This window comes from Novosphingobium cyanobacteriorum, from assembly GCF_029436685.1.
Classification (GTDB): domain Bacteria; phylum Pseudomonadota; class Alphaproteobacteria; order Sphingomonadales; family Sphingomonadaceae; genus Novosphingobium; species Novosphingobium cyanobacteriorum.
On the sequence record NZ_JAROCY010000027.1, the window covers coordinates 1 to 44,419 of the forward strand.

At 65.2% G+C, this 44,419-nt stretch carries 42 protein-coding genes and 1 tRNA gene; 27 read left to right on the forward strand and 16 right to left on the reverse strand.

What is annotated here, in order from left to right; translation table 11 throughout:
- Window positions 1-179 precede the first annotated feature (179 nt).
- From POM99_RS19550 to POM99_RS19560, 3 genes are all read left to right on the forward strand, one after another.
- Entirely contained in the window at window positions 180-578 is a 399-nt protein-coding gene (locus tag POM99_RS19550; protein ID WP_277280408.1) for a 2OG-Fe(II) oxygenase, read from the forward strand.
- Window positions 579-825: 247 nt separating this feature from the next.
- Window positions 826-1,599, forward strand: a complete 774-nt coding sequence (locus tag POM99_RS19555) for an enoyl-CoA hydratase (protein ID WP_277280371.1) — start codon at window positions 826-828, stop codon at window positions 1,597-1,599.
- A gap of 194 nt (window positions 1,600-1,793) precedes the next feature.
- Window positions 1,794-2,354 carry an outer membrane protein gene (locus POM99_RS19560; RefSeq protein ID WP_277280372.1) on the forward strand — a complete coding sequence of 187 codons (561 nt, stop codon included), beginning with the start codon at window positions 1,794-1,796 and terminating at the stop codon, window positions 2,352-2,354.
- A 268-nt stretch (window positions 2,355-2,622) separates the two neighbouring features.
- Here POM99_RS19560 and POM99_RS19565 read toward each other — a convergent pair whose 3' ends face one another.
- Window positions 2,623-3,822 carry an exo-beta-N-acetylmuramidase NamZ family protein gene (locus POM99_RS19565; protein WP_277280373.1) on the reverse strand — a complete coding sequence of 400 codons (1,200 nt, stop codon included), beginning with the start codon at window positions 3,820-3,822 and terminating at the stop codon, window positions 2,623-2,625.
- The gene (locus POM99_RS19570; RefSeq protein ID WP_277280374.1) at window positions 3,819-4,361 is read right to left on the reverse strand and encodes a DOMON-like domain-containing protein; all 543 of its coding nucleotides are present in this window, start codon (window positions 4,359-4,361) and stop codon (window positions 3,819-3,821) included. Before POM99_RS19570 ends, POM99_RS19565 begins: the two co-directional genes overlap by 4 nt.
- Before the next feature lie 50 nt (window positions 4,362-4,411).
- Between POM99_RS19570 and tyrS the strand changes: the two genes are divergently transcribed.
- The 6 genes from tyrS to POM99_RS19600 all read left to right on the forward strand — a co-directional run bounded on the left by tyrS (window position 4,412) and on the right by POM99_RS19600 (window position 11,412).
- Window positions 4,412-5,641 carry a tyrosine--tRNA ligase gene (gene tyrS, locus POM99_RS19575; protein ID WP_277280375.1) on the forward strand — a complete coding sequence of 410 codons (1,230 nt, stop codon included), beginning with the start codon at window positions 4,412-4,414 and terminating at the stop codon, window positions 5,639-5,641.
- Window positions 5,642-5,807: 166 nt separating this feature from the next.
- Complete coding sequence (locus tag POM99_RS19580; RefSeq protein WP_277280376.1) at window positions 5,808-6,146, forward strand: PilZ domain-containing protein; 339 nt, start codon at window positions 5,808-5,810, stop codon at window positions 6,144-6,146.
- A gap of 114 nt (window positions 6,147-6,260) precedes the next feature.
- Complete coding sequence (locus POM99_RS19585; protein ID WP_277280377.1) at window positions 6,261-8,420, forward strand: TonB-dependent receptor; 2,160 nt, start codon at window positions 6,261-6,263, stop codon at window positions 8,418-8,420.
- 58 nt (window positions 8,421-8,478) lie between these two features.
- A complete protein-coding gene (locus POM99_RS19590; protein ID WP_277280378.1) occupies window positions 8,479-9,768 on the forward strand; it encodes an MFS transporter in 1,290 nt (429 codons plus the stop codon).
- A gap of 25 nt (window positions 9,769-9,793) precedes the next feature.
- Window positions 9,794-10,711, forward strand: a complete 918-nt coding sequence (gene cysK, locus POM99_RS19595) for a cysteine synthase A (RefSeq protein WP_277280379.1) — start codon at window positions 9,794-9,796, stop codon at window positions 10,709-10,711.
- Window positions 10,708-11,412, forward strand: coding sequence for a dienelactone hydrolase family protein (locus POM99_RS19600; protein ID WP_438823031.1), 705 nt, complete (start codon window positions 10,708-10,710; stop codon window positions 11,410-11,412). The genes cysK and POM99_RS19600 overlap by 4 nt, the downstream gene beginning before the upstream one ends.
- A 31-nt stretch (window positions 11,413-11,443) precedes the next feature.
- Here the strand turns inward: POM99_RS19600 and POM99_RS19605 are convergent, their stop codons facing one another.
- The 4 genes from POM99_RS19605 to POM99_RS19620 form a co-directional block, all read right to left on the reverse strand.
- Window positions 11,444-13,243: an acyl-CoA dehydrogenase C-terminal domain-containing protein gene (locus POM99_RS19605; protein ID WP_277280381.1), complete on the reverse strand. Its 1,800-nt coding sequence runs from the start codon at window positions 13,241-13,243 to the stop codon at window positions 11,444-11,446.
- 4 nt (window positions 13,244-13,247) lie between these two features.
- Window positions 13,248-13,724, reverse strand: a complete 477-nt coding sequence (locus tag POM99_RS19610; RefSeq protein WP_277280382.1) for a MerR family transcriptional regulator — start codon at window positions 13,722-13,724, stop codon at window positions 13,248-13,250.
- Window positions 13,725-13,763: 39 nt separating this feature from the next.
- Window positions 13,764-14,093, reverse strand: a complete 330-nt coding sequence (gene hisI / locus POM99_RS19615; RefSeq protein WP_438823032.1) for a phosphoribosyl-AMP cyclohydrolase — start codon at window positions 14,091-14,093, stop codon at window positions 13,764-13,766.
- A gap of 437 nt (window positions 14,094-14,530) precedes the next feature.
- Window positions 14,531-15,307, reverse strand: coding sequence for a ComF family protein (locus tag POM99_RS19620; protein WP_277280383.1), 777 nt, complete (start codon window positions 15,305-15,307; stop codon window positions 14,531-14,533).
- A gap of 136 nt (window positions 15,308-15,443) precedes the next feature.
- Here POM99_RS19620 and POM99_RS19625 point away from each other — a divergent pair, with 136 nt between their 5' ends.
- Window positions 15,444-16,178: a class I SAM-dependent methyltransferase gene (locus POM99_RS19625; protein WP_277280384.1), complete on the forward strand. Its 735-nt coding sequence runs from the start codon at window positions 15,444-15,446 to the stop codon at window positions 16,176-16,178.
- A 100-nt stretch (window positions 16,179-16,278) separates the two neighbouring features.
- On the opposite strand, the gene ppdK is transcribed toward POM99_RS19625, so the two are convergent.
- From ppdK to POM99_RS19640, 3 genes are all read right to left on the reverse strand, one after another.
- Window positions 16,279-18,942, reverse strand: a complete 2,664-nt coding sequence (gene ppdK / locus POM99_RS19630; protein WP_277280385.1) for a pyruvate, phosphate dikinase — start codon at window positions 18,940-18,942, stop codon at window positions 16,279-16,281.
- A 67-nt stretch (window positions 18,943-19,009) separates the two neighbouring features.
- The gene (glyS, locus tag POM99_RS19635; RefSeq protein ID WP_277280386.1) at window positions 19,010-21,118 is read right to left on the reverse strand and encodes a glycine--tRNA ligase subunit beta; all 2,109 of its coding nucleotides are present in this window, start codon (window positions 21,116-21,118) and stop codon (window positions 19,010-19,012) included.
- Complete coding sequence (locus POM99_RS19640) at window positions 21,115-22,020, reverse strand: glycine--tRNA ligase subunit alpha (RefSeq protein ID WP_277280387.1); 906 nt, start codon at window positions 22,018-22,020, stop codon at window positions 21,115-21,117. The genes glyS and POM99_RS19640 overlap by 4 nt, the downstream gene beginning before the upstream one ends.
- Before the next feature lie 117 nt (window positions 22,021-22,137).
- On the opposite strand from POM99_RS19640, the gene POM99_RS19645 reads away from it, so the two are divergent.
- The 5 genes from POM99_RS19645 (at window position 22,138) to POM99_RS19665 (ending at window position 25,861) form a co-directional block, all read left to right on the forward strand.
- Window positions 22,138-23,013: a TraB/GumN family protein gene (locus POM99_RS19645; protein WP_277280388.1), complete on the forward strand. Its 876-nt coding sequence runs from the start codon at window positions 22,138-22,140 to the stop codon at window positions 23,011-23,013.
- Window positions 23,010-23,885 carry a TraB/GumN family protein gene (locus POM99_RS19650; protein ID WP_277280389.1) on the forward strand — a complete coding sequence of 292 codons (876 nt, stop codon included), beginning with the start codon at window positions 23,010-23,012 and terminating at the stop codon, window positions 23,883-23,885. Before POM99_RS19645 ends, POM99_RS19650 begins: the two co-directional genes overlap by 4 nt.
- A gap of 120 nt (window positions 23,886-24,005) precedes the next feature.
- Entirely contained in the window at window positions 24,006-24,608 is a 603-nt protein-coding gene (locus tag POM99_RS19655; RefSeq protein WP_277280390.1) for a 50S ribosomal protein L25/general stress protein Ctc, read from the forward strand.
- A gap of 108 nt (window positions 24,609-24,716) precedes the next feature.
- On the forward strand, window positions 24,717-25,286 hold the full coding sequence (pth, locus tag POM99_RS19660) for an aminoacyl-tRNA hydrolase (RefSeq protein ID WP_277280391.1): 570 nt from the start codon (window positions 24,717-24,719) through the stop codon (window positions 25,284-25,286).
- A gap of 188 nt (window positions 25,287-25,474) precedes the next feature.
- Window positions 25,475-25,861, forward strand: coding sequence for a PEP-CTERM sorting domain-containing protein (locus POM99_RS19665; protein WP_277280392.1), 387 nt, complete (start codon window positions 25,475-25,477; stop codon window positions 25,859-25,861).
- 72 nt (window positions 25,862-25,933) lie between these two features.
- On the opposite strand, the gene POM99_RS19670 is transcribed toward POM99_RS19665, so the two are convergent.
- The gene (locus POM99_RS19670; protein WP_277280393.1) at window positions 25,934-27,430 is read right to left on the reverse strand and encodes a tetratricopeptide repeat protein; all 1,497 of its coding nucleotides are present in this window, start codon (window positions 27,428-27,430) and stop codon (window positions 25,934-25,936) included.
- A 224-nt stretch (window positions 27,431-27,654) separates the two neighbouring features.
- Between POM99_RS19670 and POM99_RS19675 the strand changes: the two genes are divergently transcribed.
- The gene (locus tag POM99_RS19675) at window positions 27,655-28,368 is read left to right on the forward strand and encodes a cistern family PEP-CTERM protein (RefSeq protein WP_277280394.1); all 714 of its coding nucleotides are present in this window, start codon (window positions 27,655-27,657) and stop codon (window positions 28,366-28,368) included.
- Window positions 28,369-28,454: 86 nt separating this feature from the next.
- Here POM99_RS19675 and POM99_RS19680 read toward each other — a convergent pair whose 3' ends face one another.
- The gene (locus tag POM99_RS19680; RefSeq protein ID WP_277280395.1) at window positions 28,455-29,969 is read right to left on the reverse strand and encodes a tetratricopeptide repeat protein; all 1,515 of its coding nucleotides are present in this window, start codon (window positions 29,967-29,969) and stop codon (window positions 28,455-28,457) included.
- 83 nt (window positions 29,970-30,052) lie between these two features.
- A complete protein-coding gene (locus POM99_RS19685) occupies window positions 30,053-31,006 on the reverse strand; it encodes an MBL fold metallo-hydrolase (RefSeq protein ID WP_277280396.1) in 954 nt (317 codons plus the stop codon).
- 119 nt (window positions 31,007-31,125) lie between these two features.
- On the opposite strand from POM99_RS19685, the gene ychF reads away from it, so the two are divergent.
- Window positions 31,126-32,226 carry a redox-regulated ATPase YchF gene (gene ychF, locus POM99_RS19690; RefSeq protein WP_277280397.1) on the forward strand — a complete coding sequence of 367 codons (1,101 nt, stop codon included), beginning with the start codon at window positions 31,126-31,128 and terminating at the stop codon, window positions 32,224-32,226.
- A gap of 6 nt (window positions 32,227-32,232) precedes the next feature.
- Here the strand turns inward: ychF and POM99_RS19695 are convergent, their stop codons facing one another.
- The gene (locus tag POM99_RS19695; RefSeq protein WP_277280398.1) at window positions 32,233-32,634 is read right to left on the reverse strand and encodes a MerR family DNA-binding protein; all 402 of its coding nucleotides are present in this window, start codon (window positions 32,632-32,634) and stop codon (window positions 32,233-32,235) included.
- 41 nt (window positions 32,635-32,675) lie between these two features.
- Between POM99_RS19695 and POM99_RS19700 the strand changes: the two genes are divergently transcribed.
- Together POM99_RS19700 and POM99_RS19705 are read left to right on the forward strand one after the other, a co-directional pair.
- On the forward strand, window positions 32,676-33,443 hold the full coding sequence (locus POM99_RS19700) for a glutaredoxin family protein (RefSeq protein WP_277280399.1): 768 nt from the start codon (window positions 32,676-32,678) through the stop codon (window positions 33,441-33,443).
- Window positions 33,444-33,486: 43 nt separating this feature from the next.
- Window positions 33,487-33,945: a MaoC family dehydratase gene (locus POM99_RS19705; RefSeq protein ID WP_277280400.1), complete on the forward strand. Its 459-nt coding sequence runs from the start codon at window positions 33,487-33,489 to the stop codon at window positions 33,943-33,945.
- Window positions 33,946-33,966: 21 nt separating this feature from the next.
- Here POM99_RS19705 and POM99_RS19710 read toward each other — a convergent pair whose 3' ends face one another.
- Window positions 33,967-34,470, reverse strand: a complete 504-nt coding sequence (locus POM99_RS19710) for a hypothetical protein (protein ID WP_277280401.1) — start codon at window positions 34,468-34,470, stop codon at window positions 33,967-33,969.
- Window positions 34,471-34,574: 104 nt separating this feature from the next.
- Between POM99_RS19710 and POM99_RS19715 the strand changes: the two genes are divergently transcribed.
- Window positions 34,575-35,171: a carboxymuconolactone decarboxylase family protein gene (locus POM99_RS19715; protein ID WP_277280402.1), complete on the forward strand. Its 597-nt coding sequence runs from the start codon at window positions 34,575-34,577 to the stop codon at window positions 35,169-35,171.
- A 2-nt stretch (window positions 35,172-35,173) separates the two neighbouring features.
- Here the strand turns inward: POM99_RS19715 and mutL are convergent, their stop codons facing one another.
- The gene (mutL, locus tag POM99_RS19720) at window positions 35,174-37,021 is read right to left on the reverse strand and encodes a DNA mismatch repair endonuclease MutL (protein ID WP_277280403.1); all 1,848 of its coding nucleotides are present in this window, start codon (window positions 37,019-37,021) and stop codon (window positions 35,174-35,176) included.
- A 191-nt stretch (window positions 37,022-37,212) separates the two neighbouring features.
- On the opposite strand from mutL, the gene POM99_RS19725 reads away from it, so the two are divergent.
- The 7 genes from POM99_RS19725 (at window position 37,213) to trxC (ending at window position 43,879) form a co-directional block, all read left to right on the forward strand.
- Window positions 37,213-38,259: a rod shape-determining protein gene (locus tag POM99_RS19725; protein WP_277280404.1), complete on the forward strand. Its 1,047-nt coding sequence runs from the start codon at window positions 37,213-37,215 to the stop codon at window positions 38,257-38,259.
- Between the two features lie 85 nt (window positions 38,260-38,344).
- Window positions 38,345-39,250: a rod shape-determining protein MreC gene (gene mreC / locus POM99_RS19730; RefSeq protein ID WP_277280405.1), complete on the forward strand. Its 906-nt coding sequence runs from the start codon at window positions 38,345-38,347 to the stop codon at window positions 39,248-39,250.
- 7 nt (window positions 39,251-39,257) lie between these two features.
- On the forward strand, window positions 39,258-39,809 hold the full coding sequence (locus POM99_RS19735) for a rod shape-determining protein MreD (RefSeq protein ID WP_313792152.1): 552 nt from the start codon (window positions 39,258-39,260) through the stop codon (window positions 39,807-39,809).
- 2 nt (window positions 39,810-39,811) lie between these two features.
- A complete protein-coding gene (gene mrdA / locus POM99_RS19740) occupies window positions 39,812-41,893 on the forward strand; it encodes a penicillin-binding protein 2 (protein ID WP_438823033.1) in 2,082 nt (693 codons plus the stop codon).
- A 3-nt stretch (window positions 41,894-41,896) separates the two neighbouring features.
- Window positions 41,897-43,012 (forward strand): rod shape-determining protein RodA, encoded by a 1,116-nt coding sequence (rodA, locus tag POM99_RS19745; protein WP_277280406.1) that lies wholly within the window; start codon window positions 41,897-41,899, stop codon window positions 43,010-43,012.
- A gap of 80 nt (window positions 43,013-43,092) precedes the next feature.
- A tRNA-Lys gene (locus tag POM99_RS19750) sits at window positions 43,093-43,168 on the forward strand.
- Between the two features lie 264 nt (window positions 43,169-43,432).
- Window positions 43,433-43,879 carry a thioredoxin TrxC gene (gene trxC, locus POM99_RS19755; RefSeq protein ID WP_066557096.1) on the forward strand — a complete coding sequence of 149 codons (447 nt, stop codon included), beginning with the start codon at window positions 43,433-43,435 and terminating at the stop codon, window positions 43,877-43,879.
- Window positions 43,880-43,958: 79 nt separating this feature from the next.
- Here trxC and POM99_RS19760 read toward each other — a convergent pair whose 3' ends face one another.
- Complete coding sequence (locus POM99_RS19760; protein ID WP_277280407.1) at window positions 43,959-44,303, reverse strand: DUF302 domain-containing protein; 345 nt, start codon at window positions 44,301-44,303, stop codon at window positions 43,959-43,961.
- Window positions 44,304-44,419 lie beyond the last annotated feature (116 nt).

Consider the following 44,419-nt stretch of genomic DNA (forward strand, 5'->3'; position numbering starts at 1 on the left):
GTAATTGTCGCTCGACGGTTGCTCCTCGCAACAGCAAATGGTAGCCAGAATTCACCAACCGGCGCGGCCACCTATCGGCCATCAAAATTGACGCCGACCGGACACCGTAATCGTCGCGCTACAATCCGCCGCTGGCCGCCATCGCGAACCAGTGGTCGGAGCGTCTTGGCCAGCCGGATATCTGGCCCGCGCACCACGCCACCCTCATCGATCGCTGCCACGCCTTTGGCCAGCCACGCCCCACCCCGCTCCTGCTGCGCTACCGCGCGGGCGACTACAACTGCCTCCACCAGGATCTGTATGGGCCGATCCACTTCCCCCTGCAGGCCGTCGTCATGCTGAGCGCCGAAGGCAGCTACACCGGCGGCGCGCTTACCCTCGTCGAAAACCGGCCCCGGATGCAGAGCCGCGTCGAAGTCGTGCCCATCTGCCAGGGCCAGATCGCGCTGATCCCCGTCCGCGACAAACCCCGCATTGGTGCAACCGGCTGGTCGAAGTCCGCCATGCGACATGGGGTCAGCACCGTCCTGTCCGGCGAACGCCAGACCCTTGGCATCATCTTCCACGATGCAAGCTGACCGCGCCCCCACCGTCCGGATCAATCCTGTTTCCACACAGCAGACCGGTCAGGCCGGCCGGATGCCCGCCCCGCAAGCTGGCAGGGCAGGACGCCGCCATCCGCGAATTCACCCGCAAGCAGCACTAACCGAAACACAACCTTGTGCGGAAGATAACGAAGCCTGGCGGCATAGCCGTCTTGCGTAAGCCTGGATTGGGGGGTGAAACACGCGCAACGCCCCGCGCCACCGCAGAGGACCACGCCCGATGACCGACCCCCTCGTCCTTCACACCCGCACCGGCGGTCGCGTCGATCTCGTGCTCAACCGGGCTGACAAGTTCAACGCCTTGTCCGAAGAGATGCTTGCCACCCTGCGCGGTGAATTTCAGGCGATCGCCAACGATACCTCGGTCCGCGTCGTCGTCCTATCGGGCTCAGGCCGCGCCTTCTGCGCCGGGCATGATCTCGCGCAGATGGCCGGCAAGCGCCGCCTTGATTACTATCGCCAGCTCTTCGGGGATTGCGCCCGCGTGATGGAGGCGATCGTCGCCCTGCCCGTGCCGGTCATCGCCCGCATCCACGGGGTCGCCACCGCAGCCGGCTGCCAGCTCGTCGGCGCCTGCGATCTCGCCATCGCCGCAGACAGCGCGCGCTTCGCCGTCTCGGGCATCAACGTCGGCCTGTTCTGCTCCACCCCTGCTGTCGCGCTCAGCCGCAATGTCTCGGCCAAGCGCGCCTTCGAAATGCTTGTCACCGGCCAGTTCATCAATGCCGCCACCGCGCTTGATTGGGGCCTGATCAACCAATCCGTGCCGGTCGAGGAACTTGACACCGCCATCGACACGCTGGTCCACGCCATTTCCGCCAAAAGCCCTGACGCCATCCGCCGCGGCAAGGCCCTTTTCCACGCCCAGCGCGAAGTTCCCCGTGCACAGGCCTATGCCATGGCTGCCGAAGTCATGGCGCAGAACATGATGGACGAAAACACCGCCGAAGGCATCGAAGCCTTTCTCGAAAAGCGTACGCCGGTGTGGAAGTGATGGCCTGAGCAGCAACTGCGCTCGAACAACAACCGTTTTCGAACCGATCCGGAATATTAAGGCATCCCTTTTTTCTTGCACATCTCGGCGCGGACAATAATGCCCCGCCATTCCAATGACGCGATTGATAGATCGGCATTCGGAATAGCACGTGGCCGTAATCAATTACGGCCCGACCAAGTGAGGGAAATCTAATGTTCAAGTATATCGCCGTCGCTGCGGCTTTCGCCGCCACCCCCGCGTTCGCCCAGGATTCCGGTGCTGCCAAGCTCTCGGGGCTGCGCGTGGAACTGCGCGTCGGCTATGAAACGCCCACCGTCAGCCAGGGTGACGTCTACAAGCTCGGCAACTCGGCCTCGATCGGTGGCGAAGCCGGCTTCGACATTCCGCTGGGCAAGGTCACCGTCGGCCCGTTCGTCAACTATGACTATGCCAGCGCCAAGACCTGCGACACCGGCACCTGTCTCGGTTCGGACGGCAACCTCGCCGCCGGCGGCCGCATCGGCTTCAACGTTGGCAGCAAGGGTCAGGTCTACGGCAAGCTCGGCTACGACCGCTTCCGCCTCAAGGCTTCGCTCGAAGGCTTTTCGGGTGTCCAGAACCTCGATGGCGTGATGGGCGCGATCGGCTACGATCACAACATCACGCGCAACGCCTATGTCGGCATCGAATTCGACTATGCCGATCTCGGCAGCTTCGCCGGCCTGAACTTCCAGCGCCGCCACGTGGCCGTCACCGCCGGCTACCGCTTCTGATCGCGTCGGGTGGCGGCTCCGGCCGCCACCCTTCCGACGACAGGTTGATAACAGACGCGTCTGTCATCAAAAATAGCGTTTTCCTACACCCCCGGCAAAGTGTATAATCAGGGCCTGTTCCTTGAAATCGTCAACAGGCCGCCGATTTCCGCCATTCCTGCACTACGGCAACTGCGCCCGGCTCGCTTTTCGCTCACCTTCGTACCGCTCCGCACTTACCCCCTCGATCGTGTCAACTGTGTCAACCTCGCAAAGCAGGTTGCCCTTTTCAATACAGGCAAAAACGCGCCCGCTCCTCGATCCAGGCCGCCTCGTCCCGCCCGGCCAGGGCTTCCAGGTCGCCCGGCTCGCTGGCCGCATCGTCGACCCATTCGCGCAGCGCCGGACCGCCATTGATCACGTCGATCGCCAGCTTGTCGAACACGTACTCATAGGGAAAATCGCGCCAGATCGGGTAGTCGGGGTAGAGCCGCCGGATGGCCTTGAACGCCAGCGCCTGCAGCCGCCACGGGCGGAAGGCGTGGTGGTCGTAGAAGGCGCCCTCCGCATGGATCATCAGCGCGCTGCACAGGCTCTTCGCATGCTTGTGGAACGTCGGCTCGAACCAGCACTCGCGGATCGCGCAGCCGGCCAGCCACTGCGGGGCGAAGGCGCGCATTTCCGCCAGCACCGCCTTTGCATCAACGTCGGGCGCGCCGAACAGCACTTCCAGCGGGCGGGTGGTGCCCCGCCCCTCGCTCAGCGTCGCGCCCTCGATCATCACCGTGCCGGCATAGGCGCGGGCCATGTTGAGGCTGGCGGCGTTGGGCGACGGATTGATCCAGATGCGGCTTTGCGGCCAGCCCCAGCCCGGCCCGCTTTCCGGCTGCCAACCCTCCATGGTCACGACCCGGTAGTCGACGTCGAGCTTGAAGTGGTCGACGAACCAGCGGCCCATCTCGCCCAGCGTCATCCCGTGGCGCATCGGCATGGGGCCGGCACCGACGAAGCTTTCCCAGCCGGGCAGCAGCGTGGTGCCTTCCACCGGGCGGCCGGCGGGGTTGGGCCGGTCAAGCACCCACACCGCCTTGCCCGTCCCGCTCGCGGCCTCGAGCAGATAGAGCAGCGTGGTGACGAAGGTGTAGATCCGGCAGCCGAGGTCCTGCAGGTCGAACAGGAACACGTCGGCGCTGTCCATCATCCGCGCCGTCGGCCGCCGCACCTCGCCATAGAGGCTGAACACCGGGATGCCATAGGTGGGGTCCAACTCGTCCGCCGTCTCGACCATGTTGTCCTGCTTGTCGCCCTTCAGCCCGTGCTGCGGCCCGAAGGCGGAGGTCACGTTGACCCCGGCGGCGATCAGCGCGTCAAGCGAGTGGACCAGCCCCTCTGTGGCCGAGGCGGGATGCGCCACCAGCGCGACGCGGCGGCCTTCGAGCGGGGACCTGAGGGCGGGGTCGGCAAGCAGCCGGTCGATACCGAACTTCATGGCGCGCTCGGTGCCGCAAGCCGCGCGGCGAAGCAAGCCTCGTGGTGGAAATCGGGCCGGTCCTCCCGGTGGGCGATGGCCCAGTATGACTTGCGCCCGCCCTCCTCCTCGATCACCGCGGTCAGCCCGTAAGCCCACGGCAGCGGCGGCAGCGCGGCGGCGGGGATCGCGGCGTCGAAGATCAGCACCGACTGCCCGCGCCGCGCCGTGCAGACCGGATCGCGCGACACTGGCCGGTCCGCCATCCCCTCCCGGTAACCGGTGAAGTCATAGGCCGCCCAGCGTTCCGAAGGCGACAGGTTGAACTCGGCGTAGCCCTCGCCACCATCGGGCCGGAGGAACAGTTCGAAGCAGGTGGCCTGCCACAGCCCGTTCGCCCGCCCCTTGCCCGCCAGCGCCGGCAGGACGAGGGCACCGGCCCCCTCCACCTTCCAGCGCAGCGTCAACCAATTGGCGTCGAGCGACAGCAGGCGGGCGGAAAGGCCGGTCACGCCAAGCGGCGGATGCGCCGGGTGGGACACAAGCTCGAACGTTTCCAACCGCGCCGCTCCATGCTAGGCGCGCCCGCGCTCAACACACGAAGGCCGCCATGACCCAGTACAAGTCCGACCTCCTCCGCCTGCTCGACGAGCGGGGCTACATCCACCAGCTGACCGATGCCGAAGGCCTCGACACGCTGGCGAGCGAGCAGGTCGTGCCGGGTTATATCGGCTTCGACGCCACCGCGCCATCGCTGCACGTGGGATCGCTGGTGCAGATCATGATGCTGCGGCGGCTGCAGCAGGCCGGGCACAAGCCGGTTGTGCTGATGGGCGGCGGCACGACGCGGATCGGCGATCCGACCGGGCGTGACGAGAGCCGCAAGATGCTGACCGACGAGACCATCGCAGCCAACATCGCATCGATCAGGACCGTCTTCGCCAAGCTGCTGACCTTCGGCGATGGCCCGACCGACGCGATCATGGTCAACAACAACGACTGGCTGGGCAAGCTGGGCTACATCGAGCTGCTGCAGGAGGTGGGCACCCACTTCACCGTCAACCGCATGCTGACGTTCGATTCGGTAAAGCTGCGGCTGGACCGGGAACAGCCGATGACGTTCCTGGAATTCAACTACATGATCCTGCAGGGTTATGACTTCCGCCATCTGAACAAGCACAACGCGGTGCGGTTGCAGATGGGCGGGTCCGACCAGTGGGGCAACATCGTCAACGGCATCGAGCTGACCCGCCGCATGGACCAGCGCGAGGTGTTTGGCCTGACGACGCCGCTGCTGACCACCGCCGACGGCAAGAAGATGGGCAAGACCGCGGCAGGCGCTGTGTGGCTGAACGAGGACGCGCTGCCGGCCTGGGACTTCTGGCAATACTGGCGCAACGCCGACGACCGCGACGTGGGCAAGTTCCTGCGCCTGTTCACCGACCTGCCGCTGGACGAGATCGCGCGGCTTGAGGCGCTGCAGGGCAGCGAGATCAATGCCGCCAAGGTGGTGCTGGCCAACGAAGTGACCAGGCTGGTGCGCGGCGAGGAAGCGGCGAAGGCCGCCGAAGCGACCGCGGCGACCACCTTTGCCGGCGGGGGACTCGGGGCCGACCTGCCGACGCTGGAGGTGGCCGAAAGCGAGATCGGGATCATCGATGCGCTGGTCGGACTGGGTTTTGCGGCGAGCCGCGGCGAGGCCAAAAGGCTGGTGGCCGGCGGCGGGGCGCGCGTGGATGGCGAGGCAGTGAGCGACGAGGGCTACCGTATCCAATTGGCAGATAAGGAAATTCGTGTTTCCTCCGGCAAGAAGAAGCACGGCGTTTTGCGCCCAGCCTGATTGAAATGGCGGCAGATTGACGGAATCTTTCTGCCGCCTCAGGCATCGCGACGGCAGGATTCTGCCGCCGACTTTACGAAATAGTAGCGCTTCCCCGCCAAAATGGCTGCTGAACGCACATGGTGTGCATTAACTTTCGGCAAGCCCATTCTGGCAGGGAGGAACGATGCCCGGCGGAGCACAGCTTTCAGTCACCGATCAGCGCCGCGCCGCCCGCCATCCGGTTAACCTGCCGGTGATCGGCGAGCACCGCCGGCTGGGTGACGTGATGCTGACCATCACCAACCTTTCGGCCAACGGCTTCATGATCCAGGGGCAGATCGAACTTGGCCGGGGCGAGCGGGTGACCGTGCGCCTGCCCCAGATCGGCCGGATCGAAGCCTTCCTGGTATGGAACGCCGATGACCGCGCGGGCTTCCAGTTCGAGCGGATCATCCGCCAGGACGATTTCATGAAGCTGCTGCGCAGCCTGCAGCCCAATTCGCGACTGCGCCCGGCGCGATGACCCCATGAATGGCCGACTGCCATCCTTGTTCGCCCTGCCCCATTTAGGTATTGATATATTATATCATCGCAGTATGGACGCAGCCGGGACGCTGATCGACATACGGGTGCGAAATTGAACAAGACATTGCTGAGCAAGGCTTTCCTCGCGACGGGCTGCGGCCTGGCCGCCATGGCGCTTTCAACCGGGCCCGCATACGCCGACGCCGCTGCGCCAACGCCGGATGCAGCCGACGCCGCAAGCGGCCCTGCCCGCACGGCGCAGCAGGACGATGACCACCTGACCCACACCGACGATGGCGGGCATGAGCCGATCATCGTGACCGGACGCCTGATTTCGGGCGACCATGACGCCATCGTGGCGCCAGTGGTGCTTTCGGGCGAAGCACTGGCGCGCAATGCATCGCCGCAGATCGGCACGCTGCTGGCCAAGCTGCCGGGCGTTTCGACCAGCGGCTTTGCGCCCGGCGCATCGCGGCCGGTGCTGCGCGGCTTTGACGGGCCGCGCGTGCAGGTGCTGAACAACGGGCTGGGTTCGCTCGACGCTTCGTCGGTCTCGGCCGACCATGGCGTGGCGATCGATTCCCTGACCCTGGACCGGGTGGACGTGCTGCACGGACCCGAGGTGCTGCTGTACGCCACCGATCCGGCAGGCGGCGCAGTGAACGCGGTGGACCGTCGTATCCCGCGCACCGTCCCGACCGACGGCTATGATTTCAACGGTCTTGCCAGCTATGGTTCGGCAGCGGATTCGGTGAATCTTGGCGGGGCGGCGGAGATCGCGCTGGGCGAGCGGTTCGCAGCGCACTTCGATGCATCGTACAATCATGCGAACGACCTGCGGGTGGGTGGAAACGTGCTTTCCCCCCAATTGCGCGATCGCACACTGGCACAGGCCGCCGACCTGATCGACCAGGGCGACCCGTTGGGCGCAGCGGACCTGACGCGGCAAGCCGATGCCCGCGGCCGACTGAAAAATTCGTGGGCGCATGGCTATACCCTGGGTGCAGGCCTCGCCTTCATCGATGACGGCGGCACGCTGGGCCTGTCGGTTCAGCGGCTGGCCAGCGATTATGGCATTCCGGCGCGCCCGGCGGTGGGTGACAGCGATCCGGTTTCGATCTCGCTGCGGCAGACGCGGTATGACCTGCACGGCAGCGTGAACCTTTCCGGCCTGTTTGACCGGCTGGACCTGCGCGCGGCCTATGGCGATTATACGCATGCGGAACTGGATGCCGGTGTTCCCGAGACCCGGTTCTACAACTCGGCCATCGAATCCCGGCTGGAACTGGTGCAGGCGAAGCGCGGCGGCTGGCGGGGTGAAAGCGGCATCCAGTTTGGCACGCGCAACTTCCGCGTTGTGGGCGACGAACGATTGGTGCCGGATTCGGTGACCGACCGGTTCGCGGTATTCACGCGCCAGCAGTATTCGTTCGGCCAGTTCGATCTGGAGGGCAGCGCCCGTTACGAGCGCACGAGCGTGCAGCCCAAGCCCAGCGGCACGCGGACCTTCAATCAGTACGCCGGGGGCTTCGGGTTTGCCTGGCATCCGATGGAGAGCCTGACCGCGAGCGTATCTTTCACCCATGGCGAACGTGCGCCGAGCGCAGAGGAGCTGTTCATTGACGGCATCCATGACGCGACGCAGTCCTACGAACGCGGCAACCCGGCGTTCGTGAAGGAACGCAGCAACACCGTGGAAGCGGGTCTTCGCTATCACGACAGCCGCCTGGCGGCGGCGGTGACGGCCTATGCCACCGATTTCGACGACTTCATCGCGCCGGTTCCGACGGGTGAACTGATCGAAGGATACCCGGTATTCCAGTACATCCAGGCGCCGGCCAAATTCCGCGGCATTGAAGCCGAAGGCAGCGTGATTGCGGCGGAATGGGGCGGTGGAAACTCGCTGTCGTTCACGGCGGGTGCGGACTATGTGCGTGCGCAATTGACCGGCATCGGCCCTGCCCCGCGCATCCCGCCGCTGCGCGTGCGCGGCGGAAGCGAACTGACGGTGGGGGACTGGAGCCTCTCCGCCGACGTGGTGCACAATTCCCGGCAGGGCCGCGTTGCGGCCAACGAATTTCCGGTGGGCGCATTCACGCTGGTGAACGCAGGGCTGACTTGGCGGCCGATGGGCAGGAAGGGGCCGATTGCCCTGATCCTTTCGGGAGACAACCTGACGAACGTGAACGGGCGACTGGCGACCAGCGAAACGCGCGATTTCGTGCCGATTGCCGGGCGCGACGTGAAGCTGACACTGTCTGTGAAGATTTGATCCGCAATCAAGTTTTGCTTGCTTGGCAAAGGGCGGCGAAGTTGCCATTCGACGCGGCGTGACCAGTTCGCCTGCAAATTTCACCGCCCAGCCGACCAGCCCCTTGCAGATCGCGGACTATCGGCGGTTCCTGGTTGCGCGGTTCGCCTCTGTGTTCGCGACCAACGGCATGGTCATCGTGCTGGGATACCAGCTCTATGACCACGCGCGGACGCATTATGGCATGTCGATCAGCGAAGCGGCGTTCCAGCTGGGCCTGCTGGGCTTGGCGCAGTTTCTGCCACTGTTCCTGCTGACCCCGGTTGCGGGGGTCGTGGCGGACCGGTTCGACCGGCGGCTCGTGACCGGATTGGCCCTATTGCTGGACCTGAGCATTGCGCTGACGCTGGCAATCATGACGCAGGCGGGCATTTCCAGCCTGCCGGTGCTGTTCCTGCTGGGCGCGTTGCATGGCACCGCGCGCGTCTTCATCGGACCGGCTTCCTCATCCATTGCGCCCAACGTGGTGCCGGCCGCGCTGATGCCGCGTGCGGTGGCGGTCAATTCGATAGCCTGGCAGATCGGCAGCGTGGCAGGACCATCGCTGGCAGGCGTCCTTTTCGCTGTGGAGCGCAGCCTGCCGTACTGGGTTTCGGTGGTATTCCTTGCGGTGGCGGCATTGAATGCGCTGCGTATCCGCCCGCTTCCTCCACCACCAGGCAACCGCGACATACACCCGCTGCGCCAGATAAGCGATGGGCTCTCGTTCGTGTGGAACGATCGCTTCCTGCTGGGCTGCGTGACGCTGGACCTGTTTGCCGTGCTGCTGGGCGGGGCGACGGCGCTGTTGCCGGTCTATGCGCGCGACATCCTGACCTGGAACGGGCACCCCGTGGGATCGTATGGCCTGGGCGTGATGCGGGCGATGCCGGGGCTTGGCGCGGCACTGGTGGCGCTGGTGCTGGCGAGGAAGCCCATCACCGACGATGTGGGCGTGAAGATGCTGCTGGCGGTGGCGCTGTTTGGCGCAGCGACGATCGGCTTCGGCCTTTCGCGCAGCTTTCCGCTGTCGCTGCTGATGCTGGCGACCTTGGGTGGGGGTGACATGATTTCCGTGTTCATCCGCAACACGCTGGTGCAGCTGCACACGCCCGATGCCGTGCGCGGGCGCGTCTCGTCGATCTCGGGCCTGGCGATCTCGGCCTCGAACGAACTGGGCGAGATGCAATCGGGCGTGACGGCGGCGCTGCTGGGCGCGACAGGCGCGGTTGTTTTTGGCGGCGTGGGTGCGATAGTCGTCACCGCGCTGTGGGCGGTGTGGTTCCCGGAACTGCGCCGCGTGAAGACCTTTGCAGCGAAGTACAACTGAAGCTCAACACCAAGGAGCAAGCGACATGAAAGCGGATTCCATTCTCGCCACCATCGGCAACACGCCGCATGTTCGCCTCTCGCGCCTGTTTCCCGACCACGAGGTATGGGTGAAGAGCGAACGCACCAATCCCGGCGGCTCGATCAAGGATCGTATTGCGCTGGCCATGATCGAAGCGGCCGAAGCCGACGGCAGCCTGAAGCCGGGCGGCACGATCGTGGAGCCGACATCGGGCAACACCGGCATCGGCCTGGCCATGGTGGCAGCGGTCAAGGGCTACAAGCTGGTGCTGGTGATGCCGGATTCGATGTCGATCGAACGGCGGCGGCTGATGCTGGCCTATGGCGCGACGTTCGACCTCACCCCGCGCGAAAAGGGCATGAAGGGCGCGATCGCGCGGGCGCAGGAGATCGTGGACAGCACGCCGGGCGCGTGGATGCCGCAGCAGTTCGACAACCCGGCCAACGTGGCGGTGCACGTGCGCACCACGGCACAGGAAATCCTGAAGGACTTTGCCGATACGCCGATCGATGCGCTGATCACGGGCGTGGGCACGGGCGGGCACCTGACCGGGTGCGCCGAGGAACTGAAGAAGACCTGGCCGGCAATGAAGGCCTGGGCGGTGGAGCCGACGCTTTCGCCGGTGATCTCTGGCGGGCAGCCGGCGCCGCACCCGATCCAGGGCATCGGCGCGGGGTTCATCCCGGGCAACCTGCACACCCAGTCCATCGACGGGGCGATCCAGGTCGATCCGGCCGATGCCAAGGAATGGGCGCGCCGCTCGGCCCGTGAGGAAGGGCTGCTCGTCGGGATATCCAGCGGGGCAACGCTGGCGGCGATTTCGCAGAAGCTGAAGGACCTTCCCGCCGGAAGCCGCGTGCTCGGCTTCAACTATGACACCGGCGAGCGATATCTGTCAGTACCGGACTTCCTGCCGGAGTGAGCGCGGTGACACTGGACCGCATCGACCATGCCGATGGCGACGTTGCGCTGGTCGGGCATCTTGCCCGGCCGGTGACTGCGCCGCGCGGCGCGATCCTGATCCTGCCGACGATCGCCAACTTCAATCCGCCGATGGCGCGACGCGCGCAGATGCTGGCCGATGCCGGGCTCGTCGCGATGGTCGCGGACTTCTATGGCGAGGAGGTGCGCGACTTCGATCATGCGCGGGCGCTGGCCGGGCCTTTGCGGGAGACCGCGGAAGGATACCGGCGGCGGTTGCATGCAGGGCTGGATGCGCTGGCCAGGGCGGCGCCGGGGCTGCGGCTGGGCGCGATCGGGTTCTGCATGGGCGGGCAGGCGGCGCTGGAACTGGCGCGCGACGGGGCGCCGGTGGAGCTGGCGGCGAGCTTTCACGGACTGCTGGACACGAAGGCCCCGGCGGATAAGCCCATCGGCGCGCGCATCCTGGTCTGCCACGGCGATGCCGATCCGATGGTGCCGCGTGAGCAGGTGCTGGCGTTCTGGCAGGAGATGGATGCGGTGGGGGCCAACTGGCACTTCCACAGCTATTCCGGGGTGAAGCACGGTTTCACCGATCCGGGCAGCGATGCGCGGGGGATGGCGGCGATCGGCTATGACGCGAGCGCCGACCGGCAGAGCTGGGCGGCGCTGAACGGGCTTCTGGACGAAGTGTTCGGATAGAGGAAGGGGGCCTTGCGGCCCCCTTCGCGCATCAGGCGGCGAACGCTTCGGGCGAGAGCGCCATGATGGTGTCTGCCCCGGCCTCGATCTCGCGCCGCAGCGCACCGGCCTGCGGGGCGAAGCGCGCGGCCCAGTGGCGGGCGCAGGCGAGCTTGGCTTCGTAGAACGGCACTTCGTCGGTCCCCTTGGCCAGTGCGGCGGCGGCGACCTTTGCCATGCGCAGCCACATCAGACCGGTGGAGGCGATGCCCGTCAGCGTCATGAAGGGATAGGCGCCGGCGCCGAGGTTGTTGGGGTTGGTCATCGCGTTCTGCATGAACCACATCACGCTGGCCTTGAGCTCGCCATTCACCCTGGCAAGCTTTTCGGCAACGAGCGTGGCCACCGGATCATCCCCCGCGGCGGCGCATTCGGCATCGATCAGCGCAAACAGGCGCTGGATGGCACGGCCGCCGTTCATGGCAAGCTTGCGCCCGGCAAGGTCCATCGCCTGCACGCCGTTGGCACCTTCATAGATCATGGCGATGCGCGCATCGCGCACGAACTGATCCATGCCGTTTTCGATGATGTAGCCGTGGCCGCCCCAGACCTGCTGCATGTCGGTGGCGACCTTGTAGCCCATGTCGGTGCCATAGCCCTTGATCACCGGGGTGAGCAGGCCGATCAGGTCATCGGCAGCCTGGCGCTCCTCTTCGGTTTCGGCCGCGTGGGCAAGGTCAACCTGCAGCGCGCCCCAGGTGCAGAGCGCGCGCATGCCGCCGATGAAGGTCTTCGCGTCCATCAGCATGCGGCGCACATCGGGGTGGACGATCAGCGGATCGGCCTTCTGCTGGGGCTCTGCCGGGCCGGTGAGGGCGCGACCCTGACGGCGTTCCAGCGCATAGGCGAGGCCGTTCTGGTAAGCGGCTTCGGCCTGGCCCAGCCCCTGGATGCCCACGCCGAGGCGCGCGGCGTTCATCATGATGAACATGGCCGCGAGGCCCTTGTTCTCCTCGCCCACCAGCCAGCCCTTGGCACCATCGTAGTTCATCACGCAGGTGGCGTTGCCGTGGATGCCCATCTTGTGTTCGATCGAACCGACCGACACGGCGTTGCGATCGCCCAGCGAACCATCATCGTTGACCAGCACCTTGGGCACGATGAACAGCGAGATACCCTTGGACGATTCGGGCGCGCCCGGCGTCTTGGCGAGCACGAGGTGGATGATGTTCTCGGTCAGGTCGTTGTCTCCTGCCGAAATGAAGATCTTGGTGCCGGTGATGGCATAGCTGCCGTCAGCCTGCGGCTCGGCGCGGGTGCGGATCAGGCCGAGATCGGTGCCGCAGTGCGGCTCGGTGAGGTTCATGGTGCCGAGCCATTCGCCGCTGACCATCTTGGGCAGGTACTTGGCCTGCTGATCCGGCGAGCCCTTCACCAGGATGGAGGAGATCGCGCCGTTGGCGAGGCCGGGATACATCGCGAAGGCCTGGTTGGCGCTGCCCATGTATTCCTCAAGCACGAAGCTGATCGCATGGGGCAGCCCCTGCCCGCCGAACTGTTCGGGAGCGGACAGCGTGGGCCAGCCGCCTTCGACATACTGGCGATAGGCGTCCTTGAATCCGGTGGGGGTGGTGACGCTGCCATCGGCGTGGCGCGTGCAACCTTCGCGATCCCCCACCTGGTTGAGCGGAGCGACGACTTCACCGACGAAGCGCCCTGCTTCCTCGATCACCGCGTCGGTGAGGTCGGTACTGACCGAGGCGAAACCGGGCAGGTGTGCATAGGATTGAAGATCGATCAGTTCGTTGATCATGAAGCGGGTGTCGCGCGTGGGCGCGTTCCAGACGGGCATTTCCTTACTCCTTGGTCGCGTCGGGGTCGCGCCCCTCGGCCTTTTCGCGGTCGACGAGCAGGTCCACGAAGCTGGACAGCTCGGCAATGGTGGCGGCAATATCGGCCTGCTGCTGCTTGAGCGTGTCAATCCGTTCGCGGCACTTGGCGATGGTGACGCGGCGCTGTTCGACACGGCCATCGCCGAGATCGTAGAGATCGATCATGTCGCGGATGTCGGACAGGCTGAAACCGACGTTCTTGGCGCGCATGATCCACGCGAGCCGGGCGCGGTCCCGCTTTGAATAGATGCGCGAAAGGCCGACCCGGGTAGGCGCGATCAGACCTTCGTCTTCATAGAACCGCAGCGCGCGCGCGGTTACACCGAACTCGGCCGACAGGTCCGAGATCGTGAACTGTTCACGCGCCAGCGCATCCGGCTGATGGATATGGGCGGTGTGCGGCCCTTCGGCCTCGGCAACAGAGAGGTTTGACGTCGACATGGGACGCCAAGCTATCTAACCTTTACGTAAGCGTCAACCTTAGATCCGCTCGAGCGTGCCCTCCGGCGTCATCCGGCGGAAGAAGCAGGTAGGCGCCATCGTATGGCAGGCTGGCCCCGCCGGCTCCACCCGCAGTTCCAGCGCATCCTGATCGCAATCGACGCGTATCTCGATCACCTTGAGCACGTGGCCCGAGCTTTCTCCCTTCATCCACAGCCGACCGCGCGAGCGCGAATGGAAGTGGGCGAATCCGGTTTCGCGCGTCCTGGCTATGGCTTCGGCATCCATGTGGGCGAGCATGAGCAGTGCGCCGGTCTGGTGATCGACGGCAACGGCGGTGACGAGCCCTGCCGAATCGAACTTCGGCATGAACACAGCGCCCTGTTCGCGCTGCTGCGTTTCGGAATCGGAGGCGGAAATGATGATAACCTTTCGCAAAGTGTGTCGCGTTCGCGCTATTTGTTGCACGATAACCACAGACCCGGCCCAAAATCCATGCCCGCTGAACAATGGGCTTTCCCGCGCCACGGCAATGCCCGAAAGAGACTGCGTGGTTTGAGGGAACCACATTTCTGAACCGCCGCAAGGCGGCGCGAAGCGCCAAAGTTCAGGGTAAGACCGAGGGGCCATCTGCCCGGCCGAACCAGCGGAACGCGGTCGGCGGGCAGATCGGACGGTGAGGGATTTGCGGTAGCAGCTGGGGGGCTGCGCAATTCGAGGCGGAAACGCCCGACCGCACAGAATTTCGTCACGAGAATGCCCGGGACTTCGGTTCCGGGCATTTTCGTTTGTGCTGCATGGATCGTTCAGGCGGCGAGCGACTGCCCTTCCCCGGCCAGTTCGAGCGCTTCATCCAGCACGCGGGCAAAGCAGGTTATGCGAATCCCGCCGACACCGGCCTTGCGCAGCGCCTTGATGCAGGCATTGGTGGTAGCGCCGCTGGTCATCACATCATCGACCAGCAGGACGTTTGCCCCTTCAAGCCGATCCTTGCGGCCTGCATGCGCGGCGATGGCCCCATCGAGCGCCTGAGCGCGCTGGCGACGGTTGAGCCGGCCCAGTGACGGTGTCTGCCGCACACGGACAAGGCCATCCACCAGCACCGGCTGACCGAGCGCTTCGGCAATGCGCCGTGCAAGCAGCGCGGACTGGTTGAAGCCGCGCCGCCACATGCGCCAACGGTGCAGCGGCACCGGGACCACCAGCCATTCGCCCTCCAGCGCAGGAATGCGGGCGAGCATCAACCGTGCGAGCAGTTCCGCCAGCGCAATGCGACGGCCATGCTTGAACGCCAGCACGAGATCGCGCGAGGCTTCATTGTAGAGCGTGGCCGCGGCAATGCCTTCATGCCTGGGGGGATCCATCATGCACGGAGCACAGACGAGCGCAGCCGTGTCTTCCCCATCATGGCGATCCGGAAGGGGCCGCTGGCAACGCGCGCAGCAGGGATCGCCGGGGATGGCGAGGCGGGACCAGCAGGTTACGCAAAGCCCGCCCTGCCGCGCCAGTGGATCGCCGCACAGGGGGCAGCGCGGTGGGAAGACCAGATCGACCAGCGGGGAGAGCAGCGATGACGCGTCCATGCGCAAGGTTGTCAGGCCAAAGGTGGGGCTTGGCAAGAGCGGCGGGGGCGGGCAGGCACGGACCATGGCCAGTGCCCCAACCCAAACTCCGCCGACGATCTTTTCGCAACAACGCCGCGCCGCCATGCGCCGAAGGATGCGCAGTCTGCAACAGCACGCCGATGCCGCGCACTATATCGCCGACGACATGGCCGAGGATGTGCTGGAACGGCTGGCGTTCCTGCGCCACGAACCGGCCAGCGCCCTGCTTGTGGGTGACATGACCGGCGCCGTGGCGGCTGCACTGCGCCGACAAGGGGTTGCTGTCACCCTAGCTGATCCAGCACCGATGGCGGACGAGATCGCACTGGACGAGGAGCAGCCCTATCCCGTTGGCGGGTTTGACCTGATCGCCAGTCTTGGCACGCTGGACACGGTGAACGACCTGCCGGGCGCGCTGGTGCACGTGCGCAAGGCGCTGGCGCCCGGTGGCCTTGCCATCGTGAGCATCGTGGGCGCCGGGAGTGCGAAGGCACTGCGCGAGATCATGCTGGCGGCAGATGGCGAGCGCCCTGCCCCGCGCATCCATCCGATGGTGGACGTGCGCGCCGGGGCGCAATTGATGCAGCGCTGCGGGTTTGCCGATCCGGTGGCGGATTCACGCGCACTGGATGTGGCGTTCCGATCACTTTCGCGCATGGTTGGCGATCTGCGCGAGCAAGGTCTGTCGGCCTGCCTGGAACGAGGTGGCGGGGCGATGAGCAAGGCGGCACTGGCGCGTGCCGAGGCTGCATTCACGGCTGCCGCCGACGCGCAGGGCCGCGTGGTGGAAACGTTCGAAATCCTGACCCTGAGCGGGTGGGCGAAGGCCTTGCGCGCGCCAAAGTTCTGAGGCGGGAGCAGGAGAAACAGGCTCTACCCCTGCCCCTCCCGCCTGCGGGAGGGGAGAAGGAAGGGCCCCTCCCGCCTGCGGGAGGGGCGTTCGAGGAGCGTCAGCCCAGAGCGGCCTGGGCGGCAGCGAGACGGGCGATGGGGACGCGATAGGGGCTGGCCGAGACGTAATCGAGGCCGGTCTTTTCGCAGAATGCGATCGAGGCGGGATCGCCGCCGTGTTCACCGCAGATGCCCAGCTTGAGATGGGGCCGGGTACTGCGGCCACGCTCTGCCGCCAGTTCCACCAGCTGGCCGACGCCTTCGATGTCGAGGCTGACGAAGGGATCGCGCGGGTAGATGCCCTGATCGACATAGGGGTTGAGGAAGCGCGCGGCGTCATCGCGGCTGACGCCCAGTGTCGTCTGGGTCAAATCATTGGTACCAAACGAGAAAAACTTCGCCTCCTCGGCAATCTCGCCCGCCATCAGCGCGGCGCGTGGCAGCTCGATCATCGTGCCGACCATGTATTCGAGCATGCGGCCCTTCTCGGCAAAGACTTCCACGGCCACGCGATCGACCAGCGCGCGCAGGATTTCCAGCTCGCGCCTGGTGGCGACGAGCGGGATCATCACTTCGGGAATCGGTGCATCGCCGCTCTGGTCGGCAACGTCGCAGGCCGCTTCGAAGATTGCCCGCGCCTGCATCTCGTAGATCTCGGGGAAAGTGATGCCGAGGCGGCAGCCGCGATGGCCGAGCATCGGGTTGAATTCGTGCAGTTCGCCCGCGCGGCGCTTCAGATGATCGACGCCGAGGCCGGTGGCTTCGGCCAGTTCGGCGAACTCGGCATCACCATGCGGCAGGAATTCGTGCAGCGGCGGATCGAGCAGGCGGATGGTGACGGGCAGGCCGGCCATGACTTCGAAGATCGACTGGAAGTCGCTGCGCTGTTCGGGCAGCAGCTTGGCAAGGGCCGCCCGACGGCCGGCTTCGTCGTCGGCCAGGATCATCTGGCGCACGGCGGAAATGCGACCGGCTTCGAAGAACATGTGCTCTGTGCGGCACAGACCGATGCCTTCCGCGCCGAACTGGCGGGCGACCTGGCAATCGAGCGGGGTTTCCGCGTTGGTGCGCACCTTCATGCGGCGGTGCTTGTCAGCCCATTCCATCAGCGTGCCGAAATCGCCGACCAGCTCGGGCTCGACGGTGGGCACCTTGCCCGCCATCACATCGCCGTTCGAACCATCGAGGGTGATGACGTCGCCCTCTTTCACCTCGCGGCTGCCGATGCGCGCGGTGCGGGTGGCCATGTCGATCGAAAGCGCCGAGGCGCCCGAAACGCAAGGGCGGCCCATGCCGCGCGCGACCACGGCGGCGTGGCTGGTCATGCCGCCACGCGCGGTGAGGATGCCCTTTGCCGCGTGCATGCCGTGGATGTCTTCGGGGCTGGTCTCGACACGGACAAGGATCACGGCGTCGCCGCGTTCGGCCAGGGTCTGTGCGGTATCGGCATCGAACACCACGGCGCCGCTGGCCGCGCCGGGGCTGGCCGGCAGGCCACGGGCGAGCACGTCACGCTGTGCCTTGGGATCGAGCGTGGGGTGGAGCAGCTGATCGAGCGCCATGGGATCGATGCGGCGGATGGCGGTGGCCTCGTCGATCAGACCCTCGCCCACCATGTCCACCGCCATCTTGAGCGCGGCCTTGGCGGTGCGCTTGCCCGAGCGGGTCTGCAGCATGAACAGCTTGCCCTTCTCGACGGTGAATTCAATGTCCTGCATGTCGCAGTAGTGCTTTTCGAGCAGCTCGAACACGGCGGCGAGTTCGGCATAGGCGCCGGGCATCGCCTCTTCCATCGACAGCGGCTTGGCCCCGGCGCGCTCGCGTGCGGCCTTGGTCAGGTATTGCGGGGTGCGGATGCCGGCAACGACGTCCTCACCTTGGGCATTGACCAGCCATTCGCCGTAGTAGGCCTTCTCGCCCGTGGCGGGATCGCGGGTGAAGGCAACGCCCGTGGCGCTGGTATCGCCCATGTTGCCGAAGACCATGGCCTGCACGTTGACCGCCGTGCCCCAGCCCTGCGGGATGTCGTTCAGCTTGCGGTAGACCTTGGCGCGGTCGCTCTCCCAGCTCTCGAACACGGCGGCGATGGCGCCCCAGAGCTGTTCGTGGACGTCCTGCGGGAACGGGCGACCCAGTTCTTCGGCGACGATCGCCTTGTATTCGCCGACGAGCGCCTGCCAGTGTTCGGCCCCCATCTCCACGTCGTTGAAGAAGCCGTTGTCTTCCTTGGCGATTTCCAGCGCGTCTTCGAAGCGATGGTGATCGAGGCCGAGCACCACGTCGGAATACATCTGGATGAAGCGGCGATAGCTGTCCCACGCGAAGCGGGCGTCGCCGGAACCGGCCGCGAGGCCTGCGACGGTTGCGTCATTGAGGCCGAGGTTGAGCACGGTGTCCATCATGCCCGGCATAGAGACTCTGGCACCCGAGCGGACCGAGACGAGCAGCGGGTTGGCGGCATCGCCAAAGGTGCGGGCGGTGGCGGCTTCGATATGGCTGACACCGCGGGCCACGGCGGCGCGCAGGTCTTCGTCAAAGGTCTTGCCGTTCTCGTTGTAGAGGGCGCAGACTTCGGTGCTGATGGTGAAGCCGGGAGGGACCGGGAGGCCAATGCCCGCCATTTCGGCAAGATTGGCGCCCTTGCCGCCGACGATGGTCTTGTCCTTGGCCCGCGAATCACTGGAAACGGCGCCGCCGCCGAAATGGAATACGTATGCGCTCATCGGCCTGCGAAGCTCCCAGTTATCCTTGGTCCTTAGGGCAGGTCACCCCTGACAAAGGGGGTGAAGCTCAGCCCTCGATACGCGAGAAATCGGCCACCTTGTGCACTGCAGCACGGAACTGGTCAAGCAACCCAAGGCGGTTGCAGCGCTTGTTAGCATCTGCATCATTGACCGTGACACTATCAAAAAAGGCATCGATCGGTTCCCGCAGGGATGCGAGCGCGGCCATTGCAGCGGTGAAATCCTCTGCCGCCACGGCAGCCTCGGCGCGCGGCGCGGCATCGGCCAGCGCGTCCATCAGCGCCTTTTCGGCAGGTTCGGGAGTGTAACCGAGTTCGGGATGCGCGAACTGTGCAGCCACGCCCTTGAACAACGGATCGTCGACCAGCACGAGCGGATCTTCCTCTCCGGTGGGCGGCACAACGCCCTCACCCCGCGCGCCGGCATTCTGGTCGGTCGCCTGCTCCTTCTTGAGGATATTGGCGGCGCGCTTGTAGCCCGCGAGCAGGTTCACGCCATCCTCGGTGCCGACGAAAGCCTGCAGCGCATGGACGCGGGCGAGCAGGCGGACAAGATCGTCCTCGCCGCCGAGCGCGAACACCGCGTCGATCAGGTCATGGCGGACGCCGGCTTCGCGTTGCTGGACCTTTAGGCGGTCGGCGAAGAAGGCGAGCAGATCCCCCTCACCCGCGCTCATGCGCAGGCCGTTTTCGGTGACGAGGCGGATGATGCCAAGGGCAGCGCGACGGAGCGCAAAAGGGTCCTTAGAACCGGTCGGCTTCTCGTCGATTGAGAAGAAGCTTCGCAGCGTATCCAGCTTGTCCGCCAGCGCCACGGCCACAGTCACCGGCGCGGTGGGGACATCGTCGCCCTGCCCCACGGGCTTGTAGTGGTCGCGGATCGCATCGGCGACGGCGTCAGGAAGGCCTTCGGCGCGGGCGTAGTAGCCGCCCATCAGGCCCTGCAGTTCGGGGAATTCGCCGACCATCTCGGTGACGAGATCGGCCTTGCACAGCTCCGCCGCCTGCCGCGCCAGAGCGGGGTCGCAGTTCGGCACGATGCCTTCGCTTGCCAGCCATTCGGCCAGCTTGGCGACGCGCTCCACCTTGTCGGCCACGGTGCCGAGCTTTTCGTGGAAGGTGATTCGTGCCAGCTTCCCGGCCTGCTGCGCCAGCGGGGGCTTCTTGTCCTGTTCCCAGAAGAAGCGTGCATCCGAGAGGCGGGCGGCGAGAACCTTGCGGTTGCCATCGACGATGGCGGCGCCGCCGTCCTTCGCCTCGATGTTCGCCGTACAGACGAAGGCGTTGGCGAGCTTGCCTGCGCCATCGCGGCAGATGAAATACTTCTGGTTCACCCGCGCGGTAAGCTGGATGACTTCGGGCGGGACGGAGAGGAACGCTTCGTCAAAGCGGCCCAGCAGCGGCACCGGCCATTCGGTGAGGCCGGCATTCTCGATCACCAGCCCTTCGTCCTCCACCAGCACGAGGCCGGCGGCTTCGGCGGCGGACTTGGCACGATCGCGCACCATCGCCTCACGCTCGGCGTGATCGACGATCACATGGCAGGCGCGCAGCTTTTCCGCATAGTCCGCCGCGCCGCCGATGGTGATCTCGCCCGCATGGTGGAAGCGGTGGCCGAGCGTGGCGTAGCCCGAGCGGATGCCGCCGATCTCGCATTCGACGAGATCTTCGCCCAGGATGGCGACAATGCCCGAAAGCGGGCGCACCCAGCGCAGCGATTCCGTGCTGATCGAGGCTGCGCCCCAGCGCTGGCTCTTGGGCCAGGGGAAGGCGCGGATGATCGCGGGGATCGCCTGCGCGAGCACATCGCGGGTGGCGCGGCCGGGCTTTTCGGTGATGGCGAACCAAACGCCGTCGCGTTCGGTCAGCTGGTCCTTCGAAAGGCCGGTCTTGCGCAGGAAGCCTTCCAGCGCCTGTTCGGGCGCGCTGGTGCGCGGGCCCTTCACTTCCTCGCTCACCGCCTCGGTCGCCAGTGGCAGGGCGCGGGCGATCAGCGCAAGGCGGCGCGGGGTGGACCAGACGGAGACCTCGCCCGCCTTGAGCCCGGCGGCGTCCAGTTCCTTGCGGAACAGCTTTTCCAGATCGGCACGCGCGCCGGCCTGCATGCGTGCAGGAATTTCCTCGCAGCGCAGTTCGAGAAGGAAATCTGCACTCATGCCGCCCACTCCGGATACTTTGCGGCCCATTCGTCCTTGAACTTCGCCATGTAGGCCTCGCACGATCCGCGGGCGAGATCGCGCACGCGGCCCATGTAGCTGGCGCGTTCCTGAACGCTGATCACGCCGCGCGCCTGCAGCAGGTTGAACAGGTGGCTGGCCTCGATCGCCTGTTCATAGGCGGCAATGGGCACGTCGGCAGCCAGACTGCGCTTGCACTCTTCCTCGGCGCGGCGGAAGCCTTCGAACAGGCTGTCGGTATCGGCAACCTCGAAGTTCCACTTCGACATCTGCCGTTCGTTTTCCAGGAACACATCGCCATAGGAGACGCCCGCGTTGTTGAAGCGCAGGTCATAGACGTTGTCGACGCCCTGGATGTACATGGCGAGGCGCTCAAGGCCGTAGGTCAGTTCGCCCGCCACGGGCTTGCAATCAAAGCCGCCCATCTGCTGGAAATAGGTGAACTGCGTCACCTCCATCCCGTCGCACCACACTTCCCAGCCGAGGCCCCACGCGCCGAGTGTGGGCGATTCCCAATCGTCTTCCACAAAGCGGATATCATGGACCAGCGGATCGATGCCGATTTCCACCAGCGACTGCAGATAGAGCTCCTGCAGGTTCTCCGGGCTCGGCTTCAGGATCACCTGGTATTGGTAGTAGTGCTGCAGGCGGTTGGGGTTTTCGCCATAGCGACCGTCGGTGGGGCGGCGGCAGGGCTGGACGAAGGCCGCATTCCACGGCTCCGGCCCAAGCGCGCGCAGCGTGGTGGCGGTGTGGAACGTGCCAGCGCCCATGCGCATGTCATAGGGCTGGAGGATCAGGCAGCCCTGCTCGCTCCAGAAGGCGTGGAGGCGCAGGATCATGTCCTGCAGGCTCATCGTCTTGTCGGTCTGTTCGGCCATGCGCGGCCTTTGGCCGATGGACGGCGGCAAATCAACCTTTGCGCGGGGACGATTGCGGCCCACAACGGGTAATCTGCTGCTTGCGGGAGGCAACGGCTTGGTCCATCGCTCCCCGGCATGATCCCGGCCTTCCGTTTCCTTGCCGCCGCGTGGCTGGCGCTTGCCCCGTTGCAGGTGGCGCTGGGGCAGGAGGTTCTGCATCCGGCGCTATGGAAGGTGCAGGACGAAGACACCACGATCTGGCTGTTCGGCACGGTGCACATGCTGCCACCCGGAAAAGACTGGCTGACCGGACCGATTGCGCAGGCGGTGGATGGATCGGCCGAACTGGTGACCGAGGTATTAGACCCATCGGGCGCACAAACGCAGGCCGCCCTGCTGGAACGGGCCATGTTGCCGCCGCGGCGGACATTGCGGGGCCTGATGCGCCCAGGGCAGCGTGCCGCCTTTGAGGCATTCATGAAAAGCCATGGCCTGCCGCTGCAGGCCTTCGACCGGTACAAGCCGTGGTATGCGGCCGTGGTGCTTTCATCCCTGCCCCTGTTGCAACAGGGCTTTTCGGTGCGGCACGGGGTGGAAACGGCGCTGGAACAGCGCGCTGCCGATCGACCGCACGGCGCGCTTGAGAGTGTGGACCAGCAGCTGTCATTGCTCGACGGGCTGCCGCGCGGCGTTCAGCTGCGCTATCTGGCCGAAGTGATCAGCGAATACGACACGATCCCGGCCGAGGTCGAGAAAATGGCGCTGGCCTGGGGCACGGGGGATGCCGAAGGTTTGGCCCGGTTGATCAACGAGGACGAAGGAAAGGACGACCCGCTGCTGACCGACGTGCTGATCCTGCGGCGCAACCGTGCGTGGGCCGATTGGGTGCGGCAGCGGCTGAAGCAGCCGGGCACGGTGTTCGTGGCGGTGGGTGCCGGCCACCTCGCCGGATCGGGCAGCGTGCAGGACGTGCTGGCGAAGTCCGGCATTGCCGCGGCGCGCGTGCAATGAGGCGCTGGCTGGCCGCGATCGCGCTGGCTGCGCTGGCTGCGTGCCACAAGCCTGCGCCCGAACCGGTGCAATCGCGCGTGGCGATCTGGGAGATATCCGACGCGGCGGGCGTGCACGGCTGGATCATGGGCACGGTGCACGCGCTGCCCCCCGGCACGCATTGGCGCAGGGCGGCGATCGACCAGGCCTTGCAGCAGGCAGACCGGCTGGTGCTTGAGATCGGGCAGCCGCTGGACAGCGAGGTGGCGGGCGAGGCGCTGGGCAAGCTGGCGTTTACAGATGGCCTGCCGCCGCCATCGCAACGCATCGGGGTGAAGTTTCGCGCCGACCTTGCCAAGGTCTATCGCCAGTTGTCGTTGAACGACGAGCAGTTCAAGGACCAGGAAAGCTGGGCCGTGGCGCTGCAGATCGCGGCAATCGGCGGGCAGAAGAACGGCATGGATCCGGCCAGCGGCGTGGAGCCGGAGCTGCGCAAGGCCATCGGCAATCGCCCGGTGGCGGGGCTGGAGACGCTGGATGGACAGTTTGGCGCGTTCGACAGGCTGCCGGAACGGGCGCAGACGGTCCTGCTGGAGCAGGTGGCGGTGGAAGCGGCCGACAGCAAGGACGACGACGCAGACATGATGGCGCTGTGGCTGCGCGGCGACGAGCTGGGCATGGCGCGCGAGGCGACGACCGGATTCCTTGCCGACGGGGTGATCCGCGATGCTTTGCTGACGGGGCGCAACCGGGTGTGGGCCGACGAGATCGACCGCATGCTGAGAGCGGGCAGCCGCCCTTTCATCGCCGTGGGCGCAGCGCATGTGGTGGGCGCGGACGGATTGCCGCGGATGCTGATGGCGCGCGGGTGGAAGGTGAAGCGCATCCAATAGCGCCAGAAAGCTTGCGTTTTGCGGCGGAACCGCTATGGCCCGCCGCTTCCCGTCATGGTCATCCCTGGAGGCGTGGCGGGTTGATTTGTTCAACATATGCATTTTCGGAAGGTACAGTCCATGAGCGAGACGCTTACGCTGGCTGCCGAGACGCGCGATCGGGTTGGCAAGGGAGCCTCCCGAGTACTGCGTCGCGAAGGCCGCATCCCCGCCGTGATCTACGGCGAAAAGCAGGATCCCATTGCGATCCACGTTGAAGAAAAGGCGCTGGTCAAGGCGCTGGGCACCGGCCACTTCTTCAACTCGATCGTCGAGCTCACCGTGGGCGGCGAAACCGTTCGCACGCTGCCCAAGGACGTTGCCTTCCACGCGGTTACCGACCGTCCGGAACACGCCGACTTCCTGCGCCTTTCGGCCGACCATGCCGTGCACGTGAACGTGCCGGTGGTGTTCGCCAACGAAGAGAAGTCGCCCGGCCTGAAGAAGGGCGGCGTGCTCAACATCGTGCGCCACGAGCTGGAGCTGGTCTGCACCCCCGACGCGATCCCCGACGAGATCGCCATCGACGTGTCCGGCTATGACGTGGGCGAATCGATCCACATCAGCGCGGTGACCCTGCCGGCTGGCGTGAAGAGCGCGATCACCGATCGCGACTTCACCATCGCCACCGTGGTTGCCCCCTCCTCGCTGAAGAGCGAAGAAGGCGACACCACCAAGGCCTGATCGGCTTTGCAGGTTGGTTCAAAGGACCCCTTCTGCCCGGTGCAGGAGGGGTTCTTCTTTTGCGCGCCGCCATCTGCCATGGCAGAGGCGCACTGAAAGGAGCGCTCCATGCAAGTCTGGGTCGGCTTGGGCAATCCCGGGCCCCAATATGCGCTGCATCGCCACAACGTGGGCTTCATGGCGCTGGACACCATTGCCGAGGTGCACAGCTTCGGACCGGTGCAGAAGAAGTTCCAGGGCTGGGTGCAGGAAGGCCGCATCGGCACGCAGAAGGTGCTGCTGCTGAAGCCTGCCACCTTCATGAACGAAAGCGGCCGTTCGGTGGGCGAAGCGCTGCGCTTCTACAAGCTGGGCGTGGAAGCGTTGACCGTGTTCCATGACGAGCTCGACCTCGCCCCGTTCAAGGTGAAGGTGAAGCAGGGCGGCGGCACCGCCGGGCACAACGGCCTGCGTTCGATCGACAAGCACCTGGGGCCGGATTTCCGCCGGGTGCGGATCGGTATCGGCCATCCCGGACACAAGGATCGGGTGACCGGGCACGTACTGGGCAATTTTGCCAAAACGGAGCAAGATGACCTGACGGACATGCTGGGCGCCATGGCGGCCGAGGCGGACTGGCTGGCCAAGGGTGACGACGTGCGCTTTATGAACGATGTTACGTTGCGATTGAATTCATAAGAAATTCGTTTTCGCAGACGCAGAAATTCATGAAGGTTAACGCTAAAAAGTCGGTGGAGCTTACAATCCTTACAACGAACCGGCCCGGTTAACCTTTCAAACTCCTGATTTTCTTGAATTGGCACGCTCTCTGCAAAGGATGTTGGCAACCAAACTCACGGTTACCGACATTTGACAGGGGAACAGTCATGAAGCGCATCGCCATCATCGCCGCAGCCATGATCGGCTCGTTCGGCTTCGCCGGTCAGGCCAACGCCTGGCTCTTCCACAAGCACTACTGCAACTGCGGTGACTCCACCGGCGCCGGCATGTGCACCTCGACCTCGTCCACCTCGACGACCTCGGGCGGCACCACCACCTCGACGACTTCGGGCGGCACCACCACCTCGACCACTTCGGGCGGTACCACCACGTCGACGACCTCGGGCGGCACCACCACCTCGACGACCTCGACCACGTCGGGCGGCACCACCAGCTCGACCACTGGCGGCACCGACGTGCCTGAACCGGGCATGCTGGGCATGATGGGCCTGGGCTTCATCGGCCTGGCCGTGGCGCGTCGTCGTCGCCGCTGATCGCACAACGATCGCATGAAAAGGGGCGCTGCCGGACCCCCGGCAGCGCCCCTTTCTGCTTTGGGCCAACCTTCAGCCGCCCGCGTGCGCAGCCCGGGCCAGGTCACCCCGGAAAACGCGGTTGGCGGGATCGAGCTCGCTCGCCTGCTTGAGCAGGCGCTGCGCCTGATCCGGGTCACGCCCTGCGTTCATCCGGACCAGCCCGGCAATATGCAACATGTCGGGATTGCGTGGTTCGATCAGCAGGGCCTTGTCGGCAAACCCGATCGCCTGATCGTGCTGGCCGCCGTTGCTGCTGGCAAATGCCAGACGCTTGAGCACTTCGGCATCTCCTTCGTGTCCCGGAATCTGGCGCAGCGCATTCACCGCGCCTGACCAGTCCCGCCGGGCCATGGCCGCCTGCGCAGCCCCGGCGGCACGGGCGTTGGCGTCGAGCTGCGGGGAGGACAACCGCGCCTGCAGCGCCGGCAGGGACGGATCGTTGATCTTCTGCGCGGCCCGCACGGCAAGGTCCAGTTCCCGCTTTCCCGCAAGCACGCTGTCAGAGAGCGGCCGAACCGTGCGCAGGGCAGATGCGCCGTCGCCGGTCGCCAGCAGCGATTCCGCCAGCATCAGCCGCGCGTAGGGATTCTGGGGCGAGAGTGACAGCGCCTTGGCGAACCACGCTCGTGCCTGCTCGGGATGGTCCAGCGCCAGCAGCGCCTCGGCATAGGCCATGCCTTCGAACGAGCGCGCATCCAGCGTGGATTCGCGTGAGGCAAGCGTGCTGCGCACTTTCTCCCACTCGCCCTTTTCGGCCGCGATCTGCACCACCATGGCCTGAACCCGGCTGTCCTTGGGCGCGATCTTCTCGGCCTTGGCGACATAACTCGCCGCCTCGTCAACCTTGCCGCGGATGTCCGCTCCAGTCGCCAATGCCAGCAGGGGTTCGATCCGGCGGGTGTAGCGCTTTGCCGCCTTGCTCCAGAACCCGGCCGCTTCGTCCTGCCGTCCCTGCCGACTGGCAAGGTCTCCGGCAAGCATCAGCGTGTCCAGCCGATCAGGAGCGATCTTCTGCATCACGGCAAGCGCCTGCGCCACCCCGGCATAGTCCTGCGCATCAAGCAGGAAGCGGGCGTAATCGCGCGTCGTAGCCATATCGTCGCCGGCGGCCATCCCCTTGCGGAAAGCATCAAGGGCGGCGGGTCCATCATCTTCGGCAAGGTGCGCCAAGGCGCGCAAGCGCCATGCCGAAGGCGCCTGATCGTTGCCGAGGAGCTGGAACACCTGCCGTTCCTGGCCGCGCAGCAGGGCGGCCTCTGCCAGCATGCGGCTGATCTCCGGTCCGCTCGCGCCTGCAGACTGCAGACGCACCAGCGTGGCCTGCGCCCCATCACCATCGCGCAGTTCAAGCTGTGCCTTGGCGAGCAGGGCCAGCATGTCCTTGTCGGCGGAATTGGCTTCCAGCGCAGCAAGCGCATCGGTGCGGGCCGTGGCGAAATCCTCGGCGGCGAATGCCTTTCGGGCGGCATCCGCGCGATCTGCAGGGTCGCCGCCGCACGCGGCAAGCGCAAGAAGGCTGGGCAACACAATTGCGGCCAGAAGGCGTGGTCGTCTCATGGCGCGCGAAAATGCCATCGATCGCTGAAATTTCCGTGAAGGCACGTTCCGCCAAAGACCGCCCGAGCATCGCAGAACCGTCGGTCTCGTTTACAGACCTCAACCCTGTTAACCACCAAGAATGGCGTAAATCAGCGCTTGGCACGCCCGTTGCGTAACAAAATTCATACAGATTTTAACCAGGGGGTTTGGGCATGCGCTTCACCAAGACTATCGCCGGATTAATCGCCGCAGCGGCCATGGCCGCCACCTCGCCCGCATTCGCAGATTCGATGACCTTCGCTTCCAGCGACATCGGCAAGACCGTGACACTTGGGTACAACGGCTACACCGGCACTGACTCGACGGCCTCGATCTCGGGCTTGACCGGTTCAACCACCTTCACGCTCACGGGCGTATCGGGCAACGATTACACCTTCGATTACTCGGTCGCCAACACCACTTCGGCACCCGTGGCGGACTCGCGCATCTCGAGCTTCGCATTCGACACCGATCCCTCGATCGCTTCGGCCAGTTCGACGGGCGCCTATTCTTACACCACGCTCAACTCGAACTACCCGAACGGCATCGGCACGGTTGACGTGTGCTTCAAGGACGCAGCAACTGGAGCGTGCGCCGGCGGCGGCAGCGGCGGCCTCACTGCTGGCCAGACTGGCACCGGCACCTTCACCCTCAGCTTCTCGACTGCGCCGAGCGCGCTGACGCTGAGCAATTTCTTCGTGCGCTACCAGTCGATCGTCGGCGTCAATGGCGTCTCTTCGGCCAGCGGCGCCGGCACGATCAGCTCAACCAGCAGCACCACGGGCGGCACGCCCGTTCCCGAACCGGGCATGCTCGGGCTGTTCGGCGCGGGCGCGATTGCCCTCGCCTTCGCCCGCCGCCGCAAGCCGACGCTCGCTGCGGCCTGATGGACGGACAAAGCCTGCGCCGTCGCAAGGCGGCGTAGCATTAAGGGCGCTTCCGGGATGGCGGAGGCGCCCTTTTTCTTCGTGAGTTATCCCTGCTGCGCCTGCCGCAGGTGATCGCGGATCGTCCGGTTCGCCGGAGCCTTGGCCGCAGCCCCGCGCAGTAGGCTCAGCGCCTTGGCCTTGTCGCCGCCTGACTGCACCAGCAGCCAGCCATAGGTATCCATCACCGACGGATTGTCGGGCGCGACGGCATAGGCGCGCTTGGCATAGTCAAGCGCCTTGGCAGTATTGCCCAACTGGCTGTGCGCCCAGGCAAGGTTGTTGAGCACCAGGGCATTCTTGCCGTCGGTGCCAGCCATGATCTGGTCATAGGCCTTGACCGCATTGCCCCAGTTGCCGGCCCGCATGGCGGCATCACCCGCAGTAAGAGCCGCCCCCAGGGCTCTTGGCGACGGAAAGCGGGCTCTGGCTTCGTAGGTGGCGAGATCAGGATCGCCGGCATCCTTGGCCGCACTGGCCAGAAGGCGCAGGTCGTCGACTGCGGCATCCTTGCTCCGCGCCAGGACCTTCAGCGTCTGCACCGCCCCGGCCGGATCGTGCCCGGCGATCTGGGCCTTTGCCATTTCCCGGCGGACCAACAGGTTATCTGGATTGCGGGTCAGCAAGGGAGCAAGCCGGGCCCGCGCCTGTTCAGGCTGGCCCAGCGCGATCAACGCGCGGGCATAGAGCACGACTGCATCGTCTCGGCCGGTAAGCTTGTCCTCGCTGGCCTGCAGGATTTCCCTCACCTTGTCCCACTTGCCGCGCTCGGCAGCGGCGCGCGCGGTCAGGTAGGCTACGGTTCCGTCGGGATCGTTGCCGGGCATGGCCTTCAGCGCGGCTTCCATCTCATCGATGCGGCCGAGATCGCCCAGCACGCCGACCTTCCCGGTCAGGGCCGCAAGGTTGCCCGGATAGGCCTTGGCCGCCTTGTCATAGGAGGCCAGCGCACGCGCCAGATCGCCTTCGGCCGTGGACACGATCCCATCGGCGATCATCGGATCCAGCGCTCCACCATCGGCGGCCAAAGCCTTGTCCACCATGGTTCGCGCCGCGACAGCATCCCCACCCATCAGCGCCAGCTTTGCGGCCGCAGCCAGCAGTCGCGGATCGGCGGGTTCGGCCTTCAGCCCCGCCTCGAATGCTGCTTTTGCTCCCGCACGGTCGTTCTTGGCCAGTAGCGCCAACCCGCGAATGCGCTGGGCGCGGGCGGAACCATCGGCGCCGAGGTGCTGCAACGCATCGTCCGCCCTTCCCCGCAATAGCGCCGCTTCTGCCACCAGCAGGGCATAGTCTTTCGGACGCTTTGCGGTTGCCAGTTTCTGAAGGCTCGCCCCTGCGGCAACGCCATCTCCCAGCATCAGTGCATTGCGCGCATGAAGTTCGATCAGGCCGGCATCATCGGGGAAAGCGCCCAAAGCCACCGCCAGATCTGACTGCGCAGCCACGAAATCATGGACGGCAAAATGCTTGCGCGCCGCCTCCGCACTCGCCTTGGGGTCCTGCCCGCAACCGGCCAGAACCATGGCCAGCGCCAGGGACGCAATACCTAGAGACTTCATGCGGGCAACTCCACCATTGCAGGCGGAGCGCTATCACCAAGCCGCTAAGGAAGTCTGAAAATCATGTGAATTTCGCCAATCGATCATCCGGCCCAGCCCGCGATCATTCCGGCGTCGATGCCCTTGCCCAGCACGAACCGCGATCCCACCGCCGCGACCACGGCAGTGTGCCGATCAAGCGCAAGCAGTTCACGCAGCCGCACCGTCGCCTCGATCCCGGTGCAGTGGCCGCCCAGCAGGTAGCGCAGACCTTTCAGCCGCGCCGCAGTTTCCACCAACACCGCATCCGGCTTGGCGAACAGGTGGACGCCGCCGATCACCGCCAGCAAGGGTTCATTGCCGGTCATCGCCTGCGCGGCGTCGGCAATGTTCATGATTCCCGCATGGCCGCACCCGGTCACGATCACGCTGCCCTGTGCGGTCGGCATCACCAGCGAACTGTCCTCTGGCAGGTAATCCGCCACGCGTTTGCCGCCTTCATCCATCATCAGGCCGGGATTCCAGTTGGTTTCCGCATGATGGCGCGGAACCGGCCCCGTCAGCCATGCACCGGGCACGATTTCCGTCGGTACTGCATGGACGATCACCTGCCCGCCACTCGCGCGAAACGCATCGGCCAGCATGGGAAAGGTGTTTGCCGGCTTACCGTCCTTTTCGAAGCGCGGAGCGAAGATGCCTTCGCCCACATGCAGTCGCGAGAGGGATTTCGGATTCTTCGCCATCAGAGCCTTGCGCAGGGTCATCAGCCCCCCGGTGTGATCATCGTGGAAGTGTGAAATGATCACGTCTTCCACGTCGGAAAGATCGATGCCCATCGCCCTGGCGTTGTGCAGCACCACATCCGGGTTGGCTCCGGAGTCAAACAGCACCTTGCGCCCATCCACTTCCACCAGCGCGGAATAGCCCCACTCGCCCAGCCCTTCGTCGGCGAGCATGGTCGATAGCGTGGTCACTTTCACCGCACGCGCCATGGCAAGGTCCTTCGCCTCGGTCGCACGCGGGCCCAGCACGGCAAGTGCCGCCAGCAAAACCGCCATCAGCTTGCGCAATTCCCACGCTCCCCCTTGACCTCGCGGGCATAGCATACCATCGCGCGGCCCACGTAAAGACCGGGCGCCCACCCTTTTCACGCGCGCGCCGAACAAGGACTTCTTCGATGGGATTTCGCTGCGGGATCGTAGGGCTGCCGAACGTGGGCAAGTCGACGCTGTTCAACGCGTTGACGGAGACGCAGGCGGCGCAGGCGGCAAACTATCCGTTCTGCACGATCGAGCCGAACGTCGGCAACGTCGGCGTGCCCGATCCGCGGCTGGACAAGCTGGCCGAAATCGCCGGCAGCCAGAAGATCATCCCGACCCAGCTGGGCTTTGTTGACATTGCCGGACTGGTGCGGGGCGCATCCAAGGGTGAAGGCCTGGGCAACCAGTTCCTCGGCAATATCCGCGAGGTCGACGCCATCGTCCATGTGCTGCGCTGCTTCGAGAACGACGACATCCAGCACGTCGACAACAAGGTCGATCCGATCTCGGACGCCGAGACGGTCGAGACCGAACTGATGCTGTCGGACCTGGAAAGCCTGGAAAAGCGGGTGCCCGCGGCCGAGAAGAAAGCCAAGGCGGGCGACAAGGAATCCAAGGTGATCGCCTCGGTGCTGGGCCAGGCGCTGGAGCTGCTGCGCGAAGGCAAGCCCGCGCGGCTCACCCAGCCCCGCGATGACGAGGAAGCGCGCGTGTTCCGCCAGGCGCAGCTGCTTACCGCCAAGCCGGTGCTCTATGTCTGCAACGTGGAAGAGGAAAGCGCCGCCAACGGCAACGCCTTTTCCGCCCGCGTGTTCGAAAAGGCCAAGGCGGAAGGCGCCAATGCCGTGATCGTGTCCGCAGCCATCGAATCCGAACTGGTCGGCATGGATCCCGAAGAGCGCACCGTGTTCCTTGAGGAAATGGGCCTGCACGAAACCGGCCTCGCCCGCGTGATCCGCGCGGGGTACGAGCTGCTGCACCTGATCACATTCTTTACCGTCGGACCCAAGGAAGCGCGGGCATGGACCGTGCATCAGGGCGCCAAGGCGCCGGACGCCGCGGGCGAGATCCACTCCGACATGCAGCGCGGCTTCATCCGTGCCGAGACCATCGCCTATGACGATTTCGTCTCGCTAGGCGGTGAATCTGCCGCGCGCGATGCGGGCAAGCTGCGCCAGGAAGGCAAGGAATACGTGGTGAAGGACGGCGACGTCCTGCACTTCAAGTTCAACGTCTGATTTCGATCAGCCTGCTTCGAACGCGGCGATGATCGGGCATGGCCCGGCTTCGCCGTGGGCGCATTCCTTCGTAAGGCGCCGCAATGCCTTGCGCGCCTGTTTCAGCGCCGCGATCTGCGCATCGATCATTTCCAGCCTGGCGTTGGCCAATGCGCGCACGCGTGGCCGGTCGGTTCCCGAATCAAGCGCAAGCAATTCCGCGATCTCCGCCAGCGTGAAGCCGGCACCCTGTGCGCCGCGGATGAAGCGCAGCGTGCGGACATCGCCTGCGCCGTAGTGCCGGATGCCTGCCGAACGCATTTTGCGACCGGGACGGGGATCGGGCAGCAACCCCTTGCGTTGATAGAAGCGCACCGTTTCCACGCCCACGCCACCTGCATGCGCCAGTTCCGCAATCGTCAGGGCCATTGTTGACTCCGTACCTTGGTACGGAATGTATAAGGGTCTCCATGAACGGAAACCACCATTCCTCCACCCCATCCCGCCGTGCCGTGCTCTATCGCATGGTCATGCCCAGACACCTCTGCCCCTATGGCGTGAAAGTGAAGCACCTGCTCGAGCGCAAGGGCTTCATCGTCGAGGACCACTGGCTGACCACGCGCGAGGAAACCGAGGCGTTCAAGGCCGAACATGGAGTGAAAACCACGCCGCAGGTGTTCATCGATGGGCAGCGGATTGGTGGGCACGACGATACCCGGCGCTTCCTCGGCCTCAAGGTCGCCGATCCCGACGCCGTCAGCTATGTGCCGGTGCTGGCGGTGTTTGCCATCGCCGCCGCCCTCGCCATGGCGGTCAGCTTCACGGTTTTCACCTCGCCCTTCACACCGCGCGCGCTCGAATGGTTCGTCGCGTTCGCGATGGCGATCCTCGCCATGCTCAAGCTGCAGGACGTCGATCGTTTCGCCACGATGTTCCTCGGTTACGACCTGCTGGCTCGTCGCTTTGTGCCCTTTGCCTACGCATACCCTTTTCTCGAGGCGCTGGCCGGGGTGCTGATGGCGGCAAGGGCGCTTGACTGGCTGTCGATCCCCATCGCGCTGTTTATCGGCGGCGTGGGCGGCGTATCGGTCTTCCATGCGGTTTACGTGCAGAAGCGCGAACTGAAATGCGCCTGCGTCGGTGGATCAGGCCGGGTCCCGCTGGGCTTTGTCTCGTTGACCGAGAACGTGGCGATGGTCGGCATGGCGCTGTGGATGCTGGCGCGCCCGATGATTTAACCGATCGGTTGACACAGCCGATGGCGCGGACCAAACCCGGCACATGCAGTACTACGAAGACCTTGAGATCGGCGTCCCCAACCGCTTCGGCCACTATGAGGTCACGCGTGAGGAAGTGATCGACTTTGCCCGCAAATACGATCCCCAGGCCTTTCACCTCGACGACGAGGCGGCAGCGAAGACCCACTTCGGCCGCCTTTCGGCCAGCGGCTGGCATACCTGCGCGATGACGATGGCGATGATCGTCGCCAACCACACGGACAATGGCCACGCCGGGCTCGGCTCGCCGGGGATGGACGAACTGCGCTGGCTGACCCCGGTCTATCCTGGAGACACGCTGCGCGTGGAATCTACCGTGGTCGAAAAGCGCCGCAGCAAGTCCAAGCCCGAAATGGGCCTGTTCCGCACCAAGACCACCGTGTTCAACCAGCACGATGTGCCGGTCATGACCTACACCGCGCTGGCCATGATCGCCACGCGCGATCCGGGCGGAAGTGATTGACCGGCTACACCAAGGCTTGCCCTACATCGGCTTGCATTGGGCCGTGCCCTTGCTGTTGTACACAACCTGATCGTGGGGATCGGTGATCGTCAGCTGCGCATCGAACATATCGACAAGGCCGTTCCTGGTCGCCTTCCCGCCCTCGATCTTTGTCAGCGTCAACGCGTATTCCTTCCCGACATAGTGCGACCATGCGCCCTGTGGCAGCTTGGTGCTGCCCTTGTCCGCCGCCAGCACCACCGGCTTGTCGTCCAGCTTGATGATCCCGCGCTCTTCCTGCGCGAGCAGCGCGGCGCCCATACCACCATCCACGGCAACGAAATTGCAGCCGGAACCATAGAACTTGTTGGACACGATATCGAAATAGACGATCGGCTGCGGCGTGATCGGCTTGGCTGGCGGCTTGGCATTCTGCGCCGCCTTTACCGCGGCAATGTCCCTGGCGTCCTGCGCCGCCTTGTCCTCACCCTGCCCGGAGCAGGCAGCCAGGAACAGCGGCACGACCAGGCCAATGCACGTCTTCATCCGATCCCCCGTCTCGTTTGATCGGAGCCTATAACAAGTACGCATTGCCGCAAGCCCTTCTCCATGTGTTCCTGTTGTACGGGAGAAAACGAAAGGCACCGGTCATGAGCCGCATCACGTTGATCGAACACGATGGGTGGAGCGACGAACTGCGCGCGCTCACCCACCCTGAAACCATGAGCACGCTGGAACGCGGCACGTTGCGCATCATGGCGCACAAGCCAAAGACCGCAGCCGGCTTCGTCCAGTTCTTCGGCGCGTTGCGCGGGGATCGCACCCTGCCGGAACGCATGGCCGAGCTGATGCGCCTGCGGATCGCCTTCCACAACCAGTGCCGCAGCTGCATGGCCATCCGCTATGCTCCAGCGGCGGCCGACGGCGTGGACGAAGACCTCGTGTGCTCGCTCGAACGCCCTGCCGAGGCCGAAGACCTGACCGAGCGCGAAAAGCTCGCCATCGACTACGGCGAACGCCTCGCCACCAATCACCTTTCGATCGACGACGCCTACTACGAAAAGCTAAAGTCGCAGTTCACCGAGGCCGAGATCGTCGAGCTTGGCGTCTATGCCGCGATCTGCATCGGCATGGGTCGCCTCGCCGCGACGTGGGACATGGTCGAGGAACTGCCCAAAGCCTTTCAGCAGCGCAGTGCCGATCCGATCACCCCGTGGAAGCAGGAGGAAGTGATCGGCGTGCGCTGACCCTACTTTCGTCCGAACAGCTTCTCGATGTCGCCATGCGCCAGCTTGACCCAGGTGGGGCGGCCATGGTTGCATTGGCCCGATCGCGGCGTAGCCTCCATCTCCCGGAGCAATGCGTTCATCTCCGCCACCGACAGCGCGCGCCCCGCACGCACTGACCCGTGGCAGGCCATCGTCGCAAGTACGAGATCGAGCCGCTCGCCAAGCAGCAGGGCTTCACCGTTCTTTGCCAGGTCGTCGGCCACGTCGCGCACCAGCGCCTGCGGATCGCCCTTGGCCAGCGCCGCGGGCACGGCGCGCACCAGCATCGCCGCAGGGCCGAACCGTTCGAGCGCCAGGCCGAACTCCGCCAGCCTCCCCGCCGCCTCTTCCAGCCGATCACAGGCAGGTTCGTCCAGATCGACAACCTCGGGGATCAGCAGCGCCTGCGAGGGCGCGCTGCCCTCGCCCGCGCCAGCGGAACGCAGGCGTTCCAGAACCAGTCGTTCGTGCGCGGCATGCTGGTCCACGATCACCAGCCCATCTGCCGCCTCAGCCACGATATAGGTGTTGGCGACCTGCCCACGCGCCACGCCAAGCGGGTATTCCGCAGGCTCGGGAGCCGCTTCGGTCGCCTGCTCGGCCCTGGCCACCGGAGGTGCCAGAACCCCCGCTTCATAGCCGCGCCATGCCTGCCCGGCCTCGGTAACGCGCGGTTCGGGGCGCCATTGTGGCGCGGCGAAGATGCTTCGCTGTGCTTCCTGCGGAAACAGCGGAGCTGGCGGCGAAGGCGCGATCGGCTCCGCCCGCCAGGCCTGCATGGCCGCGGCATCGGGCTGCTGCGCGCTCCGCCTGTCTCCGGTGGACAGCGCATGGCGCAGACCGCTGACGATCATGCCGCGCACCAGCGCCGGATCGCGGAAACGCACCTCGGTCTTGGCGGGGTGGACATTCACGTCCACTTCGCTGGCGGGCACCTGCAGGAACAGCGCCAGCACGGCATGCCGGTCACGCGCCAGCATATCGGAATAGGCACCTCGCACCGCGCCGATCAGCAGCTTGTCCTTCACCGGCCTGCCGTTGACGAACAGGTATTGGTGGTCCGCCACTCCGCGATTGTAGGTGGGCAGCCCGGCCACGCCCATCAGGTGATAGTCGCCGCGGACCAGATCCACCGCGACCGCATTGTCCTTCAATTCGCGTGCAACCAGTTGTGCGACCCGCGCCTCTAACGTCTCGTGCGGCTGGACCTGCAGCGCGCGTCGTCCGTCGTGTTCCAGCGTGAACCCGATATCCGGCCGCGCCATCGCCAGCCGCCGCACCACCTCAAGCGACGCCGCCCACTCGCTGCGCGGAGAACGCAGGAACTTGCGCCTCGCAGGAATGCGCGCAAACAGGTCTTCTACCCGCACCCGCGTCCCCGGTGGCAAGGCGGCCGGCCCGTCGCCAACCAGCTCGCCATGGTCGACAACCCGCTTCCACGCCTCACCCGTCTCGCGACTGCGGCTTTCGATCGTCACGCGCGCAACCGATGCGATGGAGGGGAGCGCTTCACCGCGGAAGCCCAGCGTCTCAACGAGCTCGATCGATTCGCCTTCGCCAATCAGTCCCTCGGGCAACTTGCTCGTCGCATGGCGTTCCAGTGCCAGCGCGATCTCGTCCGCACGCATGCCGCAGCCGTCGTCCGTCACCTCGATCAGGCCCAGCCCGCCCTCGGCCAACCGCACCGAAATCGTTCCTGCGCCGGCGTCGATGGCATTCTCCACCAGCTCCTTGAGCGCGCTTGCAGGCCGCTCCACGACCTCGCCCGCGGCGATGCGGTTGATCAGGGTTTCGGGCAACCTGCGGATGGTGCGGACGCGTTCTGGCATGGTCGTGCATAGCCTAGCGACGAGTGCGCGGCATTTCGAGACGGATGGCTGGAGTTATCCCGCACTTGCCGCACAAATTGTTGGGTTTTGCCGCAGCGGTGCGCTAATGAGCCGCCTTCGCTGGACGCACCCAATTTTGGGGGGCGGTGCATTTCCATGCCCCAACCCTCGGATTCTTCACGGATTTCCTGATGGCCTCGATGATTTCCCGATTCTTCAAGTTCGGTTCCCAGAACATTGCGATCGACCTCGGCACTGCCAACACGCTGGTCTATGTTCAGGATCGCGGCATCGTGCTGAACGAACCCTCGGTCGTCGCCATCGAGACCATCAATGGCATCAAGAAGGTGAAGGCCGTGGGCGATGACGCCAAGATGATGATGGGCAAGACGCCCGACAACATCGAGGCGATCCGCCCCTTGCGCGACGGCGTGATCGCCGACATCGAAGTGGCCGAAGCGATGATCAAGCACTTCATCCAGAAGGTTCACGGCAAGAAGAGCCTGCTGCGCTATCCGGAAATCGTGATCTGCGTGCCTTCGGGCTCCACCTCGGTGGAACGCCGCGCCATCCGTGACGCCGCCAGCAACGCCGGGGCCAGCCAGGTCTACCTGATCCTTGAACCCATGGCCGCCGCCATCGGCGCGGACATGCCGGTTACCGAACCGGTCGGCTCGATGGTCGTCGACATCGGCGGCGGCACCACCGAAGTCGCCGTGCTTTCGCTGCGCGGCCTTGCCTACACCACCAGCGTGCGCGTGGGTGGTGACAAGATGGACGAAGCCATCGTCTCCTATGTCCGCCGCCATCACAACCTGCTGATCGGCGAAGCGACCGCTGAGCGCATCAAGAAGGACTATGGCATCGCCACAGTGCCGGCCGACGGCATCGGCGAGACGATCCACATCAAGGGACGCGATCTGGTCAACGGCGTGCCCAAGGAAATCACGATCACCCAGGCCAACGTGGCCGAAGCGCTGTCCGAACCGATCGGCGCCATCGTCGAAGGCGTCCGCATCGCGCTTGAGAACACCGCACCTGAACTGGCCGCCGATATCGTGGACCAGGGCATCGTGCTGACTGGTGGCGGCGCGCTGATCCGCGGGCTGGACGAGCACCTGCGCGAGGAAACCGGCCTGCCCGTCTCGGTGGCCGAAGACCCGCTTTCGTGCGTCGCTCTCGGCACGGGCCGGGCCATGGAAGATCCGATCTACCGCGGCGTGTTGATGACCGCCTGATCGCCGGTTCATCCGGCCTTCATCGCGCTGGCGCAAAGGCACCCGCCTTGGTTTCATTGGGCGCGGTTCGTAGGGGAAAACGATAATGGCGCGGTCGCAGGACCGGCGCCCGGGCTTTTCGCGCAGGGCGCAGTACGGGATCTTCACAGGCTACGTGGTCGCAGTGCTCGGCCTCGTGGCCGGGGTCGTGCTGCTCATTGTTTCGCTGGTCAATCCCGGAGCCTTCGGATTCGCTCGCGCCGCCGCGAGCGAGATTGCCCGCCCCGCCGGGCAGGCCGGCGCTGAAACGCGCGTTGCCGGGCAGAGCATCTTCGCCGCCATCGGTGCCTACTTCAACGCGGGCCGGCAGAACGCCGCGCTCAGCCGTGAAGTGGCCGCCGCCCGCGCCAATGCCGTCACCATGCGCGCGGTGCAGCAGGAAAACGCGCGGCTCAAGGCGCTTCTCGGAATCGTTGACCCTGCGCAACGCCCGGTCACGGCGGCACGCCTGATCGGCTCCACGTCCGCCAGTGCGCGGCGCTTCGCAATCCTCAACGTCGGCTCCACTTCCGGCGTGCGCGCGGGCCAGCCGGTGCGTGCGGCCGCAGGACTGGTGGGCCGCGTGATCGAGGTCGGACCCGATACGGCACGCGTGCTGCTTGTGACCGATCCCGAGAACGTGGTCCCCGTACGCCGCGCCAGCGACGGATTGCCCGCCTTCATCCAGGGCGGATCGAATGGCCGCATCGAGATTCGCCTGATCAACATGGGCATCAATCCGGTCCACAAGGGCGATGTGTTCGTCACCTCCGGCTCGGGCGGGATCTATCCGCCCAACATTCCGGTTGCAGTGGCCACCACGCCCCATCGCGATGGGGCGGAAGGCCATCTGGCCAGCGATCCATCCGAAGCCGATTTCGTGCTGGTGCTGCCCATCTTCCAGCAGAACGCCGTGGCCGCACTGGCGGAAAGCCAGAAGGTTGCCGGTCCCGCGCCTGACGGCGGAAACTGACGTGCCGGTGCTGCCCCGCCTCCCCGCAAGACCCGAAGACCTCGTCCGCAACCGGATCAACCGCGCGCCTTCAACCTGGCTGGCAACGGGCCTGCCGTGGGCGTCGATCATGCTGGCCTCGATGGCCACGTTCTCGCCGATCGTCTCATCCGCCCCGGTGCTGCCACCGCTTGCCTTCATGGTGCTGCTGGCATGGCGGATGCTGCGCCCCAGCCTGCTGCCGGTTTGGGCAGGGCTGCCCCTCGGCCTGTGGGATGATCTGTTCAGCGGGCAGCCGCTCGGCAGCGCGATCATCCTGTGGTCGGCGGCCATGCTGGCGATGGAGGCGATCGACGGTCGCTTCCTGTGGCGGGGCTTCGTGCAGGATTGGCTGGCAGCGTCGGCATTGCTGGCCGGTTATCTGGTCTTGGCCGCCACATTTGCGGGCCTTGCCGCCGGATACCCCTTGCCGCTCTCGGTCGGCCCGCAATTGCTGCTCAGCGTGGTTCTGTTCCCGGTCGTGAACCGGGCCGTCGCCTTGCTTGACCGTATTCGCCTGCTCCCGCTGCGGAGGTTGTAGCGGTGAAGCAGAAGCTGCCGATGACCTCGGCGATCCTAACCAACAAGTTCGAACGTCGCACTTTTGTGCTGGGCATGGCGCAGGCCGGCGTCGGCACGCTGCTGGCGGTGCGTCTCGGATACCTCGCGATCTTCGAGAATGACAAGTACAAGGCGGCTTCGGAAAGCAACCGCGTCAACCTGTCACTCATACCGCCACGCCGCGGCTGGGTGCTCGATCGCTTCGGGCAAGCGCTGGCTTCGAACCGTGCCGACTTCCGGGTCGACCTGATCCCCGATCGCGTCGTCGATGCTGACGCCACGCTCTCCACCCTTTCGGGCCTGCTCGGCCTCACGGCGGACAAGGTGGGCGACATCAAGGACAAGATGGAGAAGGCTCGTGGCTTCCAGCCGGTGGAGGTGGCGAGCAATCTCGATTGGGAGAAGTTTGCGGCCGTTTCGGTACGCCTGCCGGAACTGCCGGGCGTGATCCCCCAGCGCGGTTATTCGCGTTTCTACCCGACCGGAGCCTCGGTCGGCCACTTGGTCGGTTATGTCGGACCCGCATCGGCGGAGGATTATGAGAAGGAGCGCAACCCGCTGCTGATCACGCCGGGCTTCAAGATCGGCAAGGACGGTCTCGAAAAAAGCTTCGAGACCCGCCTGCGCGGCGTTCCCGGCGCGCGGCGGGTGGAAGCCACCGCATCGGGCCGCGTGGTGCGCGATCTCGGCACGAGGGAGGACGTCCCCGGCAAGCCGATCCAGCTGACCATCAACGCCGGCCTGCAGGACTACGCCGCGCGCCGCATCGGGCTGGAAAGCGGCTCGGTCGTGGTCATGGACTGCGAGACCGGCGATGTGCTGGCGATGGTCTCGATGCCCAGCTTCGATCCCAACAGCTTTTCCGACGGCATCGGCCGCATCGAATGGAAGATGCTGTCCGACGACGACCACGTGCCCCTGCGCAACAAGGTGCTGCGCGGCCTCTACCCGCCCGGCTCCACCGTGAAACCGATGGTCGCGCTGTCCTTCCTAGAGGCCGGACTTGATCCCGAGGCCTCGGTGGGGTGCGCCGGCGGGCTGCGCGTGGGCAACCGCGTGTTCCATTGCTGGAACCATCGCGGCCACGGCACGACCAACATGGCCAAGGGCATCTACCAGTCCTGCGACGTGTATTTCTACCACTTCGCCCAGCAGATCGGCATGGACACCATCGCCACGATGGCGAAGCGATTGGGGCTGGGCCAGGAATTCCCGATGCCCTATCCGGGCCAATCCTATGGCACCGTGCCGGATCCGGCCTGGAAGAAGCGCAAGTACAAGACCGATTGGGCGATCTACGATACGGTCAACGCCACCATCGGCCAGGGCTACATGCTGGTGAACCCGCTGCAGCAGGCGACAATGGCCTCGCGCATCGCCTCGGGCCTAAAGCTCAGCCCGCGCCTGCTTCTGGATCGCCACGCCCCGCGGCCTGAAAGCATGGGCTTCAAGCAGGAGCACCTGGATTACATCCATGCCGCGATGAACGAGGTGGTCAACGGTCGCGGCACCGCCGGCAAGGCACGCCTGCCGATCGAAGGTGTACAGATGGCGGGCAAGACCGGCACCGCGCAGGTCGTCGGGCTCAACGTCGGCAATGGCAAGGGCGGCCTGTGGAAGCACCGCGACCACGGTCACTTCATCTGCTTCGCCCCGTTCGACAAGCCCAAGTTCGCCTGTGCCGTGGTCATCGAGCATGGCGGCGGCTCGGGCGCGGCCTATCCAATCGCGCGTGACGTGATGACCTATGTCTTCGATCCGGCAAAGGCGATGGCGGTGCTCGAAGACTTCGAAAAGCAGTGGGGCGGCAACGTGCAGCAACGCATGGCCGCAAAGTACAACGCTTTTGCCGCGCAATATGGCGCCGCCGCGCCTGCCGCGCCCGACGAGCAGCAGGCGAGCGAGGAAGTGGCGGCGGAGAACAAGCCCATGCCCGAACCCACCGCCGCGCAGACCGATGCCGCACCGCCCGCGCCCGAGCCCGTGCCGATCACCGATCCCGCAGAGCAATCAGCGCCGGCGCCCGTTGCCAGCCCTTCCCCCGCTGCCATTCCGGGCACCTGAGCGATGCAGCGCGCCTACATACCCCAGATCATCGCGCGACAGCCCTGGCAGGTCATCATTCCGCTGACCCTGCTGGTCGTGTTCGGCGGCGCAGTGCTCTATTCGGCGGCCGGTGGGCATTTTCAGCCATGGGCGGCCATGCACGTGGCCCGGTTCTTCGTTTTCCTCGTCATGGCGATGCTGATCGCGCGCATTCCGCAGGACCTGTTCAAGCTCTCGGCGCTGCCGATCTACGCCATCCTGTGCTTGCTTCTGGTGCTGGTGGAACTGATCGGCGGGATCGGCGGCGGCAGCCAGCGCTGGCTGAATCTCGGTTTCATGACGCTCCAGCCGTCCGAACTGATGAAGCCGGGCATCGTGCTGGTGCTGTCCTGGTTCTACAGTTCGCTCCCCGTTGGCGAGGTGAACGGCTGGCGTGCGATCCTGCCCCCGGCAATCCTGCTCGGCATTCCCGCCGGCCTTGTGATGCTGCAGCCCGATCTCGGCACCGGCCTCGCCATCAGCTTCGGCGCGGTCATCATCATGTTCCTGGCAGGTCTGCCGCTGCGCCTGTTCATCGGCGGCGCAGTGGCCGGGGCGATCGCCGCGCCCCTCGCTTTCTTCTTCGCGCTGCACGATTACCAGCGCAAGCGGGTGCTGGTGTTCATGGATCCGGAAAGCGATCCGCTGGGATCAGGTTATCACATCACCCAGTCCAAGATCGCCATCGGATCAGGCGGCTTTCTGGGCAAGGGCTTCGGCAACGGATCGCAAAGTCACCTCGATTACCTGCCCGAGGCGCACACCGACTTCGTCTTCGCCACCATGAGCGAGGAATGGGGCATGATCGGGGGGCTATTCGTGCTCGCGATCTTCGCCATCGTGCTGCGCTGGGGCCTGAAGGTGGCGATGAACGCGCCTGACCGCTTCTCGCGGCTGCTGGCTGCGGGCATGACCACGACTATCTTCTTCTACATCTGCATCAACATGATGATGGTCATGGGCCTTGCCCCGGTGGTGGGAATTCCCCTTCCCTTCCTCAGCCATGGCGGCTCCTCGATGATGACGAACATGATCTGCATCGGCACGATCATGGCCGTGGATCGCTGGTCGCGCCGCGGCAGCAGCGGGCTTGTGTAGAAAACACAAATTGGGGCTTGGCAGGCCTGCAGAAATCGTTATGGGGGCGGCTCCCCGCGAGGGAAAGCCCGCCAGGGCATGGACGCATAGCTCAGTTGGTAGAGCAGCTGACTCTTAATCAGCGGGTCCTAGGTTCGAGCCCTAGTGCGTCCACCAAATTTCCAAATACTTACAGATAGTTAGACTATCTCCGGGATTGGGAATTCCATCCTCTTGAGTGGCTAGGTAGCTCTCTAGGTAGCGCGCTCCTGGAAACAGATTTTCTGAGCGAAAGTGCAAGAGAGCCGTAACGCTGGTTGTTTTCCGGCCCAGATCAAGCTCGCTTTCCAAGGCTGGCACGAATCGGCATTCTCAAAGTCGTCAGGCCTGCGGCTTATATTTGAGTTCCGCGATCCCATCCCTGCGGTACGAGGTGACCAAATGACAAATTCGGGTGCGATGATCGTGATCTGCCCGTCGTGCTCGACTGCAAATCGGGTGCCGAAGGATAAGCTTCTCGCGGGAGGCAAGTGCGGCCGATGCGGATCGCTGCTATTCCTAAAGCAGCCCTTGGTTCTCACCGCAGCCAACTTTGGTGCACACGCTACCAAAAGCGACATTCCGCTGCTCGTTGATTTCTGGGCAACCTGGTGCGGTCCTTGCCAGCAGATGGCTCCCGCCTTCACTGCGGCCGCCGGCCAACTCGAACCCAGAGTGCGTCTAGGAATGCTGGACACGGAAGCCGATCAGGCCGTTGCTGCCCGCTATGGAATCCGCTCGATCCCGACCCTGATCCTATTTTCAAAGGGGCGTGAGGTTGCCCGCCAATCTGGCGCGATGTCAGCTACTGCCATTGTCACCTGGGTGCGGCAGGCCCTTCCTGCATAGAATATGGTGCTAAATGCGGCGTCCGTATGCGAGAAGCTGGCGCTGCCAGCGGCACCGTCTCTGGCATGGGACCGAGACATTATTCAGATGCGCCTTGACGCAAAAGTTCGATAACCCGCGAGAGCTTGTCACGAACTACCTGCGCAGCCTTCGTCAATTCTGGATTATCGATTGCCTGCATTGAGGCCACCGGATCAATCGCGGCAACTTCGACCTCGCCGGAGCCGTACTGTTGGACAATGACATTACAGGGCAGCATCAGCCCGACCTTGTCTTCCACCTGCAACGCCTCATGGGCCAGGCCTGGATTGCACGCCCCAAGAATTGTGTAAGGCCGGAAATCGACGTCGATCTTCGACTTGAGTGTCTGCTGGATATCGATCCGGCTGATGACACCAAACCCTTCGGTTTTAAGGGCTGTCAATCGGCGTTCAAAGTTGACCCCCTGATCGGCGCGTAAAACTGACCCCCCTATCGGTCTGGCAGGCGGTTATCCCGGTAGTCCATGGGAGGGGCCCGCGCATGCCGTCGCGCGCCGTC

Bases quoted from the DNA above. Each gene is read 5' to 3' on its own strand.
- POM99_RS19555 (WP_277280371.1), top strand. From the start codon at position 826: ATGACCGACCCCCTCGTCCTTCACACCCGCACCGGCGGTCGCGTCGAT.
- POM99_RS19560 (WP_277280372.1), top strand. From the start codon at position 1,794: ATGTTCAAGTATATCGCCGTCGCTGCGGCTTTCGCCGCCACCCCCGCG.
- POM99_RS19565 (WP_277280373.1), bottom strand. From the start codon at position 3,822: ATGAAGTTCGGTATCGACCGGCTGCTTGCCGACCCCGCCCTCAGGTCC.
- tyrS (WP_277280375.1), top strand. From the start codon at position 4,412: ATGACCCAGTACAAGTCCGACCTCCTCCGCCTGCTCGACGAGCGGGGC.
- POM99_RS19580 (WP_277280376.1), top strand. From the start codon at position 5,808: ATGCCCGGCGGAGCACAGCTTTCAGTCACCGATCAGCGCCGCGCCGCC.
- cysK (WP_277280379.1), top strand. From the start codon at position 9,794: ATGAAAGCGGATTCCATTCTCGCCACCATCGGCAACACGCCGCATGTT.
- POM99_RS19605 (WP_277280381.1), bottom strand. From the start codon at position 13,243: ATGCCCGTCTGGAACGCGCCCACGCGCGACACCCGCTTCATGATCAAC.
- POM99_RS19610 (WP_277280382.1), bottom strand. From the start codon at position 13,724: ATGTCGACGTCAAACCTCTCTGTTGCCGAGGCCGAAGGGCCGCACACC.
- hisI (WP_438823032.1), bottom strand. From the start codon at position 14,093: ATGCCGAAGTTCGATTCGGCAGGGCTCGTCACCGCCGTTGCCGTCGAT.
- POM99_RS19620 (WP_277280383.1), bottom strand. From the start codon at position 15,307: ATGGACGCGTCATCGCTGCTCTCCCCGCTGGTCGATCTGGTCTTCCCA.
- POM99_RS19625 (WP_277280384.1), top strand. From the start codon at position 15,444: ATGCGCAGTCTGCAACAGCACGCCGATGCCGCGCACTATATCGCCGAC.
- ppdK (WP_277280385.1), bottom strand. From the start codon at position 18,942: ATGAGCGCATACGTATTCCATTTCGGCGGCGGCGCCGTTTCCAGTGAT.
- glyS (WP_277280386.1), bottom strand. From the start codon at position 21,118: ATGAGTGCAGATTTCCTTCTCGAACTGCGCTGCGAGGAAATTCCTGCA.
- POM99_RS19640 (WP_277280387.1), bottom strand. From the start codon at position 22,020: ATGGCCGAACAGACCGACAAGACGATGAGCCTGCAGGACATGATCCTG.
- POM99_RS19645 (WP_277280388.1), top strand. From the start codon at position 22,138: ATGATCCCGGCCTTCCGTTTCCTTGCCGCCGCGTGGCTGGCGCTTGCC.
- POM99_RS19650 (WP_277280389.1), top strand. From the start codon at position 23,010: ATGAGGCGCTGGCTGGCCGCGATCGCGCTGGCTGCGCTGGCTGCGTGC.
- POM99_RS19655 (WP_277280390.1), top strand. From the start codon at position 24,006: ATGAGCGAGACGCTTACGCTGGCTGCCGAGACGCGCGATCGGGTTGGC.
- pth (WP_277280391.1), top strand. From the start codon at position 24,717: ATGCAAGTCTGGGTCGGCTTGGGCAATCCCGGGCCCCAATATGCGCTG.
- POM99_RS19665 (WP_277280392.1), top strand. From the start codon at position 25,475: ATGAAGCGCATCGCCATCATCGCCGCAGCCATGATCGGCTCGTTCGGC.
- POM99_RS19675 (WP_277280394.1), top strand. From the start codon at position 27,655: ATGCGCTTCACCAAGACTATCGCCGGATTAATCGCCGCAGCGGCCATG.
- POM99_RS19680 (WP_277280395.1), bottom strand. From the start codon at position 29,969: ATGAAGTCTCTAGGTATTGCGTCCCTGGCGCTGGCCATGGTTCTGGCC.
- POM99_RS19685 (WP_277280396.1), bottom strand. From the start codon at position 31,006: ATGGCGGTTTTGCTGGCGGCACTTGCCGTGCTGGGCCCGCGTGCGACC.
- ychF (WP_277280397.1), top strand. From the start codon at position 31,126: ATGGGATTTCGCTGCGGGATCGTAGGGCTGCCGAACGTGGGCAAGTCG.
- POM99_RS19695 (WP_277280398.1), bottom strand. From the start codon at position 32,634: ATGGCCCTGACGATTGCGGAACTGGCGCATGCAGGTGGCGTGGGCGTG.
- POM99_RS19700 (WP_277280399.1), top strand. From the start codon at position 32,676: ATGAACGGAAACCACCATTCCTCCACCCCATCCCGCCGTGCCGTGCTC.
- POM99_RS19705 (WP_277280400.1), top strand. From the start codon at position 33,487: ATGCAGTACTACGAAGACCTTGAGATCGGCGTCCCCAACCGCTTCGGC.
- POM99_RS19710 (WP_277280401.1), bottom strand. From the start codon at position 34,470: ATGAAGACGTGCATTGGCCTGGTCGTGCCGCTGTTCCTGGCTGCCTGC.
- POM99_RS19715 (WP_277280402.1), top strand. From the start codon at position 34,575: ATGAGCCGCATCACGTTGATCGAACACGATGGGTGGAGCGACGAACTG.
- mutL (WP_277280403.1), bottom strand. From the start codon at position 37,021: ATGCCAGAACGCGTCCGCACCATCCGCAGGTTGCCCGAAACCCTGATC.
- POM99_RS19725 (WP_277280404.1), top strand. From the start codon at position 37,213: ATGGCCTCGATGATTTCCCGATTCTTCAAGTTCGGTTCCCAGAACATT.
- mreC (WP_277280405.1), top strand. From the start codon at position 38,345: ATGGCGCGGTCGCAGGACCGGCGCCCGGGCTTTTCGCGCAGGGCGCAG.
- rodA (WP_277280406.1), top strand. From the start codon at position 41,897: ATGCAGCGCGCCTACATACCCCAGATCATCGCGCGACAGCCCTGGCAG.
- trxC (WP_066557096.1), top strand. From the start codon at position 43,433: ATGACAAATTCGGGTGCGATGATCGTGATCTGCCCGTCGTGCTCGACT.